Below are 40,645 nucleotides of genomic sequence, written 5' to 3' on the forward strand. Positions count from 1 at the left end.
CGGCAGAAGCGCTTGCGCAACGCGAGGCCCCACGCGCGATTCATGCGGCTGCCGAAGGGCGAATGGATGATCAGCTGGGTGCCGCCCGATTCGTCGAAGAACCGCTCCATCACCAGATCGTGCTGCGTCGGCAACACACCGAGCGCCGCTTTCGCGGACCCGAGGTACTCGACGATTTGCCGCGCCGCAAACGTGCCGAGTCCGCCGCGATCCAGCAGATGCGCAAACGCCGCGTCATTGCCCTCATCCAGCCAATCGGTCACTTCGGCGCGAAAGCGCGAGACCGACTGCGACAGCGCGTCGCTGCGACCTGGCGCTTCGCCGAGCCAGAACGGAATCGTCGGCGGTGCGCCTTGCGCATCATCGACGCGCACCACACCGCGCTCGACGCGCAGGATGCGATACGACTGGTTGCCGAGCTGGAACACGTCGCCGGCAAGACTCTCGACCGCGAAATCCTCATGCACGCTGCCGATCATCATCGACGCGGGTTCAAGAACCACCTGATAGTCCGCCGTATCCGGAATGGCGCCACCGGAGGTGATCGACGTCAACCGCGCAGCGCGGCTTGCCCGCAGCACGCCGTTGACGGCGTCGCGATGCAGGTACGCGCTGCGCGGACCCCGTCGCGTGGTGAAGCCTTCGGAGAGCATGCGGACGATCGCAGTGAAGCGGTCGCGCGTGAGGTCGGCAAACGGATACGCGCGCGTGACGAGCGCGAACAACGCGTCTTCCCGCCAGTCGCGGTTGGCCACTTCGGCGACAATCTGTTGCGCTAGCACATCGAGCGGAGCGCGTTCGATGCGCAGTGTGTCGAGCTCACCACGACGGACTGCATCGAGCAACGCCGCGCATTCGACCAGATCGTCGCGCGATTGCGGAAACAGCCGCCCTTTCGGCGTGCCATCGACGGCGTGGCCCGATCGGCCGACGCGCTGCAGGAAGGTCGAGATCGAACGCGGCGACCCGATCTGGCACACGAGATCAACGTCACCGATGTCGATGCCGAGTTCGAGCGATGCGGTGGCGACCAGCGCGGAGAGCTCACCGCGCTTGAGACGCTGCTCCGCGTCGAAACGCTGTTCCTTCGCCAGGCTGCCGTGGTGCGCCGTCACCTTGTCCTTGCCGAGCCGTTCACTCAGGTGACGCGCGGCGCGCTCGGCCATGCGTCGTGTGTTGACGAAGATCAGCGTGGTGCGGTGTTCGGCGGTCAGCTGTTCCAGTCGCGCGTACACCTGCGTCCACTGGTCGCCCGACATCACCGCTTCGAGCGGCGACTCGGGCAATTCGATCGCGAGATCGCGGGCGCGGACGTGGCCGGCGTCGACGATCTTGCAGGCGACCGCGTCATCGTCGTGCAAAAGCGATCCCGTAAGGAACCGTGCCACTTCGGCGATCGGCTTCTGCGTCGCCGACAATCCAATCCGCACCAATTGCCGTCCGCAGAGTTCGTCGAGCCGCTCCAGCGACAACGCCAGATGCGCGCCGCGCTTGTTCGGAGCAAGCGCGTGGATTTCATCGACGATCACCGTGCGCGTGGTCGAGAGGATGCGCCGGCCCGATTCCGAACCGAGCAGGATGTACAGCGATTCGGGTGTGGTCACCACGATGTGCGGAGGCCGCTTGCGCATGCGATTGCGCTCGGCTTGCGGCGTGTCGCCGGTGCGCACGCACGTGCGGATCTCGACATCGGGCAGATGCATCCGCGCAAGCTCTGCCCGGATGCCGGCAATCGGAACGTCGAGGTTGATGCGCACGTCGTTCGACAGCGCCTTGAGCGGAGACACATAGACGACTGCCGTCTCGTCGGGCAACGGCGACGCAAGCCCGCGACGAATCAGATCATCGATCGCAGCGAGGAACGCCGCCAGCGTCTTGCCCGATCCAGTGGGCGCGGCAATCAGCGTGTGGAGACCCGATGCAATCGCCGGCCACGCGTCGCCTTGCGCCGGAGTCGGCGCCGGAAAGGCGCCGCGGAACCACGCGGCGACGGCAGGATGGAAGGTGTTCAATGGCACGGGTCGATTGTGCGCGTCTGGAGTGGTGAACCACCAATTTGGGGATCGGGAGGGACCCGTTCAATCGCAGCTGGCGCGGGGACGTGCGCAGGTCGTCCCATTGGCGGATGAAGCGTTTAAGCTCGTCAGCCAATTCTCCGCCAGGACAGAGCTTATGCGTCTCGCACACAAAGTTGCCTACGTCACCGGAGCCGCCAGCGGCATCGGCAAGGAAATCGCGCTGGTCTACGCGCGCGAAGGTGCCAAGGTCGCCATCGCCGACCTCAATGAAGACGCCGCAAAGGCGGCCGCTGCGGAGATCGTCAACGCTGGTGGACAGGCGATCGGTATTGCCGTCGACGTGACGAACGAGGACCAGGTCGAGTCGTCTGTCGCCGCGACGATCGACGCGTTCGGTACCGTCGACGTGCTGGTGTCGAACGCCGGAATCCAGATCGTTCACCCGGTCGAGGAATTCACGTTGGCCGACTGGCGCAGGATGCTCGCGATCCATCTCGATGGCGCGTTCCTGACGACGCGCGCGTGCGTGCGCCAGATGAAGGCGGCCGACCACGGCGGAAGCATCATCTACATGGGGTCGGTGCACTCGAAGGAAGCCTCGAAGCTGAAAGCGCCGTACGTCACCGCGAAGCACGGCCTCATCGGACTCGCACGCACGGTCGCAAAGGAAGGCGGGTCCTTCGGCATCCGCGCGAATGTGATCTGCCCGGGCTTCGTGCGCACTCCGCTGGTCGACAAGCAGATCCCCGAGCAGGCGAAAGCACTCGGCATCAGCGAGATGGACGTCATCAGGAACGTGATGCTCAAGGACACGGTCGATGGCGAATTCACGACCACCGCCGACGTCGCCGAGATCGCGCTGATGTTCGCGTCGTTCCCGACCAACGCGCTGACCGGTCAGTCGCTGAATGTCAGCCATGGGTGGTCGATGGGTTGATGTCGGCACGGCATCAAGGTGGGCCGTTTCATGACGTCATTCCCGCGCAAGCGGGAATCGCTCGACCCGACCAGTCTGGTAAAACCCGACCCTGCCGTCATTCCCGCGAAGGCGGGAATCCATTGTGCCGTAGCGCCAGGTGCAGATGGATTCCCGCTTTCGCGGGAATGACGTCGAGCGGGTTGGAAGGATCGCGAATCGGCGGTAGCAGGAGCGATTCCCGCTTGCGCGGGAACGACGTCAGGTGAATTGGACCGGTCGCGACTTGACGACACCTGGAGCGATTCCCGCTTTTTGGGGGAATGACGTTCCTGGAATGGGAACGGACCGTTCGTTGGCGCCGCTCTACTACAGCAAACCGAAGCGCCGGATCAGCCGCGTCTTCACGAACTGCGTCAGCGCCAGATAGCAACCAAGGATCAACGCGAGGTACACCCAGTACAGCCCGGGCAGCGCGACGAACCCGAATTTTGCAGCGAGCGGCGAGTACGGCAACAGCGCACCGATTGCGCAGATCACGAGGCCGGTGAGCGTCAGCGGAAGGCTCGCGCGGCTCTCGAAGAACGGCACCTTGCCGGTGCGGATCACGTGCACGATGAGCGTCTGCGAGAGCAGCGATTCGACGAACCAGCCGGTCTGGAACAGCGTTGCGTGCTCGGGCGAATTCGCCTTGAACACATACCACATCAGGGCAAACGTCGCGTAGTCGAAGATCGAGCTGATCGGCCCGATGAACAGCACGAAGCGCGTGATCGCCCCGATGTCCCACTGCCGCGGACGCGCAAGGTACTCCTTGTCCACCTCGTCGCTCGCCACCGAGGTCTGCGAGAAATCATAGAGAAGGTTGTTGAGCAGGATCTGCACCGCCGCCATCGGCAGGAACGGCAGGAAGGCGCTCGCGCCCAGCACGCTGACCATATTGCCGAAGTTCGAGCTTGCGGTCATCTTGATGTACTTGAGGATGTTGCCGAACACCTTGCGGCCTTCGAGCACGCCCTCCTCCAGCACCATCAGGCTTTTTTCGAGCAGGATGATGTCGGCTGCTTCCTTCGCGATGTCGACCGCGGTGTCGACCGAAATGCCGACGTCCGCCGCACGCAGCGCGGGACCGTCGTTGATGCCGTCGCCCATGAAGCCGACCACGTGGCCGTCGCGATGCAACGCCTCGATCACGCGCACCTTCTGCTGCGGGTTGAGACGCGCGAACACCTGCGTGTCGCGCGTGGCAACTGTCAGTTCGTCGTCGCTCATCGCTTCGACCTGCTGGCCGAGGAGAAAGCGCGTGACCTCGAAGCCGACCTGGCGGCAGACATTGCGCGTGACGATGTCGTTGTCGCCGGTGAGGATCTTCACCGCGACGCCGTTGTCGTTGAGCGCGCGGATCGCCTCGGCCGCACTGTCCTTCGGCGGGTCGAGGAACGCGACAAATCCGGTCAGCGTGAGATCTTTTTCGTCGGCGAGCGAATACGCGGCTTTCGCCTCGATCTCACGCATGCCGAGCGCGATCACGCGAAAGCCGTCGTCGTTCATGTCGCGGGCGACGTCGCGCGCCTCGGCCACCGCGTTTGGCGACATCGCCTCATGGCCATCGGGCGTGCGCGACACATTGCAGATGCCGACCATTTCGGCAACCGCGCCCTTGGCGATGAGGAAGTGGCGATTCTGCGCATCGCGCACGATCACCGACATGCGCCGACGTGTGAAATCGAACGGCACCTCGTCGACCAGCGTGTACTCCGCCTGCAGCTCGCGGCGCTTCGCCTCATCGACTGCGTCGATCACCGCGACGTCGAGCAGATTCTTCAGGCCCGTCTGGTAGTAACTGTTGAGATACGCGAACGCGAGCACGTGCTCGTCGTCCTCGCCATCGAGGTCGACGTGGCGCTCGAGGATCACCTTGTCCTGGGTCAACGTGCCGGTCTTGTCGGTGCACAGCACGTCGATCGCGCCGAAATTCTGGATCGCGTTGAGGCGCTTGACGATCACGTCCTTTTTCGCCATCGCCATCGCGCCCTTGGCGAGATTGATCGTGACGATCATCGGCAGCATCTCGGGCGTGAGACCCACCGCGACCGCAACCGCGAACATGAAGGCGTCGAGCCACGCGCCCTTGGCGAACCCGTTGAGCAGGAACACCAGCGGCACCATCACCGCCATGAAGCGGATCATCAGCCACGCAAAGCGGTGCACGCCGCGGTCGAAGCTCGTCTGGACGCGCTCACCGACCAGCGAGCCTGCCAACGCGCCAAAGTACGTGCGAGCGCCCGTTGCCACGATGACGCCTGTGGCGCTGCCGCTGACCACGTTGCTGCCCATGAAGCAGAGGTTCTTTGCCTCCAGCGGGACCGTGGCATCCCCATCGATGCCGGCGAACTTCTCCACCGGCATCGACTCGCCGGTGAGCGACGACTGGTTGATGAAAAGGTCCTTCGCGGTGAGCAGGCGCAGGTCGGCCGGGATCATGTCGCCGGCAGACAGATGCACGACATCGCCCGGAACCAGTTGCTCGATCGGCACCTCGATTTTCTGCGCAACACCGGAATCGGAGGCGACGTCGTCATCGTCGGCCGGTGCGGGAATGCGGCGCGCGGTCGCGGTGTTGCTCACCATGCTGCGCAGTTGTTCGACCGCGCGACCGGTCCGTGCTTCCTGGAAGTACGACAGGAACACGGCCATGAACACCATCGCCAGCATGATGCCCGCGCCGACGCGGTCGTCGCCAACCCACGACACGACCGCGAGCACGGTCAACAGGATGTTGATCGGGTTGGTGAAGAACCGATGCGCGATCTCGAGCAGGAACGGGCGCTTCGTCTCCTGCGCAACGACGTTTGGGCCGAACTCGTCGAGGCGTCTCTCCACCGCGTCGACATCGAGCCCGTCGCCACTGACACCGAGGTGCGCCAGCGTCTCCGGGCCGTCCACGCGGACGAATTGAAGCAACGGATGCGGCGCTTGAGACGCGCGACGCGCATCGGCGCCTGTGCGCAGCAACGCCGGCACGACGACCGCAAAAGGGAGCGGGTTGATCTTGAACATGGCGACTCCGGAGATCTCGGGGCGGTGATGGGGGATCACGCTGCCGCCAACGGAATCGCCGGGTCACGCCCGGTGCGTCGTTGCGACGCCCACCGGTCAGCCCGCGGTTCGCTCCGGGATGGCAGCGCTGCTTCGTCTCGGACTACTGCAACATTCCACGGAGGGAACCTCTCTCAAGGGCGATGATTGCGACCAGCAGCGGTCGCGGAACGGATTGTCGACACTCGTTCTTTCACGACCCTTTCGGGTGCGTGGCGAGTTGATCGACGACGTCGTCAAAAAACGTGTCGGGCAATTCGGCGCGCACCGGGACGCACCAGAAATCCGGTGACGCGAACGCAATGCACTTGACCGCATCCTTCTCGGTCATCAGCACCGGCAGCGCGTCACCGAACGTGAGGTCCGACGCCGCAAACGAATGATGATCGGCAAACGCGTGAGCGATGACCTCGATGCCATGGGTGCGCAAGCCATCAAAAAAGCGCTGCGGATTTCCGATCGCCGCGACGGCATGGACGCGTTCGCCAGAAAAGGATTCGAGCGGACGTACGCCGGAGCTGAGGGCGACCGGCACCGCCATGTCGCCGACGAGCCGCATCGAGGTCTCGCCCGCCTGTGCGACGCCGCCGTTGCACACTTTCAGCGACAGTTCGGCGAGACGCACGAGCGGCTCACGCAACGGACCCGCCGGCAGCAATTGCGCATTGCCGAAACGGCGCTGTCCGTCGACCACGCAAATCTCCATGTCGCGCGCGAGCGCCGGGTTCTGCAGCCCGTCGTCCGCAATCACCACATCGACCCCGCGCTCCAGCAACAACATTGCGGCACGATGACGATCCCGACCGACCGCGACAGGAACGCCGGTGCGCTGACGGATCAGACACGGCTCATCACCGACGCGCGCAGGCGTCGTCAGGTCATCGAGCAGCAAGGGCTCACGCTGACTGCCCCCATAGCCGCGGCTGACCACGCCGGGTTTCCATCCTCGCAAGCGAAGCGCCTCGACCAACGCGATCGTTAGTGGCGTCTTTCCGCTGCCGCCTGCGGTGAGATTGCCAACCACGATCAGGGGCACGCCGAGGCGCTTCGGCACGCGCCAGCCAAGACGGTACGGCGCAAGATGGAGAGCGCGCAAACCGCGGTACACCGGCACAAGCGCGGACAGCCACAGCGGCACCGACGCGCCTCCGTACCAGATCGATTCGAGGCGCGCGCGGAAGGTGCTCATGCAATTTGAAAGCGCGATTCGACGTTGAGATTCGGCAATTTCGATGCCTCCCCCGACCGGCGGGAGAGGGATGGCACCGCCAGCCCACGACCCATGGTGGGAGCGGCTTCTGCCGCGATGCGCTTGCCGGGCGCGGCGCAAGGAGCATCGCGGCTGACGCCGCTCCCACGGAAATCTTCGACGTGGCGCTTGCACGCGATCTCCATCCGAATGCGTTTCCCGAGCGACACGCCGCTCACGCGCCTGCGACCGCGGAATGCGCCGCAAATCCATCCTTGAACTGAAGACGGTACAGCGACGCATACTGGCCGCCGCGTGCAAGCAGGCTCGCGTGGGTGCCCTGCTCGACGAGGGTGCCGCGGTCGAGCACCACGATCTGGTCGGCGTGCTCGACGGTGGACAAGCGATGGGCGATCACGATCACCGTGCGGTCGCGCATCAACCTCTGCAACGCATCCTGGATCAGACGTTCCGACTCGCTGTCGAGCGCGCTGGTGGCCTCGTCGAGAATCAGGATTGGTGCGTTCTTCAGCAACGCGCGAGCAATCGCGATCCGCTGACGCTGTCCGCCCGAGAGCATGCCGCCGCTTTCACCGATGCGGCTGTGGATTCCGTCAGGCATCAGCGCGATGAACTCCATCGCGTTCGCCGCCTCGGCAGCGGCAACAATGTCGGCCTCGCTCGCGCCGGCCAGTGCGCCGTAGGCAATGTTGCGCGCGATGCTGTCGTCAAACAGTGTCACTGTCTGCCCGACCCATGCAATCTGCCGACGCAGACTGGCAAGCGTGCAGTCGCGCAACGGCTGGCCGTCGATCAGGATCTCGCCGATGCCGGGATCACGGAATCGGGGAACCAGGCTTGCGAGCGTGGACTTGCCGCTGCCCGACCGTCCAACCAGCGCAGTCACGCTGCCGCGCGGACAGGTCAGCGAGATCGAATGCAGTGCCGGCATCGATGCACCCGGATAGGTGATGCCGACATTCCGGAATTCGAGGCCGCCGCCGGAATGGTCCAGCTCGATGGAGCCACTGTCGACTTCGGGCGGCATGTCGACCAGCGAAAAAATCTCGTCGGCGGCGGCGAGGCCGCGTTGCAGGTTCGCCTGCACGGTGGTCAGGCGTTTCAGCGACGGCAGGATGGCGCCCATTGCGAGGATCAGCGACGTGAACGAGCCGGGTGACAGCGTGGTCAGCATCGCCGGCCGCGTCGCGAAGAAGATGATCAGCGCAAGCGAGACGGCCGCAATCAACTGCACGAATGCGCTCGCCAGTCCGTTGGTGGCCGCGACCTTCAACCCGAGGCGGCGAGTCTGCTCGGAGACGATATTGAAACGGCCGGACTCGTACTGCTGGCCACCGAACACCTTGACTTCGCGATGCGCGCCGACCACCTCCTCGATCACACCGGTCACGGTGCCCATCGATCCCTGGATGCGCTGGCTGATACGTCGGTAACGGCGCCCGACATACACCACCAGCACCCCGACCAGCGGCACCATCACGAGCAGCGCAAGGGTCAGCTGCACACTGACCAGCAACATCACGATGACGTAGGCCACGATGCTGAGGCCATCGACGATTGCGATCTTGACCGCGTCCGTCGAGGCCTGCGCAACCTGCTCGGAACTGTAGGTGATGCGGGCAATCTGGTGGCCCGACGATTCGCTGGCAAAGAACGACGATGGCAAACGCAGATAGTGATCGAACACCTGCTGACGCAACTGCTGCACCACACCGCGACCGATGTAGGCGGTGCCGTAGTCGGTGGCGTAGGTGGCGAGGCTGCGAACCAGGAACAGCGCGACGATCAGGATCGGCATCCAGAAGATGCTCACCGGATCCTTTGCGATGAACAGATTGTCGAGCATCGGCTTGATCGAGCGGGCGAACAGGCCCATGCACGCAGCGTCGGTCACCATGCCGCCGACGGCGAGGAGTCCGATCGGCCAGTAGCGTCGCGTGTAACCGAGCAGCCGCGAATAGATGGCCAGACCCGAGCGCCCGGAGCCGGCGTCCACCGTCACTTGGTGACCGCCGCCTGCGATCGCGAGGTGGCGATGGACAACCGCGTGAAACCGAGTTCCCCCAGCGCATCCATTGCGGTGACCACCGCCTGGTGCGGCGTCATCGCGTCGGCGCGCAGCAGCACGGTGCGCGAGCGATCCTCGCCGCCCACCTTGGCGATGGCTTCCTTGAGCGAATCCAGACCGGGGTTGAGCACTTCGTTGTTGTCGATGAAGTAATGGCCGTCGCGATCGATCATCACGGTCAGCGAGTCGGGCTGTTCGGCCTGCTCGGAGGACTCCGCTTGCGGCAGCGTCACCTGCATGCGCGAATGCTGCACGAACGTCGTGGTAAGGACGAAAAACATCAACAGGGTCAGCAGGACATCGATCAGCGAGATCACGTTGATCTCGAAGTCATCCTCGCGGCGGTTGGTTCCGATGCGCATGCGCGCTAGATGGCCGAGCGCGCGGCACGAACCGGCATCGCACCCGCTTCGGCGGGCGCGGTCAATTCGTCGGTGAGCAGAAATACCTGCCGTTCCATGTCCACCACAAGATCGGAAACGCGGTTGCGGAAATAGCGATGGAACACGTAGGCGGGAATCGCAACACACAGCCCCGCCGCCGTGCAGACCAGCGCCTCGCCGATGCCACCCGCCATCTTCAGCGGATCGCCGACGCCGCTGACCATCACCGAGAAAAACATGCGGATCAGCCCGAACACGGTGCCGAGAAGCCCGAGCAGCGGAGAAATGAGCGCGATCGTGCCGAGCGTGTTGAGGAACTTCTCCAGTCGATGCACGACGTGGCGACCGGTATCTTCGACGCGTTCCTTGATGATCTCGCGTGGCCGGTTGCGAACCGTCAGCGCTGCGGCGAGCAGTTCACCCAGCGGCGAATTGGTGCGCAACGCCGCGAGATGCTCGGGATCGAGCTTGCGCGTGTGCGCCCATTCGCGGACCTCGGCTCCGAGGCCGGCTGGAACAACGGCTTTGCGACGGAGCGTCCAGAAGCGTTCGAGGATGATCGCGAGCGCGACCGCGGAACACAAGAGGATCGGCAGCATGGCCCAGCTGCCCGCCAACAGGATTTCCAGCACGAGACCACCTTTCACTGCGGTTACATCGGAAACGCATGATAGCAGTGCCGCAACTGCGGTCTGTGCAATGCGTTGCAGGGCGCGAGTTAGCCGATTTACCCCGCAACGGTCAAGCAGCGGCGCGTCATTCGCGCCAGTAGCGTCGTTGTCGCTCGCGCTCACGCGTGGCGATCCGTGGCGGCGAATCGCGCGGAAATCCGAGTGTGATCGCGCCGTCGATTGCAGTGTTGGACAGCGCGATGCCGGCCGCTGAATACCGCTCGACGACGCGGGGATCGGGGTGCCCGAATCGATTGCGCCACCCCGCCGAGACCACCGCGAACTGTGGATCAAGCGCATCGAGGAAACCCGCGCTGGACGAGGTCTTGCTGCCATGATGAGGCACCAGCAACACAAGCGGCGCACCGGAATCCACGTTCGCGGCAACAGCCGGTTCGACGCGACTGCTGATGTCGCCGCTCAGCAGCAGGCGTCCCGCGGTACCCTCGACAAGCAGCACGCACGAGCGGTCGTTGTCGCCGGATGCCTTGGTCACGCCGAGCGGCTGCGGCAGTGGATTGAGCACCGTGAAGCGCACGTCGTCCCAGCTCCACGACTGGCCGTTTCGGCACTGTGCGCTCGACACCTTCGTGCGACCCGGCTCACCTGCGTAGATGATCGCGTCCGGGTACGCGCGCGCCACCGCGACGGCGCCACCGGCGTGATCGTTGTCGCCATGACTGATCATCATCGCGTCGAGCGAACCGACGCCCAGCGCGCGCAGTGTCGGCAGCACTGCTGCTTCACCCAGATCGAAGTCGGATGGATAGCGTGCGCCGGCGTCGAACAGCAGTGAATGATTGCGGGTCTGGACGAACACCGACAGTCCCTGCCCCACATCGATCACGGTCGCGTTGAATGCGCCATCGTCGATGATCGGCAATCGCGGCCACAGCAGCGGCAGGAACAGCGCAAGTCCGAGCGCGCGGGCAGGCACCGCAGGCGGCAGGAACAGCCATGCCGCGCCCACCGTCGCCGACACGAGCACCCACGGCGCCACGTCCGGCAGGTACCAGTGCGCGCCGGGCCATGCAGCCATGCGTTCGAGCAGCCACCATTGCGCGTGCGCGCACCACGAGGCGACGATGAACAGCGGCGTTGCGCACGTGGGCCACGCCAGCAGCGCAACGATGCCGAGCAGGCACAGCGGCACGATCACGAAGCTGATCAGCGGTACCGCAATGAGATTGGACAGCGCGCCAACCAGCGAAGCCTGGCCAAAGAACCACACTGTCATTGGCAACAGCGACACGGTCATGACGAGCTGTCCGATCGTCAGTTCCCGCAGGAAACCCATCACGCCCGGGCCACGTGTGAGACACAGCATCAGGAACGCGACGCCGACAAACGACAGCCAGAATCCCGCCGACAACGTCGCCAGCGGATCGAACAGGAGGATCGCGAGCAGCGCCAGCGCCAATGCATGCGGCCCGCCACTCGCACGCTTGCCGAAGCGCGTCAGCGTCACCACCGCAATCATTGCAACCGTGCGTACCGTTGGCAGGCTGCCGCCCGCGAGGAATCCGTAGAGGACCGCGGTCGCCAGCGCGGCAGGTGTCTGCGCAACGGGAAACGCGATGCGCAGCGCAAGCGCGGGAAACAGCCACCACACTGCGGAGATCAGCAGTGCGCCAAACCCCGCCGCGACGCCGACGTGGAAACCCGAAATCGCGATGAGATGCGGAATGCCATTCGCGCGCGCGACGTCCCAGTCGTCCTGGTCGAGTCCGCGCGTATCGCCGACCGAGAATGCACGCAGCAACGCCGCGTCGTGCGGATCGACGACGCGCTCGCCGATCGCGCGCGAGATGGCCTCTCGGACTCCGTTGATACACACGCCGCGCCGGCCGATCCGCCGGTTCGACTCCACCTCGCGCACATGACCGACCGCCACGATGCCCTTCTCGAGCGAGGACCGCTCGGAATCGAACCCGCCACGATTGATCAGTCCCCGCGGCCGTTTGACGCGCACGTGCAATTGCCAGCGGCTGCACGCTTCGAGTTCTGCAGGCACGTCTTCGTACCACGACAGTCGAACGCGTCCGTCCAGGGGAACCTCGGCTCCATCCAGCTCGGCATGCTCCACTCGCAACGTGAAACGCGTCGCGTCAGGGCGCGCGGACGGCAAGTCGTCGACCACGCCGACCACATCGAAATCGAGTCCTTCAAGATCGCGCGGAAGGCGTGCGTCGAGGGCGACGTTGGCGCGAATCGCACACCAGGCGAATCCGAGAAGGAGGCATCCGACGAGTCGACCGCGCGAGTGGAACATCGCGGCAATGCCGGACAAGCCGACGATCGCATCGAACCAGCGCGGCGGCAGCGAAGGCGACGCATGCACCGCGAGCACGCCGGCGAGCATCGCGATCGCAGTGGCGACACCGATCAGCGGGCGCCGACGTTCCTGTCGTGTCTGTGGCTCCATGCCGTAGATTCCGTTCTGACATTCCGTCTCAGCGGACGCATCTTGATTGCGAGTCCCCCGCTGCTTTCCCTCCGCCGTCGCGATCGCGGCGCAACAGCGCACGTCGCGCTTTTCCTTCGTGTTCTTGATGGTTGAAGCTGCGGCTTTGACGCGGCCTTGAATTACGACTTGGCACCCTCGAAAACACGCAAGACCCCGCCCGACAACTCGAGGATCCGATCGGCCCGCGCCGCCAGCCGCTGATCATGCGTCACCAGGATCAGCGCCGTTCCGATCTCGCGATTGAGTTCCAGCATCAGCTCGTACACCTGCGCGGCATTCTTCTCGTCCAGGTTTCCCGTCGGCTCGTCGCCCAGCACGCAGGCCGGTCGCGCAACGAGCGCGCGAGCGACCGCGCAGCGCTGACGTTCGCCACCAGAAAGTTCGCCCGGCTTGTGCGCAAGCCGCTCGCCAAGGCCGACGCGCGAGAGCAGCGTGATTGCGCGCTCCCGGGCTTGTGCAATCGCAGTTCCGCGGATCAGCAGCGGCATGCACACGTTCTCGACCGCCGTGAACTCCGGCAACAGGTGATGAAACTGGTAGACGAACCCGAGCGAGCTGTTGCGCAGCTCGCCACGCGCGCGATCGGACAGGCGCGACATGGTTTTCCCTTCCACCTCGACTTCGCCGGCCGTCGGCGCATCGAGCCCGCCGAGGATGTGCAGCAGCGTGCTTTTTCCGGTTCCCGACGCTCCGATGATCGCCACCGTTTCACCACGCCGCACCGTGAGGTTGACGTCGCTCAATACATCGGTGCGCAGCGAGCCCTCTTCGTAGGTCTTCGCGAGATGGGTGGCTTTGAGGATGATGTCGTGGAACATGGGATTCGCGATTCGGATTCGGGATTCGGATTCGGGACTTGAAAATGCGCGTTCAATAAGCCGGGCGGGACTGTGCTGTTGCGAATCCCGAATGCCGCATCTCCGCTACTCATACCTCAACGCCGCCGCCGGCTCGGTTTTGGCCGCACGCAGCGCCGGATACAGCGTCGCGAGCGTGCAGAACACGAATGCGGTGACAGTGATCCAGATCACGTCGTTCCAGTGCAGGTCACTTGGCAGTTCGCTGATGTAATAGACATCGGGCGAGAGGAACGTCACGTGGAAGGTCTGCTCGATCCAGCGCACGATTGCGGCGAGATTCAACGACAGCACCACGCCAAAGAACACCCCGAGTGCAATGCCGAGTGTGCCGACCAGCACACCCTGCACCATGAAGGTGCCCATGACCGACGCCGGGCTTTGTCCAAGGGTGCGCAGGATCGCGATGTCGGCCTGCTTGTCGGTCACCAGCATCACCAGTGTGGACACGAGATTGAACGCCGCTACCGCGACGATCAACGAAAGAATCAGGAACATCACCTTCTTCTCCATCGCGACAGCCTTGAAGAAGTTGCTGTGCCCCTGCATCCAGTCGGTCACGCGGTAGTACTGGCCGAGATGCCCGGCGAGTTCCTTGCCGATCGGATACGCCTGGAACATGTCGTCGAGCTTCAACCGGATACCGGTCGGGCCGTCGAGTCGATACAGCGTCTGGGCGTCCTGCAGCGAGGTGAGCGCGAGGCCGGAATCATATTCCTGCATGCCGACTTCGAAGATGCCGACCACGGTAAATCGCTTCATGCGCGGGATCGCGCCGATCGGCGTCGCGCTGAACTCCGGCGCAAACACGGTGACGAAATCTCCGACGTCGACGCCCAGTGTCGCGGCGAGCTCCTTGCCGAGCACGATGCCGAAGTGGCTCGACGCGAGATCCGCGAGCTTGCCGCGGATCATGTGGGCGCCGACGTCCGACACCGCCGATTCCAGATCGGGCGAGACGCCACGAATGATCGCTCCGCTGACGCGCGTGCCCTGCAGCATCGCCTGCCGCTCGACGTACGGCGCCGCTCCGAGCACGTGTGCATTCGCATGCGCAAGCTTCAGCGCCCCCGGCCAGTCGCGGACGGTTTCATCGACGCCTTCGATCGTCGCGTGCGAGACCATGCCGAGGATGCGGTCCTGCAATTCCTTCTGGAACCCGTTCATCACCGAGATCACGGTGATCAGCGCAGTCACGCCGACCGCGATGCCGAGGATCGACACCAGCGAAATGAATGAAATGAAATGGTTGCGACGCTTGGCACGCGTGTAGCGCAGGCCGATGAAGACTTCGAGGGGTCGGAACATGCGGCGTGCGGATCCTGGTTGGCGCAGCGGTCACCAGCAATGGACCGCGAATCGCGGCGAGAGTGCCGCAAGCACCCCCACTCGGCAAGCGATCAACGCTCAGGCGTGCTGTACGATTTCGGCGCGGGACAGCAGCAGGACCAGACGTCGCCGCGTGGGCGCGTCCAGATTGTCGGGTCCGATCAGCGTTCGAAAATGCGACGAGCCTCCGGCGCAGAAGCCGAGAGATACCCACGAACCGAGCCGGCGGTGTGATTCGAGCAACGCTTCCCGCTCGTCGCCCGACCGGTCGACCAGTGCCCAGCCGCTGTCGCGAAAGGCGATCCGCACGAACCGGGGTTGCAGGAAGTCGCGCATCGCCGCAGCGCCGAGTGCGAGCGCGAGCATCGTCACAGCCAGCGCACCGATGCTCGACACCGCGCTCAGCCACGGCGCCAGCCCGGCTGCCAGCGTCATCAATGCGATCGCTGCGACGACCCAGGATGAAGGCCGGACATCAAATGCGATGGTGGGTGCGGATTTCATCGATCAGCGGGGCAAAACGTGGATCGTCGCAGGCCAGGTGGCCGGTCAGCCAGTCCCACAGGTCCGGATCGGAGCTGTCCAGCAGTTGATCGAAGTGCGCGCGTTGCACCGTGCCTGCGTCCGAGTAGCGTGCGTCCATCCACCAGCCGAGCATGGCATCCAGCTCGCGCGTACCGCGACGAGCCCGCCAGCGCAGGCGCGCCTCGGCGCTCATCCGGTGGCGCGCGTCATCAGACTCACGACTGGCGCTCGACCAGCAGTTTCTTCGTTTCGGCAATCGCCTTCGCGGGATTGAGGCCCTTCGGGCACGTGCGCGCGCAATTCATGATCGTGTGGCAGCGATACAGCTTGAACGGATCCTCGAGCTCGTCAAGGCGTGCGCCAGTATCCTCGTCGCGCGAGTCGACGATCCAGCGATACGCTTGCAGCAGTACTGCAGGGCCGAGATATCGATCGCTGTTCCACCAGTAACTCGGGCAGGACGTGGTGCAGCAGGCGCAAAGGATGCACTCGTAGAGGCCGTCGAGCTTCGCGCGGTCTTCTTTCGATTGCAGTCGCTCGCGATCCGGAGGTGCCGGCGTTTCGGTACGGATCCACGGCTTGATGGATGCGTACTGCGCGTAGAAATGCGTCAGGTCGGGCACCAGATCCTTCACGACCTCCATGTGCGGCAGTGGATAGATCTTCACGTCGCCGCTGCCGCATTCCTCGATCGAACGGGTGCAGGCCAGCGTATTGGTGCCGTCGATGTTCATTGCACACGAACCGCAGATCCCTTCACGACAGGAACGGCGAAACGTCAGCGTCGGGTCGATCTCGTTCTTGATCTTGATCAGCGCGTCGAGAACCATCGGGCCACAGGTCGCCATGTCGACGTCGTAGGTGTCGATGCGCGGGTTCTGGCCATCGTCCGGATTCCAGCGGTACACGCGGAACGTCCGCGCGTTCGCGGTGCCGGGCGCGGCGGGATGGTGCTTGCCGGCCTTGATTTTCGAATTCTTCGGGAGGGTGAACTCAGCCATCGCAGGTCATCCGGAATGTGGGGATGCGGTGTGCAGCGAGGCGCAAGCGTCGCGCGCGACCGAGCCCAGCGCAAAGAAATCGGGCGGATCCATCGTCACCATGCAGGTGTAATAAGTGTCGCGATCCTTCAACACGATCATGTCGAAGTACACCTGCTTGTGGACGTGGTCGGAATGCTGGCCTTCGGAAACGTGCTCAAGTGCGTCCCGGCCGCCCAGATCGATCCGGCGGGGCGAAACGATTGTGACCACGTCAGTCCCGCTCCGCCATTGCTCCGACAACGCATCGAGGGAGCTCGGTTGCTGCGCATCGATCATCTCACCGACGAGGAGTTCGGCTCGAACCGTGCACGGATCCGAGGGTTCTCCTTCGGCACACAGCCAAAGCGATGCCAGCGGCTTCTCGGCCGAAACGCTCGCTGCTTTCCACGCACCTGCCGGTACTTCAAACGTCACATCGCTTTCCGACAGCGCCATCCTGGCAGCCCGCACCGGTGCCATCGCCACGGTTCCGAGCAACGCGCTCGAAACCAGCAACCATCGCAGCACTTCGCGACTCGTCCGAGTCATCTCAATACACCCGCTTCTTCGGCGGCACAGGATCCACGTCCGACGTCAGCGTATTCATGTGAACCGGGCGGAAATCGAATGCGCACTTGCCCTTCCCGTCGACGTTCACCAGCGTGTGCTTCATCCAGTGCTCGTCGTCCCGATCCGGAAAATCCTCGCGCGCATGCGCGCCGCGACTTTCGTGACGCTGCTCGGCCGAATTGATCGTCGCAACGGCGTTGTAGAGGAGGTTCTGCAATTCCAGGGTTTCGACGAGGTCGGAATTCCACACCAGCGAGCGGTCCGACACGCGCACGTCATCGAACGAGGCAAACACCTTGTCCATCTTCGCGCAGCCTTCCTGCAGCGTCTTTTCGGTGCGGAACACCGCGGCATCGGCCTGCATCGTCTTCTGCATCGCGTTTCGGATATCGGCGGTCGGCGTTGCGCCTTTCGCGTTGCGCAGCCGATCGAGATTCGCCAGCGCCTTGTCGCAGACCGACGCGGGCAGTTCCTTGTGCGGCTGGCCGGGTTTGATCGTCGCGGTGCAGCGCTGTGCAACCGCGCGGCCGAACACGACGAGATCGAGCAGCGAATTGGAACCGAGTCGGTTCGCTCCGTGCACCGACACGCACGCGGCTTCGCCGATTGCGTAGAGACCAGGTACCACCGAATCCGGATCGTTGCCGACCTTGCGGACGACTTCACCGTGGTAGTTGGTCGGCACGCCACCCATGTTGTAGTGAACGGTCGGGATCACCGGAATCGGCTGCTTGGTCACGTCGACGCCGGCAAAGATCCGCGCACTTTCCGAGATGCCGGGCAGTTTCTCCTGCAGCACTTCAGGACCGAGGTGCTGCAGGTTGAGATTGATGTGGTCCTTGTGCTCGCCGACACCGCGGCCTTCGCGGATCTCGATGGTCATCGAGCGCGACACGACGTCGCGCGACGCGAGATCCTTTGCGTTCGGCGCGTAACGTTCCATGAAACGTTCGCCCTTGGAGTTGGTGAGATAGCCCCCCTCGCCGCGCGATCCCTCGGTGATCAGGCAGCCTGATCCGTAGATCCCGGTCGGATGGAACTGCACGAACTCCATGTCCTGCAACGGCAGGCCGGCGCGCAATGCGAGTCCGCCTCCATCGCCGGTGCAGGTGTGTGCGGACGTCGCGCTGAAATATGCACGCCCGTAGCCGCCGGTGGCGAGCACGACGCCATGCGAGCGAAACAGATGCAACGTGCCTTCCGCCATGTCGAGCGCGAGCACACCGCGGCACACGCCTTCGTCGTCGAAGATCAGGTCGAGTGCGAAGTATTCGATGAAGAATCGCGCGTCGTGTTTGAGCGACTGCTGATACAGCGTATGCAGGATCGCGTGACCCGTGCGGTCCGCGGCGGCGCAGGTGCGCTGCGCTGTTCCTTCACCGTAGTGCGTCGTCATGCCGCCAAACGGGCGCTGGTAGATCTTGCCTTCTTCGGTACGCGAGAACGGCACGCCGTAGTGTTCGAGCTCAATGATCGCGGCCGGCGCTTCCTTGCACATGTACTCGATCGCGTCCTGGTCGCCGAGCCAGTCGGAGCCCTTGATCGTGTCGTAGAAATGAAAACGCCAGTCGTCCTCACCCATGTTGCCGAGTGCCGCCGAGATGCCACCTTGCGCCGCCACCGTGTGCGAGCGCGTCGGGAACACCTTCGTGATACACGCTGTGGTGAGCCCGGTCGCGGCGAGGCCGAACGTGGCGCGCAATCCCGCGCCGCCGGCGCCGACCACGACGATGTCGACCTTGTGTTCCTGGATCTTGTAGCTTTCCATTCGGATCAATGCCCAAGCGTGATGCGGACGACGGCCAGCACGCTTGCGGCGGCGCCGAGGAAACAGAGGAATTTCAGTGTGAGCTGGGCGCACCACGCGACACCGGTCGCGTGCACGTAGTCTTCGATCACCACCTGAAGGCCGAGCTGCGCGTGCCAGAACACCGCAATCGCGAACGCGACCATCAGCAGCGCGTTCCACGGCCGGGCGATCAGCGCGTGGGCACCTGCATAGTCGAGATGCAGCATCTGCAGCGCAATCCAGACGAACCAGATGCCGAGCAGCGCAAGAGCGACCGCAGTGACGCGCTGCGCGACGAAATGATGGACGCCATGCTTGGCAGAGCCCAACCCGATGGCACGCTTGAGCGGGGTGCGATACGAAACACTCATGCGCCACCCCAAACCACGAAGCCCCAAAGCAAAGCGGTCGCTGCCAGACTGCCAATGGTGCTGATCCAGCCGTTACGGACGAATTGTTCGGGCTTGTAGCCCCAGCCCGCGTCCTGCAGCAGATGGCGAATGCCGTTGAGGAAATGGAAGGCAAGCGCCCACGTCCACCCGATCAGAAGAATCGTACCGATCCACGATGCGCAGAACTGGCGCACCTGCGCGAAGGCATCCGGTCCCGAAGCGAGCGCGAGAAGTCCAGCGACCAGCAACATCGTTCCAACCGCAAGTGCGACGCCCGTCGCGCGATGCAGGATCGACGTGACCATCTGGATCTGCCAGCGGTAGATCGAGAGGTGAGGTGACAGTGGTCGCGCAGTGGCTGGCATGGCTGGCTCTTGCTGACGAAAATGGTTCCGCTCACATCGGACGTACGTAACGAGATCAGAAATCGATGCAGCGTCCGTTCTTCTCCCAATCGCCGTAGCGCGTCGGATCGAGATCCGGTTTCGGCGCATCGACCGTCGGTTCGGCGGGCCGCAGTTCACCGGACGCGTCCGTGATGGTCGGCGTCTCCGGTTCGCTCGATGATGGGAGGGATTCTGACATGGCGCGGTGCGGCATAAGGGTAATCCCAGACGACGCGCGAGACAACCATGAGACCGCGCATGCGCACGCAATGATGATGCTAGAGTCTTGAAATACTGATGGAAATCCTCAACCGATGCCAACGCCCCTTTGTCCCGCGGAGCTGCTCTTCATCGCCGGTGCCGATGCCGGTTCGTTTGCGCACTCGCAATTCACCAGCGACGTGAACTCGCTTGCAACCGGTCGCTGGCAATGGAGCGCGTGGCTCGATCCGCAAGGGCGCGCACGCCACTTCTTCGCACTGTTGCGACCCGAGCTTTCGCGAATGCTCGTCTGGCTACCGCTCGGCAATGCGCAAGCGATGCGCGCCGAACTCGGTCGATTCGTGATGCGGTCGCGCGTGCAGCTCGATGCGCAATCCTGGACGATGCACGCGCTCGATCCGGGCGATTCACCACCGGTGCTCGAAGCCAATGAGCTGCTTCCGCGTGAAGCGGGATTCATGCTGCGGCAGCCCGGACCGATCGAACGCACCATGTGGCTTGCGCCGGCTGCGGCCAGCGCATTCGATGAGGATCGCCTCGAACACTGGCGTCTCGACGACGTTGCTGCGGGTCTTCCGTGGATCAATGAAGCGCTCGCCGGACAATTCGTTCCGCAGGCGCTCGACATGGAGCGCCTCGACGCGATCCGTTTCGACAAGGGTTGCTATCCCGGACAGGAAATCGCCGCGCGTCTCCATTTTCGCGGCGGCAACAAGCGTCACTTGCGACACATTCACATCGACGGCACCGCTCCCGCGTCATCGACGCTGGTCACCGGCATCGATGGGCAACTGCTCGGACACATTCTTTACGCGGCCAATTGCCGCAGTGCAGAAGGCAGCAACGCATTGGCTGTTCTCACCGACGTTGCAGAAGAAAACACCGGATCGCTCCTGGTTGGAGACGCGCGCGCTCGCTTGCACTCCGGATCGATGACGTCTTGATGGGAATCCCGACACGCACCGCGAATGCGTTGTCGCGTGCAAACACTGTTCGACAGACACGGCAAGTCGACGCCTGTTCTGCTGCAACAACGCGGCAATTGCCGGTGTTTTCCAGCGTGGCGACTCGATTGGCTGGCCGTGATCGACACGTTCATGGCGCGATCAACGACACACCAAAAATCCGTGATCGCGGAATCGATCATCGGTCATCCGTTGATGGCGTGCAGAAAACGCAACCATGAGGTTCATTACGCCAGGCTGAACAGGGTTTGTGCGTTCAGTGACACGACTACCCTGCTCGCGTAGTCTCCGCATCCACGCCCTGCTCAGTCAGGGCGTTTTTGTGTGTAACGGGAATCAGGCGATGACGACCAGATAGTCGTCATCGACATCGTCACCAACAATTCGGTGCGATGGTCGAGAAGTCGGAACGACTGCCGGGGTGGCAGACGCGACCGACACACAGGCGTTGTCCAGCGCGAAACATCTCGCGCGCGCGCCATGAAGTTTCAATCACATCGATGGCAAGGCTCAAGCGATGCGTCATGCATCGTGCAGTTCGTGCATCTGCATGGATTCCCTTTTCGAAGGGCACGTCGTCGTGAATGCGAGAGGTGCGTCACCCATGAAACTGGCTTTTCTACTCTGGCTTGCATCCGCGCTGCCGCAACCGGCCGCAGATCAGGTCTGCCTGGCGACCACCGTCTATCTGGAGGCGCGCAGTGAAACCCAGGTTGGTCAGATGGCCGTTGCGGAAGTTGCGATGCGGCGCCGCGAAAGCGGGCACTGGGGCTCTTCGGTATGCGACGTGGTTCGTGCACCCCGCCAGTTTGCAATGACCACTACGAAAGACGACTTCCAGCTGAGCAACCCGATCGCATGGCAGAAAGCGTGGACGATCGCGGATCGCACGATCACCATGTGGGCACTGCCGACCAGCAAGCGAAAGTTTGTGGTGCCCAACGCCGATCATTTCGTGCTGGCAGATTCTGCTTCGCCGAACTGGATCAAGGGTCCGCCACTCGCGACCATCGGGGCGCACAACTTCTACCGCATCAATTGATGCGCTGTATCCAAACAGACAAATGAAGAAATGAAAAAGGCGGGGAGCAAATGCTCCCCGCCTTTTTTTTCAACATTCCGATGCAACGCGTGCCGATGCATCCGGCTTCCGGAGATCCCTCAGCGAAGGCGCATCAGTCGGTTGTCGCGGATCATCACGCGATCGCCGGGGCGCAGATCATCGTTGTCCCACTGGGTGACAGTCGCCCATCGGCCGTTGTCGAGGCGCACGCGAAACTGCCACGCTTCCCTCTCGCCACGATCACTCCCGTTGCGCTCGACCGCATTGCCGGCGAATCCACCCGCGACAGCGCCGGCAACGGTTGCCGCAGTGCGACCATCACCGCGGCCCACGGTGCTGCCGAGCACGCCTCCAATGATCGCGCCCAGTACCGCGCCGCCGCCGGACGTGCTGTTTTCGCGGACGTAGACACGACCGACATCGTCGATCACTCCGCAACGCGAACAGTCATATTGCGCACGACGCTGGTAGTAGCTGTCGTCGTAAACGCGTGCGCGAGGGGGCGCCGCGACGCAGCCGGCCATTGTGATCGCCACCGCGCCGGACATGCCCAGCGACAGCCAATTGATCTTCATGCGTTCGTCTCCAGAGTGAATGATCGCCCGCATCGTCGCGCGTCCATGGTAAAGACGCGATGAACGACCCCTGCCCGGACTGTCAACGAATCTTCCGCTGGTCCACCCAGCCGGCGCGGATGCCTTGGCGCTCCCGCATCGGATAGCATCAACGCCAACGATGGAGAGGCCAGCAATGCCGACGCAAACCGTGACCACCGACGACTTGCGCGCGCTCGATGCCGACGATGCGGTTGCGCGTCTTTCGCCCCTGCCCGACATCGAGGTCGCTCGCCTTCTGCAGTCTCTCGGCCCGGGACGGGCGGTCGCGATTCTCGACCGCTTCGGTCCGGAGCGTCGCCGCCTGATCGCATTTGCTGCCGGCCAGGACGAACAGGGCCAGTGGCTGCACGGCAACAACTGGCGCGAAGGCTCGGTCGGCCGGCTGATGGAACCGACGCCGGCGGTGTTCACTTCCACTGCGACCGTCGCCGAAGTGATCGCCAATTTGCGACCAGTGGTTTCGCACACGTTGATCACCTATGTGTTTGTCGTCGACGCTGCACGGCGACTGACGGGCCTGGTCGCGTTCCGCGAACTCGCCTTCGCCGAGCCGTCGCAACGCCTGTCCGAAATCATGGTGGCGCAGCCGTTTTCACTGCGACCGGACGCGGAAGTCATCGATGCGATGCGCGAGGTGGTGAAGCGCCATTATCCTGTCTACCCGGTGTGCGATGCGGATGGCCGGCTCCTCGGTCTGGTGCGTGGCGCGGTCTTGTTCGAGGAACAGGCATTCGAGATCAGCGCCCAGGCAGGTGCCATGGTCGGCGTTGAGCGCGAGGAACGCCTGACCACGCCGTGGCGTCGCGCGCTGCGGTTCCGTCATCCGTGGCTGCAGTTGAACCTGGTCACTGCGTTCGTTGCAGCCAGCGTCGTCGGCCTGTTCCAGGGGACGGTCAACCGCATTGTTCTGCTTGCGGTGTTCATTCCGGTGCTGTCGGGTCAATGCAGCAACACGGGTTGCCAGGCGCTCGCAGTCACGCTGCGCGGAATGACGCTCGGCGAACTGACGCCGGCGCGCGCGCGAAGCCTGCTGTGGAAGGAAGGTCTGCTCGGTTTCCTCAATGGTGCGCTCACGGGACTGGTCGCCGCGGCCGGCATGTACTGGCTCGCCCATCATCAGCAGCATCCGCAGGCGTTGACGCTGGCGATGATCACGTTCGTTGCGATGGCCGGGAGCTGCGCAGTGTCCGGTTTCGCCGGCGCCGCGGTCCCTATGGGCCTGAAGCGACTCGGTGCCGATCCGGCGACCGCGTCGAGCATCTTCCTGACCACTGCGACCGACGTGATCAGCATGGGACTCTTCCTCGGACTCGCGGCGTGGCTGATCGCTGCGTGATCGAGAACGTCCGTTGCCGCGAGCCATGCGGAGGATCGCCGGTGCATCGCGCTGGACGATCCTTGCCGCCTCCGCCCAACTCCTGAGGCAACAAGCGCGCCGATTGACGTTCGATTTGCTTGTGCTCGATCCGTCCTCCGCAGACGATGCTCTGCGTTCCTCCACCGTTCGACACGATCGGCACCCGCCTGGAGATCCCCCATGAAGACCACATTCACCGTATCGCTGCAAAGAACCGCTCTGGCATTCGCCAGCGTGATGCTGGCATCCGTTGCGCAAGCGCAATGGTCGGCGGATCCGGCGAACAACTTGATCGTGTCCGACGTCACCGGCGGCAGCACGCAGCCGAAGATTGTCGCGGCGCCGGACGGTGGTTTCTACGTCAGCTGGTTCAGCGATACCGGCGGCTACGACATCCACCTGCAAAAGCTCGATGCGGGTGGCAACGCGTTGTGGGCCCAGGGCGGCGTACTCGTGACCGACCGCGTTTATGACTTCACCTACGACTACGGCCTCAGCGTCGATGCCGCCGGCAACGCGTACCTGTCGTTCAACTGCTGCGAGAACAATTCGACCGCCGAACATATCGTCGTCAGCAAGGTGACGCCGCTAGGAACTCTCTCGTGGGGAGCGGACGGCATCACCATATCGACGCCGGCGTCGACCGAATCGGTCTACAACGCCTACGTGACCGCAACCACCGACGGCAACGTGGTCGTCGCGTGGTCTGCGGACAGCGGCATCCGCGCACAGAAGCTCGATGCGACCGGTACCGTGCTCTGGGTCGCCAATGGCGTGCTGCTCAACCAGCCGAGTGGCGTGAAACTGCTGGGTGACGTCGAGCCGGGTCTCAATGGCGACGCGATCGCGTCATGGTCGAACCAGTCTGGCGCGACACGCATCCTGCGCGCGCAGAAGCTCGCATCGGTCGACGGCACGGCGATGTGGAACAAGGGCTCCGCAGTGCGCGTGTTCGGCGAAGGCAACCTGCAGGCCGGTTACTTTCCGCCGTTCGTCCCTGACGGCGCCGGGGGCGGCGTGTTCTGGGATTACGACGCGAGTGGCGTTTCGTTCAACGCGCGCGTGCAGCACCTCGATGCAACAGGCGCTCCGCTGCTCGACGCCAACGGCGTCCTCGCTACCACTGATACCGCGAATCAGCACACCGACACCGCCGCCGCCTACGATCCGGCGAGCGGCAGCATCTACGTCACCTGGCGTGACACCTTCACCGACAACGGCGGGCACGACTTCGACGGCGTGACCGCACAGCGCATCGACGCCAGCGGCGCCCGCCTGTGGACCGACAGCGGGAAAATTCTCGTGCCGCTCACCGACTCCACCAACAGCACGAACTCGATCTCGCAGATGACCGCGGTGCGCGTTTCGGACGGCGTCTTTGCCGGCTGGACCACCGGCGCCATTCCCGCAGCCGATCAGCCGATCTCCATCGCCCATCTCGATGCGGACGGCAACGCTGCCTTCGCGACGCAAACCGTGGCGATCAAGACGACCGGCTATACCGGTCGCACCGTCGGCACCGTGGGTACCGGCGGCTTCGCGGTGTATGCCTGGCAGGACGGCGACGACGGTGCGGCGACTTCGACGATCCGCGCGCAGAACATCAACCTCGACGGCACGCTCGGCGCACCAGCGAACGACATCATCTTCAGCAACGGATTCGAATCACCGCTGCACGCGGCGAACCGATGAACAACCGCTACGCGGCCGACTTCACCAGAAGATGCTTGGCAATGCCGCCCTGCATCCGCCCGATCCCGCGAGCGAGATGCAGCATCGTAAACAGTGCGATCACACCGAGGACGAACGCCAGAGGCGCAACCAGCAGCGTTGGCAGCACCGGTTCGCCGTCGAAGTAGAACCCGACATTGCCATCGAACATGCCCATGTGCGCCATCACCGCCGCGATCGGCGTCAGCATCAGTCCCAGCGACAACGCAATGCCGACCACCGCGATCGTGAAGTAGACGATTCCCAGCGGCAGCATCAGCACCATGTAGGCGAGCGTCGACCAGGTCCGCGGGTCGGTGAACATCTGGCCGACACGGCCTTTCCAGGACGTGGCCATGTCGTTCGCATACCGCGGACGGCGCGGCATGCGCTCGCCCAGCATCACCTCGATGATGCGACCCTCGACGAGCGAAAGAACGCGTACCGTGCCGAAGAACAGCACCGCGAAGGCGACGCCGAAGATCAGGATCGACAGACCGATCGACAGCGAAAGCCCGGTGACCGCCCAGGTAAAATAGAAGATGCCGGTGGCCATCGACAACAGCATGTAGAAGAGCGATGCATACGCGCGCGGATCGGCCGCAATGCCGAAGAATCGACCCAGCGCACTCCGGCGTCGCGGCGGCGGCGGTGACCGCAACGCCTCCTCGACCTGCTGTTCCTTCACCACGTAGATCGCGGCCACTTCGTCCGGAGCCCCGTAACTGTTTGCAATCTTTGCAAGGATCTCGGACTCGCTCCGGCCGGGGTTCTCGGCCATCTCCGATCGAAGATGATCTTCCGCGTCATACAACGCGTCCTGCACCAGCGCCGGATCGGCCCGTCGCAGTGCGATCCGCAGTTGATCGAGATACTCTGGGATCGTGCGCGGCATCTGGGTAGTCATGTAGAGCCCTCCTCCAAAACGGTGTTCACGAAATCGCGGGTCGCGGTCCATGCAGAGGTCCATTGCGCGAGCACGCGTCGCCCGATCGGCGTGATGCGGTAATAACGACGCGGCGGACCAGAAACAGAAGGTTCGGTTTCACTGGCGAGCAGCCCCGACGATTCCAGGCTGCGCAACACCGGATACAGCGCGCTCTGCTTTCCACTGAGCACGCCCTCGCCGGTTTCCTCCAGCTGCTTGGCGATCTGGTAGCCGTACATCGGCTTCTTCGCCCCGGCGAGCACCGCCAGCAGCACCAGCGAGACGATGCCGGCGCTCAGTTCCTTGTGGAATTTCCACAAATGGGTTTCTGTTTCGACCATGACCCTGCCATCGACCTGCGTATAGGCGTGGGTTGATCATAGTGTGGAGTTGATACTAGTGAATGGGCCGGAGGTCATGGTTTACACATGGACGAATCCGAAGCGTCATGTGCAAGGACGATCAGACCGGAAGCAGTCGGATCCCGTGCACGGGCATTTACCTCTCACTTGCAACGCTCGCACGTGCCGAATGGCTGTTTTTTCGTCGCATGCCGCGGTCGCGCACATTTCTTGGCTGGTCGACTCCACACGCGCGATGACGCTGCGGCATGTCGAGCGCAGAGAGTGGGCAGAGGCATCGACCTTGCTACTATTGCGGGCGGCGCTTCACGGGGAGCGCGTTTGACGCACGGACACGATGCCGCTTCCAATCCTCATCGTCGACGATGAAGTCCTCATGCAACGCCGCCTTTGCAAGGTGCTTGGCGGATTGGGGTACACGCCGGATCGGTTGCGCTGCGCAGACGGCATCGAACAGGCACACAAACTGGTGCAGGCGGAAACATTCTCCCTCGCACTGGTCGACCTCGGCCTCGGCGACGGCAACGGCATCGAACTGGTGCAGTGGTTGCGCCGACGCGATGAAGCGGTACCGATCCTCGTCGTTTCGCAATGGAACACCGAGCGCACCATCGTCGATGCGTTGCGTGCAGGCGCAACCGGCTATGTGCTGAAAGGTCGCGACGATCTCGAGATCGCGGTCTGCCTGCGCAGTGCGCTGGCGGGCGGCGCGCCGATCGACCCGTTCATTGCCCGGCACATCCTGGCGCAGTTCCATGCGCCGACGAGGCCGGAGAGCACCGGGATGAGCGACACCGGCCCGCCAACTGCGCCGCCGCTCAGCCAACGCGAGGTGCAGATCCTCTCATTCGTGACGAAAGGTCTGACCAATCGCGAGATCGGCGAACTGCTGGCGATCTCGCAGCGCACCGTTGAAAACCACGTCCACCAGATCTATCGAAAACTGGATGTCCATTCGCGCACGGAAGCGGTGTTTGAAGCGCGCGCGCAAGGTCTGGTGAAGTGACGGACCGGGTCGCACCACCGCGGAAAGCCACGCAACCTGCGCGGCGCGCTACACCATCGCGGTGGATCGTGCTGGGGCTGTTCCTGCTGCTGCAATCCATCACACCTGCCAGCGCATTCGCGGTCGTCGATACACCACGGATCGAAGCAGTGCGTGCGGATGCGGCCTCGACGTCGGCGCCTGTGGACGGATGGATCGACGTCACGTTGCCCGATGACTGGAGCACCCGCTGGCCCACCTACGACGGCGTGACGTGGTATCGCGTGACGTGGAAGCAATCGCATCTAGACCCCGACGCCGAACCGGCCGCGTTTGTCGAATACCTGAACATGGCCGGCGTGATCGATTTCAACGGCGCAACGCTGGTACGTGATCGCAGCCTGGTCGAACCGCTGGCGCGGATGTGGAATGTGCCGCGGTTGCTTGCGTTGCCAACCGCGCTGCTCCGCGGCGACAACACGCTGACGGTCCGCATCAGCGGCATGGCGGCCTATCAGCCGGGTCTCGGGCCGGTGCACATCGGTCCGATGTCGACGATGAGCGCGCTCTACGAACGCGAATTCCGGTTGCGCTACGACCTTCAGCTTTTTGGCCTTGCGATCGGTGTCACGCTCGGGAGTTTCTTTCTCGTGCTGTGGTTCATGCGCCGACGCGAAACCGCATACGGCTGGTTCGGCGCGCTGCAGATTGCGTGGCTTGCGGTCGCAATCAACCAGATCTCGACCAGCACATGGCCGTTCACCACCACCGATGCCTGGGAAGCGTTCAACACGATCGGCCTGCTCGTCTTCATGGGCTGCTGGGGAACGTTCGTCCTGCGTTTCTGCGGTCGGCGCTGGCCACGTGTCGAACGGCCGATGTGGATCGCGCTCGCGCTCGGCTGCACGTGGGTGATGCTTGCGCCGCATGAGTCCATGCGCAACACGCGCGATGTGCTGACCATCCTTGCAACCGTGCTGGGACTTGGATGGAACGTCGCCTTCATCGTGTTCGCCTGGCGTCGCGACGGACGGCTCGACCAGCGCCTGTTGTCGATCTGCGCGATTGCGTGGCTGGCCGCGGGTGTGCACGACGCGTTCGTGTTCACCCGATTGCTCGACAGCAACATGTACTACTCGACGTTGTCGGAAAATCTCTCGGTGATTGCAGTCGCGTTCGTCCTTGCATGGAATTTCGTGCACAACCTTCGACGCATCGAAGGCTTCAACGACGAGTTGATCGGGAAGATTGACGTCGCGCGACGCGAACTGGCGGACACGTTGCAGCGTCAGCACGAACGCGAAGTCGTGCGCGCGCGCCAGGGTGAGCGGCTTGGCCTTGCGCATGACCTGCACGATGGACTGAGCGGCGCATTGGTCAGCAACATCCTGCGGCTCGAACATGCGCCGGAGTCGATGACCCCGGCCGCGACGCTCGCCGCATTCAAGGAATTGCGCGACGACCTGCACCTGATCATCGACACGTCGACGGGGTATGAAAGCGGTCGCAATTCGCTCGCAGAGTTACTGGTGCCGCTGCGCTTCCGGATGACGCGGCTGCTCGAAGGCCACGACATCACATGCCGATGGATTCTGGGCGGACTCGACACTGTGTTCCTGGTGACGTCGGCAAGCCTGGATCTGCTGCGCATGGTCCAGGAGGCGCTCGTCAATGTACTGAAACACTCGGGAGCGCGGAGCGTGTCCATCGAACTGGCGGCAGTCGATGCGCAGTTGAGTCTCACGATCACCGACGATGGCGTTGGCTTCGTGCAATCTCCTGAACAGCCGACTGCCGGCACCGGATTGCGCAGCTTGCGCGCGCGGGCGCTAAGGCTGCAGGCGGCGATCTCGATCGATTCGCGACCGGGTGCAACGACTGTGCATGTTCGTGTGCCGCTGGTTGCGTCTGCGACCTGACACGACTCGTTGTCGCCTCGAGCGCTGTGGGTCAAGCTGCGCAAGTCGGGAGCGTCGCCACGTACCGACCAAACCCTGGAGCCGTGAGTGGGGTTCCGGGAGCGACGCGTTGTGTTGGAACGTCGCACATTGGACGCACGCGGAGCGCAAGTCCCGCCACTAGGTAGTTCTACCCATCGACCCGTTGCGCCGACGGCAGCATCCTCGCGCGGCGCCGCGCCCTTCCTCGAAGCCGTGCCGCGCGCAGGTCGCGGAGTTCCGCGGGCCGAACGCCAAGGGGAGTATCGAAATGCAATTTTCCATTTGCGCTCGCGCGCTGACCGCCATGCTGGCTGTCGCAGGCGCACCATCGGCGGACGCAGCAACCTGGCGGGTCCTTGGCGACGGCGAACCGGCAAGCGTCGGGTCGGCCAGTTGCGATGCCGGCGCACACACCTGCGCAACCTTGCGCGATGCGGTGAACGCGTCGGCATCGGGCGACACGATCGTGTTCGACCCGCTACTCGATGGCCAGACCATCTCCCTGACGCTGTCGACGAATCCGCTCGGTTGCGTGACCAGCGACGCGACGACCTGCACGGGTGAGGGCACGCTTGGCCGCCAGTTCGGACCGTCGGCGTTCTTTCTTGAAGGCAACAAGACGCTGTCCATCGACGCGACGGCAAACAGCCTCACTCAAGGCGTGACGATCGCTCGTGACGCGGGTGCGAGCGCGTTCCGCTTGTTCGACATCGCGCCGGCCAGCACCCTCAATCTCAAGGGATTGAACTTGAGCAATGGCCTGGCGCAGGGCTTCAATACGCTGTACGGCGGCGGTTCGCTCGGCGCAGGCGGCGCAGTCTTCAATCAGGGCACATTGACGATCGATCGCTGCACATTGACGACAAACGCGGCACAGGGCGGTTCCGCAGCGGACGACATACCCAATGGCGGATTTGGCGGCGGTGGCGTCGGGCAGAATTCGCCGAAGCCTTCCAGCAACGGGAATGGCGGCGGGCCCAACGGCGGCCTTGGCAATGTCGCCAATACGCCCAATCCCGGCGCGCCTGGTGGTTTCGGCGGTGGCGGCGGCGGCGGCTATGGGGGGCCGGGAGCTGTAGGCGGCTTCGGCGGCGGGGGCGGCGGCGGCGGAAGCTTTGGTGGATTTCGAAACGGCGGAAACGGTGGGTTCGGCGGCGGTGGCGGCGGCGGATACGGTCCCCCGGCGGTTGGCGGCGCGGCGGGCTTTGCCGGTGGCGCCGGCGGACAGAGCACCGGTGGCGGCGGTGCCGGGCTCGGCGGCGCGATTTTCAACGATGCCGGATCGGTCACGATCACCAACGCAAGCCTGGTCGGCAACACTGCCGTCGGCGGCGCCACGTTCGGTATCGGTGGCGGCTCCTCCAGCGGATCGGGGTACGGCGGCGCCGTGTTCAACTACAACGGCACGGTCGTCCTCGACTTCGCCACGCTCTCCGGAAACAGCGTTGGCGCAGGGGGTAGCGGCGGCGATGCCGGCGCGGGCGCGATCTATAGCGTTGGTGATTCGCAAGCGGCTTGCAGCGCCGGCGGCAATGCGTGCGCGGCGAACGGCGCGACGCTGTCGATCAGCCATTCGGTCGCAGCAAACAGTATTGGCACGTCAACCGATGTCGTGTTCGATCGTCGTAACGGAGGCATTCATTCCGGCAGCGGCCTCGGCAACTTTATCGGCACCATCGCGGCGCTCAACGGCGCCATCTCGACCTTCGTCAACGTGGTCAATCCTGCAGGCGTGACGGATCCCCTGCTCGCCGCAGCGCTCGATGCCAACGGTGGTTTCGGGCTTACCTTGATGCCGCAAGTCGGCAGTCTGCTGATTGACGCGGCCAACGATGGGTGCAGCCCGGGCGTGGACCAGCGCGGAATTGCGCGACCGCAAGGCACCCTGTGCGACATCGGTGCGGTGGAAGTGCGCGGTTCCAGGCTGATGGTCGACTTCACGGCGCCGGGTGGCAGCGTGCAATCGGTGAGCCCTCAACCTCTGGTAGGCGGCATCAGCAATTGCTCGATCGATGGGGGTACGTGTTCTGCGCGCTTCTCGCGTGAGAGCGGTCCGCCAGCCATCGTGCTGTCCTACGCGACCAGTAGCGGTGATCACCTGGCCGATGTGCTCAGCAACTGCGGCGCCACTGCCGACACCACAACATCACAGATCACGATCGATGCACTCGTTGCAGACTGCACGGTGCACATCACGTTCGCGCCGAATTCGGTCGGAGGAACGGTGCAGGGTCTGACCGGCAGCGGGCTCACGTTGCATCTGGATCCAGGCGACGGTGGTGCGGGCGAAGACCTGGCCGTGACGGCCGGTGCAAACAGCTTCGTGTTCGCCACCGCCTTGAATCAGGGCGCGACGTACGCGGTCACGATCGGCGCGCAACCCGCATCGCAGGTGTGTTCGATCACCAACGGCAGCGGCGTGATTGACGACACTGTCGACAACGTCCTCGTGCAATGCGACGCGGCGTTGTACACGATCGGCGGCATGGCCAGTGGCGTCAGCGGCGCCGGGCTCGTGCTGCAACTCAACGGCGCAAACAACCTGCCGGTGGTCGACGGTGGCTTCGTGTTCCCGGCCGCGCTTCCCACGGGCAGCAATTACATCGTCTCGATTCTCGCCACGCCCGCTGGACGAGTCTGTTCGCTGACCAATGCCGGTGGCGTCGTCGGAACCGCGAACATCCCCGACGTTGCGGTCGACTGCGTCGCGGGACAGGCGCAACTGGCGGTGTCGATCGATGATGGTCGCGTCTTCGCCCGCTTCGGTCAGATCGTCGACTACGTGGTGACCTTGACCAATAGCGGGAGCGCCACTGCAAGTTCGCTCACGGTGTCGTTCACTCCATCCGCCGGCCTCGATGAGGCGAATGCACACGCGACGTGCCTGGGGACCGGTGATGGCGCGAGTTGCGACGTGAACGGGAGCGATCCCCTGCAGTACACGGTTACGTTGCCAGCGGATCGCAGCCTCACATGGCTCGTTTCGCTCCCGGTCCGCATCGATGCGACCGCTCCGACGGTCGAGCTCGGCGTTCTTGCGACGGGTGCGACCGCGGCCGTCGATACCGATACGCTGGTGCTGTTCCGCGATGGTTTCGACGACCCGTACGGCGACGGCGCGCGCGGCGCGACCGTGATCGACGGTACGGCGGCACAGCGCATCCTCGACGGCAATGCGGTGCAATCGCTTCACGTTCCCGCCAGGTCCGCCGCCGCGATCACGCCGATGCTGATCGTCCGCGATCGCACGCGCGAATTGCGCATCGAGCGGTTTTCCAGCGCTGGCCAGGACTTCGTACGCCTCGGGCAGCACGACGCAATGCGCGACGACGTCGTCAGTGACTGGACGGCGTTGGGCGGTGCAGCGCTGTTGACGCTCGGTCGCCTGGATGCGGCGCGCGATGGTCAAGGCGAGCCCGCGTCGACCGACGCGAAAGCTGATTCGTCGACGCCTGTGTTCGTGTTGGAAGGAGCGACCGCACCGATTGTGCTGCCCTGACAGCAGCACGCGGCGCGTTCAACATCCGAACGATTCAACCACCGCGAATCCACGCGAGCAGGCCGAAACGCGTTGTCGTAAGGCGCGTTCCCGGCCTGCGAACCGGATCGACCACAAGCGCTACCCCATCGCATTTTCCGCTTCGACCGCCCGCGACTCTTCGATGTCGACGTCGTCGGCTTCCGCATCGGCAACAAACTTGCCCTGGCTGTCCAGTTCGGCAAAGAGTCCGCCCATCTTCACCAGTTCGTCGTAACGACCCTGCTCGACGAGTGCGCCATCTTTCAGCACGAGAATGATGTCGGCATTGCGCACCGTTGAAAGCCGATGCGCGATCACGAACGTGGTGCGGTTCTGCGTCAGCTTGTTCAATGCACGCTGGATGCGCGCCTCGGTCACGTTGTCGAGTGCGCTGGTCGCCTCGTCGAGAATCAGGATCGGCGCATCTTTCAGCATCGCGCGTGCAATCGACAGGCGCTGCCGTTCCCCACCCGACAACGAGCGACCCCGTTCGGCGACCAGCGTCGCATACCCGTCGGGTTTGACGATCACGAAGCTGTGCGCATCGGCGGCTTCGGCAGCTGCCTGCAATTCCTCGTCCGTCGCGTCCGGCTTGCCGATGCGCAGGTTGTCGGCGATCGACCGGTAAAACAGACCGGGATCCTGGAACACCACCGCAATGTGCTCGCGCAAGCTGTGCACGCCGACGGTGCGGATGTCGATTCCATCGATGGTGATGCGCCCTTCGCTGGGATCGTAGGCGCGGTACAGCAGGCTGAGCGCGGTCGTCTTGCCGGCGCCGGTTGGACCGACAATCGCTGCAGTGCCGCCGGCTGGCACGCGGAAACTCAGGTGCCGGATCGCCGGATGCGAAACGTCGTATCCGAACGACACGTTCTCGAACGCCACTTCTCCGCGCAGGTCCGCCGGCAAGTCCTTCGCCATGTGCTCGTCGTGGATCACCGCAGGAGTGTCGAGCACAGCGAAGAAATCGGACAACGACGGAATCTGGAAAAACAGGCTGGAGATGAAGCTCGCGAACTGTTCGAGTCGACTGATCAACTGCATGGAGAAACCGACGAAAAAGATGATTTCGCCAATCGGCGCCTGCCCCTTGCCGTTGAGTGACGCGCCCAGCGCGAACATCGCAACGATCGTCAGCGTGCTGGCTGCACGATTGGCAACCGACAACCATGCCCAGCCGCGCAACACCGGATATTGGGCGGTCAACACCTTGCGCACGAGCCCCTTGATCGCTGCAACTTCGGCGGAAATGCGCGAAAAGCTTTGCACCACCATCACGTTGCCGAATACATCTCCGACCCGTTCGGAAATCGCGTGGTGCAACTGCTCCACGTCACCTTGCGCCTTGTGGGTCCGACGCATCGCAATCGCGTTGAACACCGCGAAACTGACCATCAGCGCGATCATCAGCAACGCCAGTTTCCAGTTCATGTGCAATGCCACCGGCACCATCACGAAAATCGTCAGCAGCGTCGACAGATGCTCGCGGAAGAATCCAAGCCAGATCGAGAACAGGTTGCTGCTGCCGGTGTGCATGATGCGCAGCAGGCGACCGGTGTGGTGCTGGCCGTGGAATGCGAGCGGCAAGCCGATCGAATGCTCGAAAAACTGCGCGATCACGGCGAGCCGGCGCCGGTGTGCGAGGCGATCCGAATAAAGTGAGACCAGCACGCTTGCCAGGACGCCGGCGAAGCCGACGACGGCCCACCAACCAATGTACCGCCAGGCATCGCCGTGACCTTTGTCCGACAGCGCCTGGACCACACGACCGAAGAGCCAGGGCTCGAGGAAAAATACCCCCGCCAGCGAGAGGTTCGCCAGAGCAAGGATGATCGCGAGCCCCCTTTCCGGTCGCAGGAGCGCGATGACGCGGAAATAGATGCGCAGAATCGGCATGGGGAAACCTCGAATCGTGGATTGTTCATGCTAGCAAACGCGGAGGCGTTGACGACGTGGAAAATGGAATTGAACCGCGACGCTGACGCACCACGCATGAGTTCCGTGCGGAGACCGCCACGCCGAGTCGATCCATCCGGCACTGTGGACCCTTGACTCGTTGCCCTGTCGCATCAGCGGCAGATTCATCACCAAACGCGCGACAATCGAACAATCAATCTCCGGAATGCCCATGAAAGCCCAACTCGTCCTGTCAGCCCTTCTCCTGCTCAGCGGATGTGCCACGGTCCAGCGCAGCGGCGTCATCCAACCGGCGGCCGCCGATCGCCGCTACGAGATCGAGTCCGGTCGCGATGCGACGATGGTTGCCGAAATGCGGGCGGCACCGGTGACGGCGCCTGCCGAGATCACGCTCGGAAGGAATCCAACCGGTGATGCAGCCCGACTTGCAGCGCAGGGATTCGTGAAGATCGGCACGGGACACACGCCGGGCGCCGAGAGCGATGCGCGGGACGAAGCGATGAAACGGGCGCTTGTCGTCGGGGCGGAAAAAGTCCTGTTGTATCCGCCGGAGGCGACCGACAACGGTCCGACGAATGCGCTGGGCGGCGATTGGATCGCGTTGTACTTCGTGCGGTTCAAGTTGCCGTTTGGCGCGACGTTCCGTGACCTGCGGCCGCAGGAGCGCGCGCAAGGCGGCGACAACGTCAAGTCTGGCGGGATTGCGATCGGCTCGGTGATTGGTGGAACGCCGGCGTCGCGTGCGAACCTGCGCGCTGGCGACATCGTCATCGCAGTGGATGGCAAGTCCATTGCCGACCGCACGTCATTTCAGTCGATGTTGAAGGCGAGCGCCGGGCGATCGGTCAAGCTCACCCTCGTGCGCAACGGCGAGACGCTGGTGCGCGTGGTGAAGCTCGGGACGATGCGCGAAGCGGGGTAACGACTGCATCGATCGCCAACGACGCGATCCGTAAACCATCCGAGCAGATCACGCACAAAAAAAAGGCGGGCACATGGCCCGCCTTTTTTCAGGACAACTGCAAAAATCAGGTCGACGCCGTTTCGTCTTCCTCGACTGCCTTCATCGACAGGCGGATGCGGCCCTGCTTGTCGACTTCGAGCACCTTGACCTTGACGATGTCGCCTTCCTTCAGCTTGTCGGACACCTTCTCGACGCGCTCGCTGGAGATCTGCGACACGTGCACGAGGCCATCCTTGCCCGGCATGATCGTGACGAATGCACCGAAGTCCATCAGCTTGGCGACCTTGCCTTCGTAGATGCGACCCGGCTCGACGTCGGAGGTGATCTGCTCGATGCGCTTCTTCGCCGCGTCACCCGCTTCACGGTTGACCGAGGCGATGATCACCGTGCCGTCGTCATTGATGTCGATCGTTGCGCCGGTTTCCTCGGTGATCGAGCGGATCGTGGTGCCGCCCTTGCCGATCACTTCGCGGATCTTGTCCGGATGGATCTTCATGGTGATCAGACGCGGCGCAAACTCGCTCATCTCGGTACGCGAGGTGGTGAGGCACTTTGCCATCTCGCCGAGGATATACAGGCGACCCTGCTTGGCCTGGGCCAGCGCGGCGCGCATGATTTCCTCGGTGATGCCGTCGATCTTGATGTCCATCTGCAGCGCGCTGATACCCGTTTCGGTACCGGCGACCTTGAAGTCCATGTCGCCGAGGTGATCCTCGTCGCCGAGGATGTCGGACAGCACGACGAAGTCGTTGCCTTCCTTCACAAGACCCATCGCAATGCCGGCGACCGGCGCGGTCAGCGGAACGCCCGCATCCATCATCGCAAGCGACGAACCGCACACCGACGCCATCGACGACGAACCGTTGGACTCGGTGATCTCGGAGACCACGCGCAGCACGTACGGGAACGACTCGATCGACGGCTTGACCGCCTGGACGCCGCGCTTGGCGAGACGGCCGTGGCCGATTTCGCGCCGCTTCGGGCCCATCATGCGGCCGGTTTCACCGACCGAGAACGGCGGGAAGTTGTAGTGGAACAGGAACGGATCCTTCGACTCGCCTTCGGGCGCGTCGATGATCTGCGCGTCGCGCGTGGTGCCGAGCGTGACGACGACCAGCGCCTGCGTCTCGCCGCGCGTAAACAGAGCCGAGCCATGGGTGCGCGGCAAAACGCCGACGCGTGCGGTGATCGGCCGGACCGTGTCGAGCGCGCGTCCATCGATGCGCACCTTGGTCTTCAGAACGCCATCACGCAGCGTGCGGTATTCGACGTCGCCGAACGCGGCGCCGATGTCGGCATCACTCCAGCCACCGGCAGCCGACTTCTCTGCAATCGCGGCCTTCACTTCCGACTTCAACGCGGATGCCGCATCGCGACGGGCCAGCTTGTCGCGAATCTGGAACACGTCGGTGAAACGCGTTCCGATTGCGCCTTCGATCGCGCTGTACAGCGCTTCGTTGCGCACCGGCGCTTCCCACTTGAATGTCTTGCGACCGGCTTCGGCGACAAACGCGTTGATCGTGTCGATCGCGACCTGCATCTGCTGGTGACCGAACACCACCGCGCCGAGCATCACGTCTTCGCTCAACAACTTCGCTTCCGATTCAACCATCAGCACCGCGTTGGCGGTGCCGGCAACGACGAGGTTGAGGTCGGAGGTCGCGGTCTGCGCGGCTGTCGGGTTGAGGATGTACGCACCGTTCGTGTAGCCGATGCGGGCAGCGCCGATCGGACCCTTGAACGGGATGCCGGCGAGCATCAACGCGGCCGACGCGCCGAGCAGCGCGGGGATGTCGCCATCGACTTCCGGGTTCATCGAAACGACCGTCGCGATGACCTGCACTTCGTTCTTGAACTCTTCCGGGAACAGCGGACGCACCGGACGGTCGATCAGTCGCGAGGTCAGCGTTTCCTTTTCGGTCTGGCGTCCTTCGCGCTTGAAGAAGCCACCGGGGATGCGACCGGCCGAATAGAACTTTTCCGCGTAGTCGACGGTGAGGGGAAAGAAATCCTGTCCCTCGCGTGCCTTGGTCGCCGCGACTGCGGTCACCAGAACGACGGTCCCGCCCATGCTGACGAGAACGGCGCCACCGGCCTGGCGGGCGATTTCACCCGTCTCCAGCGTGACTTCATGACTACCGTACTGGAATGACTTGCTGACTTTCGCCACGTTGATGTGTCCTGCTTGTCTTGTTGGAGAAGTGCGGCCATGGATGGCCGCTCTTGATCTTCGCGTTCACGGATGAACGCATGAAAAAACAAGTGCGGCCACTACTGACCCACCCTGAATCTTCGCGTTCGCGAACGAACGCGCATTGTCCTATCGGCGGAGACCGAGGCGCTCGATAAGCGTCTTGTACCGGTCATTGTCCTTCGTCTTGAGGTAACCGAGCAGGCGACGACGCTGGTTGACCATTTTCAGCAGCCCACGACGCGAGTGATGATCCTTCGCGTGGTCGGCAAAATGCTTGCTGAGGTCTTCGATGCGGGCGGACAGCAGCGCCACCTGGACTTCCGGCGAACCGGTGTCGTTGGCGACGCGACCGTAGTCGGTGATGATCTTGCTGGTCTGTTCGTTGGAAAGGGGCATTTCAATGAATCCTAGAAGCAATGGCGAGACTTGCGAACGACCACTCGCACAAACGACTCGATGGTGAAGACGATCGCGGTCGTGATGGAACCGGCAGGGCAAGCGATACGGCGTCGATGCCGGACCGCCGCAGCGCGCGGCAATGGTCGTTCGCAAGCCCCGCAGGGTTGGTCGGACAATGGTAGGGAACGGGGTATTTTAGCGGGCGCAGGGGTTCAGGAACAAGCATTTGACCGCGTTGAGGCCACTCCGGGTAAAACCAATTGCAAATTGCAGCCCGGGCATTCGGTTTGAGGCTCGCGAAACTCATGTTCGCAGTCGGACGAGAGTGGCGTGCGCACGGCTCAGGTCGGGTTGAAGCCTCTCAAGGGCCGCAATCGGCCTTCCGCCGCATATTCGACCAGCGCAATGGCACGACCTTCGTCATCGATCGCGACGCACCGTCCTGGCGGTGCATCGGCGGATTCGATCATTTGACCTTGACGCAGCCGCTGCACCTGCAGCGCGTCGATGACGACCTGCGGATAGCCTGCGAGACCATCTTCGAGAGGGATGAGGTGCCGGTCGAGCGCCGACGGGCCCGCCGCGGCCAGCTCCTCCAAGGCTTCGAGAGTGATCATCAAAGGGGTTCGGAACGGCTCGACCCACAGCCGGCGCAATGCGGTGACGTGCGCGCCGCAACCCAGCTGTTCACCGAGATCGCGCACGAGGCTGCGCACATACGTGCCGGAGCCGCATTCCACCTGCAGCCGCAGACGATCGCCAGCGCGTTCGAGCAACCGGAAGCGATGGACATCCACTTCCCGCGCCGGCGCAGTCACATCCTCGCCACGTCGCGCGCGCTTGTAGAGGGGAACGCCGGCTTGCTTCAGCGCGGAGTAGATTGGAGGAATCTGCGTGATGCGACCGGTCAACCTGGCGAGTTCCGCCTCGATCCGGACGTCGTCGATCGCCGGCACATCACGCGTGAGGACGATCTCCCCCTCGGCATCTTCGGTCGTTGTCGTGACTCCGAGCAGGCACTCGGTTTCGTAGGCCTTGCGCGATCCGAGTAGAAGCCCGGCGATCTTCGTCGCTTCGCCGAAGCAGATCGGCAACAGGCCTGTGGCGAGCGGATCGAGGCTGCCGGTATGGCCGCCCTTGTCCGCCCGAAACAGCCAGCGGACTTTCTGCAATGCCTGATTGGAGCTCAGGCCTGCAGGTTTGTCGAACAGCACGATGCCGCTGACGTTGCGCCACGCGGCGCGTCCGCTGGAATTCTTCGACACGTCGTCACCAGAAAAAAGCGGCTGAAGCCGCTCCGACAGATTCCACACCGCTTCCCTTCCCTGCACAGCGGGGCAAGTTGCACGTGGAGAAGAGAGCGCTATTCGTTGGAGCGCACCCTCGGATCAAGAGCGCCCCCCATCTGCCTTCGGCACCTTCCCCCGCGCTGCGGGGAAGGAAACATCAGGCGTTTGGATCGCGCAGCAATTTTTCGATGCGCTCGCCCTTGTCGACCGAATCGTCGTACTTGAAGCGCAATTCGGGAACACGGCGAAGCTTCATCGACTGCGACAGGACGTGGCGGAATTCCTTCGCCAACTCGTTCAGCGCCGACACTGCTTCCTTCGATTCGTCTCCAATCAACGCGGTGACGTAGATCGTCGCCGAATCAAGGTCACGCGTGACTTCGACATCTGACACGCTGACCGACGGCAGCGCATGCTCGCGAACGGCTGCATGCACCAGCAATGCAATCTCGCGCCGCAGTTCTGCGGAGACGCGGTCGGAACGCTTGAAGTCTCTGGAAGGCATGGG

The 40,645-nt window shown here is 63.6% G+C and carries 35 protein-coding genes; 10 read left to right on the forward strand and 25 right to left on the reverse strand.

The genetic code is table 11. The features are described 5' to 3' along the window. Positions 1-2,018: DEAD/DEAH box helicase (locus ABIV12_RS03870; RefSeq protein WP_348056418.1), on the reverse strand; the 2,018-nt coding region annotated here is incomplete at its 3' end. Positions 2,019-2,172: 154 nt separating this feature from the next. Between ABIV12_RS03870 and ABIV12_RS03875 the strand changes: the two genes are divergently transcribed. Then, positions 2,173-2,955 carry a 3-hydroxybutyrate dehydrogenase gene (locus ABIV12_RS03875; RefSeq protein ID WP_348056420.1) on the forward strand — a complete coding sequence of 261 codons (783 nt, stop codon included), beginning with the start codon at positions 2,173-2,175 and terminating at the stop codon, positions 2,953-2,955. Positions 2,956-3,303: 348 nt separating this feature from the next. Here the strand turns inward: ABIV12_RS03875 and mgtA are convergent, their stop codons facing one another. The 16 genes from mgtA to ABIV12_RS03955 form a co-directional block, all read right to left on the reverse strand. Continuing rightward, the gene (mgtA, locus tag ABIV12_RS03880; protein WP_348056422.1) at positions 3,304-5,994 is read right to left on the reverse strand and encodes a magnesium-translocating P-type ATPase; all 2,691 of its coding nucleotides are present in this window, start codon (positions 5,992-5,994) and stop codon (positions 3,304-3,306) included. A gap of 232 nt (positions 5,995-6,226) precedes the next feature. Then, positions 6,227-7,222, reverse strand: a complete 996-nt coding sequence (gene lpxK / locus ABIV12_RS03885) for a tetraacyldisaccharide 4'-kinase (protein ID WP_348056424.1) — start codon at positions 7,220-7,222, stop codon at positions 6,227-6,229. A 235-nt stretch (positions 7,223-7,457) separates the two neighbouring features. Continuing rightward, positions 7,458-9,239 carry a lipid A export permease/ATP-binding protein MsbA gene (gene msbA / locus ABIV12_RS03890; protein WP_348056426.1) on the reverse strand — a complete coding sequence of 594 codons (1,782 nt, stop codon included), beginning with the start codon at positions 9,237-9,239 and terminating at the stop codon, positions 7,458-7,460. Between the two features lie 2 nt (positions 9,240-9,241). Continuing rightward, positions 9,242-9,673 carry a biopolymer transporter ExbD gene (locus tag ABIV12_RS03895; protein ID WP_348056428.1) on the reverse strand — a complete coding sequence of 144 codons (432 nt, stop codon included), beginning with the start codon at positions 9,671-9,673 and terminating at the stop codon, positions 9,242-9,244. 5 nt (positions 9,674-9,678) lie between these two features. Beyond that, on the reverse strand, positions 9,679-10,326 hold the full coding sequence (locus ABIV12_RS03900) for a MotA/TolQ/ExbB proton channel family protein (protein ID WP_348056485.1): 648 nt from the start codon (positions 10,324-10,326) through the stop codon (positions 9,679-9,681). 124 nt (positions 10,327-10,450) lie between these two features. After that, complete coding sequence (locus ABIV12_RS03905) at positions 10,451-12,790, reverse strand: DNA internalization-related competence protein ComEC/Rec2 (protein WP_348056430.1); 2,340 nt, start codon at positions 12,788-12,790, stop codon at positions 10,451-10,453. 161 nt (positions 12,791-12,951) lie between these two features. After that, the gene (gene lolD / locus ABIV12_RS03910) at positions 12,952-13,650 is read right to left on the reverse strand and encodes a lipoprotein-releasing ABC transporter ATP-binding protein LolD (RefSeq protein WP_348056432.1); all 699 of its coding nucleotides are present in this window, start codon (positions 13,648-13,650) and stop codon (positions 12,952-12,954) included. Between the two features lie 105 nt (positions 13,651-13,755). Next, a complete protein-coding gene (locus ABIV12_RS03915) occupies positions 13,756-14,997 on the reverse strand; it encodes a lipoprotein-releasing ABC transporter permease subunit (protein ID WP_348056434.1) in 1,242 nt (413 codons plus the stop codon). A gap of 99 nt (positions 14,998-15,096) precedes the next feature. Continuing rightward, complete coding sequence (locus ABIV12_RS03920; RefSeq protein ID WP_348056436.1) at positions 15,097-15,522, reverse strand: hypothetical protein; 426 nt, start codon at positions 15,520-15,522, stop codon at positions 15,097-15,099. Then, a complete protein-coding gene (locus ABIV12_RS03925) occupies positions 15,494-15,736 on the reverse strand; it encodes a succinate dehydrogenase assembly factor 2 (RefSeq protein ID WP_348056441.1) in 243 nt (80 codons plus the stop codon). Before ABIV12_RS03925 ends, ABIV12_RS03920 begins: the two co-directional genes overlap by 29 nt. A gap of 22 nt (positions 15,737-15,758) precedes the next feature. Then, complete coding sequence (locus ABIV12_RS03930) at positions 15,759-16,544, reverse strand: succinate dehydrogenase iron-sulfur subunit (protein WP_348056443.1); 786 nt, start codon at positions 16,542-16,544, stop codon at positions 15,759-15,761. A gap of 6 nt (positions 16,545-16,550) precedes the next feature. Next, positions 16,551-17,114, reverse strand: a complete 564-nt coding sequence (locus ABIV12_RS03935; protein ID WP_348056445.1) for a hypothetical protein — start codon at positions 17,112-17,114, stop codon at positions 16,551-16,553. A gap of 1 nt (position 17,115) precedes the next feature. Then, positions 17,116-18,903, reverse strand: coding sequence for a succinate dehydrogenase flavoprotein subunit (sdhA, locus tag ABIV12_RS03940; protein ID WP_348056447.1), 1,788 nt, complete (start codon positions 18,901-18,903; stop codon positions 17,116-17,118). A 5-nt stretch (positions 18,904-18,908) separates the two neighbouring features. Then, complete coding sequence (gene sdhD, locus ABIV12_RS03945) at positions 18,909-19,295, reverse strand: succinate dehydrogenase, hydrophobic membrane anchor protein (RefSeq protein WP_348056449.1); 387 nt, start codon at positions 19,293-19,295, stop codon at positions 18,909-18,911. Then, the gene (sdhC, locus tag ABIV12_RS03950; protein ID WP_348056451.1) at positions 19,292-19,681 is read right to left on the reverse strand and encodes a succinate dehydrogenase, cytochrome b556 subunit; all 390 of its coding nucleotides are present in this window, start codon (positions 19,679-19,681) and stop codon (positions 19,292-19,294) included. The genes sdhD and sdhC overlap by 4 nt, the downstream gene beginning before the upstream one ends. A gap of 55 nt (positions 19,682-19,736) precedes the next feature. Next, the gene (locus ABIV12_RS03955; RefSeq protein WP_348056453.1) at positions 19,737-19,901 is read right to left on the reverse strand and encodes a DUF1674 domain-containing protein; all 165 of its coding nucleotides are present in this window, start codon (positions 19,899-19,901) and stop codon (positions 19,737-19,739) included. 115 nt (positions 19,902-20,016) lie between these two features. On the opposite strand from ABIV12_RS03955, the gene ABIV12_RS03960 reads away from it, so the two are divergent. The 3 genes from ABIV12_RS03960 to ABIV12_RS03970 all read left to right on the forward strand — a co-directional run bounded on the left by ABIV12_RS03960 (position 20,017) and on the right by ABIV12_RS03970 (position 21,931). After that, positions 20,017-20,868, forward strand: a complete 852-nt coding sequence (locus ABIV12_RS03960; RefSeq protein ID WP_348056455.1) for a folate-binding protein — start codon at positions 20,017-20,019, stop codon at positions 20,866-20,868. Between the two features lie 36 nt (positions 20,869-20,904). Then, positions 20,905-21,174: a hypothetical protein gene (locus ABIV12_RS03965; RefSeq protein ID WP_348056457.1), complete on the forward strand. Its 270-nt coding sequence runs from the start codon at positions 20,905-20,907 to the stop codon at positions 21,172-21,174. Between the two features lie 319 nt (positions 21,175-21,493). Then, positions 21,494-21,931, forward strand: a complete 438-nt coding sequence (locus ABIV12_RS03970; protein WP_348056459.1) for a cell wall hydrolase — start codon at positions 21,494-21,496, stop codon at positions 21,929-21,931. Positions 21,932-22,050: 119 nt separating this feature from the next. Here ABIV12_RS03970 and ABIV12_RS03975 read toward each other — a convergent pair whose 3' ends face one another. Next, entirely contained in the window at positions 22,051-22,527 is a 477-nt protein-coding gene (locus ABIV12_RS03975) for a glycine zipper 2TM domain-containing protein (RefSeq protein WP_348056461.1), read from the reverse strand. A 175-nt stretch (positions 22,528-22,702) separates the two neighbouring features. Here ABIV12_RS03975 and ABIV12_RS03980 point away from each other — a divergent pair, with 175 nt between their 5' ends. Continuing rightward, on the forward strand, positions 22,703-23,905 hold the full coding sequence (locus ABIV12_RS03980) for a magnesium transporter (protein WP_348056462.1): 1,203 nt from the start codon (positions 22,703-22,705) through the stop codon (positions 23,903-23,905). A gap of 201 nt (positions 23,906-24,106) precedes the next feature. Beyond that, positions 24,107-25,618 (forward strand): hypothetical protein, encoded by a 1,512-nt coding sequence (locus ABIV12_RS03985; protein WP_348056464.1) that lies wholly within the window; start codon positions 24,107-24,109, stop codon positions 25,616-25,618. Positions 25,619-25,625: 7 nt separating this feature from the next. Here the strand turns inward: ABIV12_RS03985 and ABIV12_RS03990 are convergent, their stop codons facing one another. Together ABIV12_RS03990 and ABIV12_RS03995 are read right to left on the reverse strand one after the other, a co-directional pair. After that, complete coding sequence (locus ABIV12_RS03990; protein WP_348056466.1) at positions 25,626-26,543, reverse strand: sensor domain-containing protein; 918 nt, start codon at positions 26,541-26,543, stop codon at positions 25,626-25,628. Then, a complete protein-coding gene (locus ABIV12_RS03995) occupies positions 26,540-26,905 on the reverse strand; it encodes a PadR family transcriptional regulator (protein ID WP_348056468.1) in 366 nt (121 codons plus the stop codon). Before ABIV12_RS03995 ends, ABIV12_RS03990 begins: the two co-directional genes overlap by 4 nt. A 358-nt stretch (positions 26,906-27,263) precedes the next feature. On the opposite strand from ABIV12_RS03995, the gene ABIV12_RS04000 reads away from it, so the two are divergent. The 3 genes from ABIV12_RS04000 (at position 27,264) to ABIV12_RS04010 (ending at position 33,350) form a co-directional block, all read left to right on the forward strand. After that, positions 27,264-27,932: a response regulator transcription factor gene (locus ABIV12_RS04000; protein ID WP_348056470.1), complete on the forward strand. Its 669-nt coding sequence runs from the start codon at positions 27,264-27,266 to the stop codon at positions 27,930-27,932. Between the two features lie 68 nt (positions 27,933-28,000). Then, positions 28,001-29,830, forward strand: a complete 1,830-nt coding sequence (locus tag ABIV12_RS04005) for a 7TM diverse intracellular signaling domain-containing protein (protein WP_348056472.1) — start codon at positions 28,001-28,003, stop codon at positions 29,828-29,830. A gap of 289 nt (positions 29,831-30,119) precedes the next feature. Next, positions 30,120-33,350: a choice-of-anchor Q domain-containing protein gene (locus tag ABIV12_RS04010; RefSeq protein WP_348056474.1), complete on the forward strand. Its 3,231-nt coding sequence runs from the start codon at positions 30,120-30,122 to the stop codon at positions 33,348-33,350. A gap of 120 nt (positions 33,351-33,470) precedes the next feature. On the opposite strand, the gene ABIV12_RS04015 is transcribed toward ABIV12_RS04010, so the two are convergent. Continuing rightward, entirely contained in the window at positions 33,471-35,270 is a 1,800-nt protein-coding gene (locus tag ABIV12_RS04015) for a glucan ABC transporter ATP-binding protein/ permease (protein WP_348056476.1), read from the reverse strand. Positions 35,271-35,502: 232 nt separating this feature from the next. Here ABIV12_RS04015 and ABIV12_RS04020 point away from each other — a divergent pair, with 232 nt between their 5' ends. After that, a complete protein-coding gene (locus tag ABIV12_RS04020) occupies positions 35,503-36,213 on the forward strand; it encodes a PDZ domain-containing protein (RefSeq protein ID WP_348056478.1) in 711 nt (236 codons plus the stop codon). Between the two features lie 106 nt (positions 36,214-36,319). Here ABIV12_RS04020 and pnp read toward each other — a convergent pair whose 3' ends face one another. The 4 genes from pnp to rbfA form a co-directional block, all read right to left on the reverse strand. Further along, complete coding sequence (gene pnp, locus ABIV12_RS04025) at positions 36,320-38,425, reverse strand: polyribonucleotide nucleotidyltransferase (protein ID WP_348056479.1); 2,106 nt, start codon at positions 38,423-38,425, stop codon at positions 36,320-36,322. Between the two features lie 150 nt (positions 38,426-38,575). After that, positions 38,576-38,845, reverse strand: coding sequence for a 30S ribosomal protein S15 (gene rpsO, locus ABIV12_RS04030; protein ID WP_348056481.1), 270 nt, complete (start codon positions 38,843-38,845; stop codon positions 38,576-38,578). Between the two features lie 344 nt (positions 38,846-39,189). After that, positions 39,190-40,113 carry a tRNA pseudouridine(55) synthase TruB gene (truB, locus tag ABIV12_RS04035; RefSeq protein WP_348056483.1) on the reverse strand — a complete coding sequence of 308 codons (924 nt, stop codon included), beginning with the start codon at positions 40,111-40,113 and terminating at the stop codon, positions 39,190-39,192. Positions 40,114-40,294: 181 nt separating this feature from the next. Continuing rightward, on the reverse strand, positions 40,295-40,642 hold the full coding sequence (gene rbfA, locus ABIV12_RS04040) for a 30S ribosome-binding factor RbfA (RefSeq protein ID WP_348056487.1): 348 nt from the start codon (positions 40,640-40,642) through the stop codon (positions 40,295-40,297). Positions 40,643-40,645: the final 3 nt, after the last annotated feature.

The sequence above is a fragment of the Dokdonella sp. genome (assembly GCF_039926425.1).
In the GTDB taxonomy this organism is placed as follows: Bacteria; Pseudomonadota; Gammaproteobacteria; order Xanthomonadales; family Rhodanobacteraceae; genus Dokdonella_A.

Coding starts and splice junctions, on each gene's coding strand:
- lpxK (WP_348056424.1), bottom strand. CDS start 7,222: ATGAGCACCTTCCGCGCGCGCCTCGAATCGATCTGGTACGGAGGCGCG.
- sdhD (WP_348056449.1), bottom strand. CDS start 19,295: ATGAGTGTTTCGTATCGCACCCCGCTCAAGCGTGCCATCGGGTTGGGC.
- ABIV12_RS03985 (WP_348056464.1), top strand. CDS start 24,107: ATGAAGACCACATTCACCGTATCGCTGCAAAGAACCGCTCTGGCATTC.
- ABIV12_RS03990 (WP_348056466.1), bottom strand. CDS start 26,543: ATGACTACCCAGATGCCGCGCACGATCCCAGAGTATCTCGATCAACTG.
- ABIV12_RS03925 (WP_348056441.1), bottom strand. CDS start 15,736: ATGAGCGCCGAGGCGCGCCTGCGCTGGCGGGCTCGTCGCGGTACGCGC.
- ABIV12_RS03915 (WP_348056434.1), bottom strand. CDS start 14,997: ATGTTCCGACCCCTCGAAGTCTTCATCGGCCTGCGCTACACGCGTGCC.
- ABIV12_RS04020 (WP_348056478.1), top strand. CDS start 35,503: ATGAAAGCCCAACTCGTCCTGTCAGCCCTTCTCCTGCTCAGCGGATGT.
- sdhC (WP_348056451.1), bottom strand. CDS start 19,681: ATGCCAGCCACTGCGCGACCACTGTCACCTCACCTCTCGATCTACCGC.
- ABIV12_RS04010 (WP_348056474.1), top strand. CDS start 30,120: ATGCAATTTTCCATTTGCGCTCGCGCGCTGACCGCCATGCTGGCTGTC.
- ABIV12_RS03960 (WP_348056455.1), top strand. CDS start 20,017: ATGCCAACGCCCCTTTGTCCCGCGGAGCTGCTCTTCATCGCCGGTGCC.
- rbfA (WP_348056487.1), bottom strand. CDS start 40,642: ATGCCTTCCAGAGACTTCAAGCGTTCCGACCGCGTCTCCGCAGAACTG.
- ABIV12_RS03995 (WP_348056468.1), bottom strand. CDS start 26,905: ATGGTCGAAACAGAAACCCATTTGTGGAAATTCCACAAGGAACTGAGC.
- ABIV12_RS04000 (WP_348056470.1), top strand. CDS start 27,264: ATGCCGCTTCCAATCCTCATCGTCGACGATGAAGTCCTCATGCAACGC.
- ABIV12_RS03930 (WP_348056443.1), bottom strand. CDS start 16,544: ATGGCTGAGTTCACCCTCCCGAAGAATTCGAAAATCAAGGCCGGCAAG.
- ABIV12_RS03970 (WP_348056459.1), top strand. CDS start 21,494: ATGAAACTGGCTTTTCTACTCTGGCTTGCATCCGCGCTGCCGCAACCG.
- sdhA (WP_348056447.1), bottom strand. CDS start 18,903: ATGGAAAGCTACAAGATCCAGGAACACAAGGTCGACATCGTCGTGGTC.
- ABIV12_RS03935 (WP_348056445.1), bottom strand. CDS start 17,114: ATGACTCGGACGAGTCGCGAAGTGCTGCGATGGTTGCTGGTTTCGAGC.
- lolD (WP_348056432.1), bottom strand. CDS start 13,650: ATGTTCCACGACATCATCCTCAAAGCCACCCATCTCGCGAAGACCTAC.
- ABIV12_RS03895 (WP_348056428.1), bottom strand. CDS start 9,673: ATGCGCATCGGAACCAACCGCCGCGAGGATGACTTCGAGATCAACGTG.
- ABIV12_RS03905 (WP_348056430.1), bottom strand. CDS start 12,790: ATGGAGCCACAGACACGACAGGAACGTCGGCGCCCGCTGATCGGTGTC.
- ABIV12_RS03980 (WP_348056462.1), top strand. CDS start 22,703: ATGCCGACGCAAACCGTGACCACCGACGACTTGCGCGCGCTCGATGCC.
- ABIV12_RS04015 (WP_348056476.1), bottom strand. CDS start 35,270: ATGCCGATTCTGCGCATCTATTTCCGCGTCATCGCGCTCCTGCGACCG.
- ABIV12_RS03955 (WP_348056453.1), bottom strand. CDS start 19,901: ATGTCAGAATCCCTCCCATCATCGAGCGAACCGGAGACGCCGACCATC.
- ABIV12_RS03875 (WP_348056420.1), top strand. CDS start 2,173: ATGCGTCTCGCACACAAAGTTGCCTACGTCACCGGAGCCGCCAGCGGC.
- rpsO (WP_348056481.1), bottom strand. CDS start 38,845: ATGCCCCTTTCCAACGAACAGACCAGCAAGATCATCACCGACTACGGT.
- ABIV12_RS03975 (WP_348056461.1), bottom strand. CDS start 22,527: ATGAAGATCAATTGGCTGTCGCTGGGCATGTCCGGCGCGGTGGCGATC.
- mgtA (WP_348056422.1), bottom strand. CDS start 5,994: ATGTTCAAGATCAACCCGCTCCCTTTTGCGGTCGTCGTGCCGGCGTTG.
- ABIV12_RS03920 (WP_348056436.1), bottom strand. CDS start 15,522: ATGAAATCCGCACCCACCATCGCATTTGATGTCCGGCCTTCATCCTGG.